Source organism: Paenibacillus sp. JSM ZJ436 (genome assembly GCF_044383795.1).
GTDB lineage: Bacteria > Bacillota > Bacilli > Paenibacillales > Paenibacillaceae > Paenibacillus_AQ > Paenibacillus_AQ algicola.
On sequence record NZ_JBISEO010000019.1, the window covers coordinates 1 to 57076 of the forward strand.

Sequence of the window (57076 nt, forward strand, 5' to 3'; positions counted from 1 at the left end):
CGACTTGCATGTATTAGGCACGCCGCCAGCGTTCGTCCTGAGCCAGGATCAAACTCTCCATGAAAGTTGAGTTCCATTGCTCATTTCAAAACTGACGAGATTATAAAATCTCATTGTTGATCTCACCGTAAGGCAAGATCGGTTTAACTCACTCGTTGTTCAGTTTTCAAAGATCAATTCTGTTTCTGTCGCTTGGACAACCTCTCGTCTCAGCAACTTTTATAGTATATCACGTTCCAACCAACTTAGCAAGCACTTTTTTTTGAAAGTTTATTTCAAGCATTTCGCTTGCCGTGTCTCTTCACCGTGACATCCAACCACCGTTTCGCGGCCGGAAATAAAATATACCATAGCACTGAAGCACAATGCAACCCCTTTGCGGATTTTTTTGATTGGTATATATATACAGACTTATTGTTTATCTTCTCACCCCTCCCTTCGGCCACAAGGTATAGCTAAAGCTGATCATAAAATCAATGCCAAGCACAGCACTCCACACTTGCACCATCCTAATCAATACTTCCGTGTTTGCAGGTTCTCCGACATACCAGACCATCCCCGCAAGGATGACACAGCCAATACACCAGGACAGCAGATGGCGAAGCCAGCCTTCACGTTCCAATCGTGCATGCTCCCTTCCAGTGCGTGCTCTAGGTAACGGTTTGGATCCACCGGCAAAGCGGTAAGCAAATCGTTGATCCGACCAAGAGATCATACTCCGGCCAAAAGCAATCGTTACCCCGATATATACAGCGGCGAGTCCGTGTACCCACTTTGCTTCGGCTCCATTTTTCAAATCCAGAACAGTAACCGTGATCAGCAGGAGATCCACTACAGGAGTAGCGGCGAGCAGCAACGCACCAAGCTTCTTCCTTCCAAAAAGATATCTCGCACACAATCCGGCCAGCACGAGCACCCAAAATCCAATCTCACATCCTACAATGAGGGCGGCAATCACAGCTTTGCACTCCTTTTTAGTACAGTCGTCTTAAAAATAAGTTAGCACACTTGTGCGAAATAAACAAGCAACATGTTATACTTTATCCATGCCAAAAATCGTAGATCACAACGCGCAAAAAGAAAAAGTAGCCCACGCGGCGTGGAGGGTTATCCATCAGCATGGGCTGGAGTATGCATCTGTCCGCAACATCGCAGAAGAGGCGGGGCTGTCTTCAGGCTCGCTGCGGCATTATTTTGCTACACAATCGGAACTGTTCGCGTATGCCATGAAGCTTGTCACGCAGCGGGTCAACGAGCGAATCAGCAGGATTTCGTTTACGGGAGATGTTTTGAAGGATGCTCCTTTATTGGTAGATGAGATTTTGCCGCTGGAGGAAGAAACTCGTCAGGAAATGGAGGTATGGTTCGCGTTTGTCGTCAAATCCTTCTCGGATCCCACACTCGGCTCACTTCGAAGTCAAGTGGACGAGGATATGCGCCGTTTGTTCTCCACCATCGTCCATGCTCTTGTTCAGCAGGAGCTTGCGCCCTTGCAGCTGGATCAGGAACTGGAGACAGAGCGCTTTTACGGACTGATTGACGGACTTGCCATGCATGCTGTCATGAGACCCGAGAAGCTGACTCCAGATCTCATGCGATCTGTGGTAAAGCGTCACCTGTATTCTATATGCAAGCCTGAGATTGCAGCCGCATGCCTGTCAGGCCGTGATCCCAAGCAGCCGTAGTCTGCATCCTATGCATGTAAAAAAGGACCCTCTCACGTTGCCATAACGCGGAAGGGTCCTTTTAGATATGTTCATTGCTCCAGCCAGATGGCCGGAGGCTCTATGCAGCATGTATCTCGCTTAGTCCAGCGCCCGGTGACGCATATGCGGGAAGAGCAGCACATCTCGGATCGACGGGGCGTTGGTCAGCAGCATAATCAAGCGGTCAATCCCGATGCCGAGTCCTCCTGTTGGCGGCATGCCGTACTCCAGCGCACGCAGGAAATCCTCGTCCATCTCATGGGCTTCATCATTACCCTGCTCGCGTTCCTTCAGCTGGGACTCAAAGCGCTGGCGCTGATCGATTGGATCGTTGAGCTCCGAGAAGGCATTGGCATGCTCACGCGCGACAATGAACAGCTCGAAACGGTCGGTAAAGCGCGGATCCTGATCGTTTTTCTTGGCCAGCGGCGAAATTTCAACTGGATGTCCGGTTACAAACGTCGGCTGAATGAGCGTCTCTTCTACAAACTGCTCAAAGAACGCGTTCAGAATATGACCGAAGGTCATATGCTTCTCGACAGGCACCTTATGCTCCTTGGCCAAGGCATGAGCTTCCTCATTGGTCATCTGCACGCCGAAGTCGACTCCAGTCACTTCCTTAACGGCATCGACCATGGAAACGCGGCGCCATTCCGGCTTGAGGTCAACCTGTTGGCCTTGATATTCCACAACCTGGGTTCCCAGCACTTCCTGCGCAATGTGCGCGATCAGATTTTCTGTCAGTGCCATAATATCCTTGTAATCCGCATAAGCTTCATACAGCTCAATCATTGTGAATTCCGGGTTATGGCGTGTTGAAATGCCCTCATTGCGGTATACCCGGCCAATTTCGTACACTTTTTCGAGGCCGCCGACAATAAGACGCTTCAAATGAAGCTCGATCGCGATTCGCATGTACAGCTCCATATCCAGCGCATTATGATGCGTAATAAATGGACGTGCTGCGGCACCGCCGGCAATCGTATGCAGAGTTGGTGTCTCCACTTCCAGATATCCGTGCGAATCCAGGTAGCGGCGCATGGACTGGATAATACGGGAACGCGTAATGAAGGTCTTTTGAACCTCCGGGTTAATGATCAGATCCACGTAACGCTGACGATAGCGCAGCTCTACATCCTTCAAGCCATGGAATTTCTCCGGCAGCGGATAGAGCGATTTCGACAGTACCTCCAGATTGTGTACCTTTACCGTGGTTTCACCGGTTTTTGTCTTAAACAGCGTCCCGCTGATCCCGATAATGTCACCCAAATCCAAAATACTGAATGCTTCATACTTATCCGCTGGAACGGTATCCTGGCGCACATAAATCTGGATACGGCCGCTCAAGTCCTGAATATGCGCAAAGGAAGCCTTGCCCATACCCCGTTTTGCCATAATCCGGCCAGCCAGGTTCACCTCAACCTGCTTCTCCTCAAGCTCCTCCTTGCTGAGAGCATCGTAAGCCTCCATCAGCTCTCCCGCCTGGTGAGTTCTTTCGTATTTTCCCCCAAACGGGTCTATGCCGAGCTTGCGCAGCTCGTCCAGCTTCGCACGCCGGATCTGCAGCAGCTCGCTGAGCTCCTGCTCTTGTCCCTGCTCTTGTTGATGATTTTCTTCCGTCATCGTAACGCTCATCTCCTTCATTCTCGCTTCCCGGTGGAATGCCGGCAGCCTGTCCGCCTCATTGGGCTGATGGTGCTATCATAGCGAAAAAAGCTCCCCGAAAGGAAGCTTTCCGCGCATGCTGATCTAACTTACTTCTTAATGTCTACAATTTTATATTTAATGACGCCGGCTGGTACGTTGACATCAACCACCGAGCCTTTTGCTTTGCCGATAATCGCCTTGCCTACCGGGCTTTCGTTGGAAATCTTGTTGTTCAATGGGTCGGATTCTGCAGTGCCGACGATGGTGTATTCCATCGTATCCCCAAACTCCATATCCTCCACAATGACCGTGTTGCCCACGCCAACCGCGTCTGTGCTAATATCCTCGTTATTGATGATGCGGGCATTACGGAGCATTTTTTCCAAAGTGATAATACGGCCTTCTATAAAAGCTTGTTCATTCTTGGCATCTTCATACTCGGAATTTTCACTGATGTCGCCATAACCGATGGCAACCTTGATCCGCTCTGCAACTTCGCGCCGTTTAACGGATTTCAGATTCTCGAGCTCATCTTCCAGCTTTTTCAGACCATCCTGTGTAAGAATGACTTCCTTATCGCTCATCTCAACCGATTCTCCTGTCATGTAAAAAGTTTAAATCATGCCCTACTATATGCAAATCTCCGAGGATCAGAACCCCCTGATGTCTGTCGGATGCTCCGGCAAATTATACTGAGAAATTATATGGGAACCATTTCAAAAAGTCAATGTGCACACCGGCAGGTTTTGAAAACGCTACCCAGCTGGTATCGTCTGCGGATAGATGCTCTCCCCTGCGGCGCATTCCTCCAGCTGGTCCACATACGTGTTCAGCAGCTCAACCATCTGATCCCGCCGGGTTCCTTCCATAATCCTATCCTTGATCCGGGCGGAGCCCTTCAAGCCCTTCAGGTACCAGGACAGATGCTTCCGCACCTCCCGTACTGCTGCTTCTTCACCCCGGAGCGCAATCAAGCGATCCATGTGCAGGGTAGCAATCTTGATCTTCTCTTGCGGCGACGGGTCATCCAGCAGCTCTCCGTGGTGAAGGTATTGGATCGTGCGGTACAGCATCCAGGGATTACCCAAAGCGCCCCGACCAATCATAACGCCGTCACAGCCGGTTTCATCCAGCATGCGCCGGGCATCCTCCGGGGTCACTACATCCCCGTTGCCAATCACCGGGATCGAGACGGATTCCTTCACCTGCTTAATGATGCTCCAGTCCGCCCGGCCTGTATACTGCTGCTCACGGGTGCGTCCATGAACACTGACCGCCTGTCCGCCGGCACGCTCCACGGCCTGTGCATTTTCGACCGCAAAAATATGCTCGCTGTCCCAGCCAGTCCGCATCTTAACCGTTACCGGCTTATCGACTGCGTCTACCACTGCAGCTACCATTTCATAGATCTTGTTGGAGTCCAGGAGCCAGCGGGCGCCGGCGTCCATTTTAGTGACCTTAGGTGCCGGACAGCCCATGTTAATGTCGATGATATCCGCATTAGTCTCTTTGTCCACGACCTTCGCCGCCTCCACCAGAGACGGACGGTCACCGCCAAAAATCTGCAGGCTCAGCGGCTTCTCCCGCTCATCCACAAACAGCATCTCCTGGGTACGCTTGTTGCCATGAACGATCGCTTTCCCGCTCACCATTTCGGCACAGACGAGGCCCGTGCCAAACTCCTTCGCAATCAAGCGGAAGGCAGGGTTGCATACACCGGCCATCGGCGCCAGCACAACCTGATTCTTCATCTCGATCTTTCCGATCTTCAGCATGTGAAGTTAAGTTCACCCCTTTCCTCCAATGATGGTTCTATGATCAACCACGCAGGGTCAGTTCGTCTAAAGAAATACCCAGAGCATCTGCAATTCGGGAAAGCAGAGCTTCGTCAGCCCGCCGATTTCCCCGCTCCACAGCTCCGAGCACGGCAAGTGAAACCTCAATTTGCGCAGCCAGCTGCTGCTGGGTCAGGCCCTTTAACTTTCGGAAAGCGCGGATCCGCTGTGCAAGCTGCATGTTTTCCAAAGCTGTATTCCTTCCTTTCCTTCCAAGCTCTCAAGCGCTGTCTTGACCGTCATATGCAGGCCGGAAGGCTCATCCTCGGGAACGATGTCACCCAGCGGCATCAGCACGAAGGCTCTCTCCAGCATCCGCGGATGCGGAAGAATCAGCTCCCGGGTGTTCATGTTCTGTCCCGTCATCCACAGCAGATCCAAATCCACCGTGCGGGGGCCCCAATGAACCAGTCGTTTGCGGCCAAGACGGCTCTCAATACGCTGCATGACAGCCAGCAGCTCAAGCGGAGACAGCAAGGTGGAGATGGCGGCGGCCATGTTCAAGAACATCGGCTGATCCACATATCCTACCGGTTCGGTCTCGTATAGACTGGAGCAGCGGAGGACCTGAATGCTGGGGTGCTTGTCCAGCTGCCTCAGCGCCTCCAGCATCGTCTGTTCCCGATCTCCCAAATTAGCCCCTAAAGCAATATAAGCCTCTGAGCATTCAGAGGTAGTGTGTGCATTCATCATGGCGTCTCACTTTCTGGTTCGGTGCAGCTCTACGGTAACACCCTCAAAATGAATATCAAAAGGCGGATGCGGCTTGGTTACTTTAACGGTTAATGCAACGATACTAGTATAAGTGCGGAGCATTTCGGTTGCAATATACTCCGCTAAAGCCTCGATCAGCTGGAATTGCTTGTTTTTCATCACACTGAGAAGCAGCTCGTGGACCTCCGCATAATTGACCGTGAGGGTCAAGTCATCGCGCAGCCCGGCCTCTTTTAAATCCAGCTCCAGCTCCAGGTCCACATAATAGCGCTGTCCCAGCTTTCGTTCCTCTTCAAATACGCCGACATAGGCGTAATATTCCATTTTGCGCAGGCTCATCTTATCCATGGATCCATACCGCCTTTCCTGAACGTTGATCGTTACTAAATACTTCCTGCAGGCAGCCTGCGGGTCAACTGGGGTGAAGCGTAAAGCATGGCATCACTCATCGCAACCGTTCGTTTCATCTGCGCCACATCATGCACCCGAACCAGCTGACAGCCCTGCGCGATCCCGAACGCAACCGTAGCTGCGGTTCCCTCGACGACATCCTCCACTGGCAGGTTCAGCGCGGTGCGGATAAATCGCTTGCGCGAGGTAGCCAGCAGCACGGGATACCCCAAGTGAACGAGCTCATCCAGCGCACTCATGACCTGCAGGTTCTGGCTGTGATTTTTAGCGAATCCGATACCGGGATCCAGTAGAATCCGGGCGGGATTGACGCCGGCCTGGAGTGCAATATCTACGCTTTCCAGCAGATCCTTCTTCATATCTTCTATGAGATCTGTATAGTTCTCATCCTGACGGTTATGCATCAGAATGATCGGGCAGTCCAGCGCTGCGGCTGTGGATGCCATTTGGGGATCCTTTTTACAGCCCCAGACATCATTAATGATGTGCGCCCCGGCCTGTATCGCCTGCCGCGCTACCTCCGCCTTGTACGTGTCGATGGACAGCGGGATATGCGGCGCTGCTTTATGAATCGCCTCAATCACCGGAATGACCCGGCTCAGCTCTTCCTCAGCACGGACGGGCTGATGTCCCGGACGCGTGGACTCTCCCCCGATATCAATCAGATCTGCACCCTCCTCCACCAGCCTCAGTGCATGCTCCACAGCACGCCCCGAATCCAGATACCTGCCCCCATCGGAAAAAGAGTCCGGCGTAACATTCAGAATGCCCATGATCAGTGTAGCACTGCCCAGCTTCAGCTCGGTCTGACCGCACTTGTATGTCTGCTCGTACACGGTGATTCTCATCCTCGAAGTCCCCTGCCTTCCTGTCTGTTCCCGGTCCATTGCCGGTAGGCCTGTAAAAGCTGCCCCGTAATCGGGCCCATGACACCAGACCCTACCAATGCGGTTTTCTGTCCCTGGGCGAGCAGAGAAGTGATCGGCATCAGCTCCTGAACAGAGCCTGTCGTAAACACCTCATCCGCTTCCAGCAGGTCCTCCCAGCCATAACGGCCTTCATGGACGGGAATGGAAAGCTGCTGCGCCAGCTCCAGCACCGCCGTCCGGGTAATACCGGGCAAGATGCCGGTGCCGATGTCCGGCGTATACAGGTGGCCCTCCCGGATAAAAAACAGATTGCTTACAATGCCCTCCGCCAGCTCCTGGTTTACGGTCAGCATGCAGCCCTCGGCTTGGAGCGCAACGGCCTCCGGGTAACTTTGCAGTTCTTTTTTGGCTATAATGCTGTTCATGTAGTGCAGCGACTTCAGCCTGACCGGCGTCTCCGGCGTATTGCGGGGTGTATGCAGCAGCTGTAGCCCTCTCCCCTTCAGATACGCTTCGTCAGGCATTACGGGGAGCGGCTTCACGAGAAGCAGCTCCTGTGGAGCTTCATACATACCAGATGGCAAGCCGAGACCGCCCTCTCCGGCCGTTACCGTATACCGCACATAAGCATCCTTCAAGTCGTTAGCGGCTAGCAGAGCCTGCAGCCAGTCCCGGAAGGTGCTGTCATCCTGGGTATACGGAATGCCCAGCACGCTGCAGCTCTCTTCCAATCGCTTTAAATGCCGGTCCAGCAAAAAAGGCACCCCGTCGTAAGTACGAAAGGTCTCAAACAGCCCCATCCCGTAGAGCAGCCCATGATCAAGCACCGAGATGGAGGCCTGAGATGCCGGAATCACTTGTCTGTTGAGGCCAACCAGCCTCATGCCTGAGCGCCGGCCTTGTTCTGCAGAAAGCTGCGCAGCATTTGGTGGCCATGGTCCGTAATAATGGATTCAGGATGAAACTGAACGCCTTCGATCGGATATTCCTTGTGCCGCAGCCCCATAATTTCGCCCTCTTCGGTCCAGGCTGTAACCTCCAGACAGTCAGGCAGACTTTCCTTCTCCACCAGCAGCGAGTGATATCTCGTCGCGGTAAAAGGATTGCTCAGACCCTGGAAAACGGAGGTGCCATGATGATGAATAGGCGAGGTCTTGCCATGCATCAAGCGCTCCGCCCGAATCACGTTGCCGCCAAATGCTTGTCCGATCGCCTGATGACCGAGACAGACGCCGAAAATAGGGATGCTACCCTTAAAATGCTGAATCACGTCCAGGCTAATGCCGGCCTCATTCGGCGTGCACGGCCCCGGCGAGATCAGAATATGATCCGGTGCGAGCTCTTCAATACCGGCAAGATCAATTTCATCATTGCGGTACACCTGAACCTCTTCGCCAATCTCTCCCAAATATTGCACCAGGTTATAGGTAAAAGAATCGTAATTATCAATGACCAGAATCATGATTATCTCCCCTTATCTTAAAGCTGCGGCTGCAGCCTCTTCTTCACTGCACATGACGGCAGCGATCAAGGCCTTCGCCTTATTATGGCATTCGCGGTATTCCCGGTAAGGCTCGGAGTCAATGACAATGCCGGCTCCCGCCTGAATATATCCGATTCCGTCCTTGACCGCTAAGGTACGTATAATGATATTTAACTCCATATCTCCATTATAATCGATCCAGCCCATCGACCCTGTGTAGGGACCTCTTGTGACCGGCTCCAGCTCCTCGATAATTTCCATGGTGCGGATCTTGGGGGCCCCGGTGATCGTTCCGCCGGGAAAGGCAGCAGCGATCACGTCATAAGCATGCTTCCCCTCGGCCAGCTGTCCCTCCACTTGAGAAACCAGATGCATCACGTGCGAGTAACGCTCGATCGTCATCAGCTCCGGCACCTTCACCGAGCCATAGGCTGCAATACGGCCAATATCATTGCGCTCCAGATCGACCAGCATGATATGCTCCGCCCGTTCCTTCTCCGTCTGCAGCAGCTCGGCCTCCATCGCGGCATCCTCTTGTGGAGTGGCACCCCTCCGGCGGGTACCGGCAATCGGGCGCGCGGTTACCTTTCCGCCATCCAGCTTGATCAAGAGCTCCGGCGAAGCGCTCGACAGCGCAAACCCCGGCGAATTCAAATAGCCCATGTAAGGTGAAGGATTGAGCACGCGCAGCCACTCATACACTTGAGAAGGATGAGACCTAAGCTTCACGTGACGCCGAAGCGAGAGGTTCACCTGAAATACATCTCCATTGCGGATATATTCCTGAATATCTTCAACTGCCTGCTGAAAGGCCTCCTTGGAAAAAGGGCTCTCCAGCGCATCCCAGCCCGCCACCTCCGGCACCAGCAGTGACGTTGCTTTTTGACGTCTTGCGGCAGTGAGGGCTTGCTCTGCAGAGCGCTCTTCAGTATCTCCCGTTATCCACTGCTCCCAGGTCTTAAGCATGCTTTGCGCTTTAGCCTCAGCTTGCTCATATAGAAGCTGCAGCTTCATCTTATCCTCCGCAGTTAACGGGAATCCCGCGGGGTGTTCTGCTGGCTGCAGACTGTCCCCGTTTAAGCTGTCCTTGCTTCCCTCATCCGGCTTCCATGGGATATGAACAGCGCAGTACAGCGCATGCTCCTGATGATCATAGATCCACTGCGACTCCATCCGCATCCACAAATAATCCGGGAAACCGGCGTCATCGCCGGCAATAACCGGGAGCTGCTCCAGCGAGCGGATGACATCATAGCCGAGGAAGCCGGCACAACCGCCCCGGAAATCCGGCCAACCGGGAGTGCGCGGTGCCCGGTACGGACGCATCCACTGCTCCAGCAGCGGCAGCGGATCGCCGTGAAGCGGCTTCGACTCTCCAGTGCGCAGATCCAGCACCTTCGCTTCCGTGCCTTTACCGGTAAGCACTGACACCGGATCTGTCCCTACATAGGTGTATCTTCCGCTCTTTCCGCTCTCCAGCACGAACGAATAGGGAGAGGAGGCCTGCCAGGCCGGGGTCCATGTTTCTGGCAGCTCGGGATAGACCTTGGTCCCTCGTGCTAAATAAGGCAGCATGGTCCAGCCTTCCTCCACCCAATTTAACCATTCGGCCAGCTTTGTTGTTCGTTCCATGCCTTTCCTCCCTATCCGTGAAAAATGCTGTCTGTTGCCTGTCAGTATACTTCATCCCGTCCGGCTTGAAAACCCCGCAGTAAGCAGCATACGCCTTGTTCTCTATACAATGTCCATTCCGGCGCTGCCCCATCCGAACCCCCGGGAAAGAAACAAAGCCTTCAATGCGTCCTGCATTGAAGGCTGTTTCTCTATAAATTTAAGTGCAATTAGGATTCAAAGTTATACAGCGGTGTGCTCAGGTAACGCTCACCGTTACTCGGAATAATAACAACGACGCGCTTGCCTTCGCCAAGCTGCTTGGCAACCTTCAGTGCAGCGTGTACCGCAGCCCCGGAGGAAATGCCGGCCAGTACGCCTTCTTCTTTGGCCACACGGCGTGCCGTCTCGAAAGCATCATCGTTCTCGACATGGATAATCTCATCATAAATGTCACGGTTCAAAATCTCCGGAATGAAGTTCGCACCGATACCTTGAATCTTATGCGGACCCGGCTGGCCTCCCGCCAAAATCGGGGATGCTGCTGGCTCTACTGCGTAAATCTTCACATCCGGGAACGCGTTCTTCAGCACTTCACCAGCGCCCGAGATCGTTCCGCCCGTGCCGATGCCGGCTACGAATGCATCCAGACTGCCGCCCACGGATTGAATCGCCTCCACAATTTCTGGTCCTGTCGTTTCACGGTGAATCTTCACGTTCGCCTGATTGCGGAACTGCTCTGCCATGAAGTAGGAAGGATTGCTGCGAACCAGCTCCTCGGCCTTCTTCACCGCGCCGTTCATGCCTTCAGATCCAGGTGTCAGCACCAGCTCTGCGCCGTAAGCACGCAGCAGGTTACGACGCTCCAGGCTCATCGTTTCCGGCATTACAATAACCGCTCTGTAGCCCTTGGCTGCCGCAACCATCGCAAGGCCGATCCCTGTGTTGCCGCTCGTTGCCTCAACAATGGTGTCGCCCGCCTTCAGCTTGCCTTCCTTCTCGGCTTCTTCCACGATGCTGACCGCGATCCGGTCCTTGACGCTGGAGCCGGGATTCTGGTATTCCAGCTTCAGATAAATCTCTGCGCTGCCTTCCTCCGCCAGACGGTTCAAGCGAACCAGCGGTGTTCCTCCGATCAATTCCGTTACATTATTAACGACTTTAGCCATGGTAACTGCCTCCCTGTATGATATATTCCACTGCATTCGTATCTTTATTTATTGCATGAATAGTTTCATTAATATCCGAGTAAAACGCTAGGTTTTGTAACTCCATATTATCAACGATTCTGTCCTGTGTCAACAACCTAAAATCACAGGAAGTCTCCATACGAAACAGGCCTTGGCAGCCGGAGAAATAAGCTGCAAAGGCCTGTTTTACGGTTGCCGGAATGGCGCGGGCGACGCCCCTGCCAGCATCCGGGCTTCATATTTGCTGCGGAGCCGCTGCTCCAGCTGACTTAAGGATTCGGAACGCTCCAGAGCCAGCTGTCTGCGGACGGTCTCGCGAGTGAGCTTCGGATCTGGCGCTGCCGGCACGAGAATTCTTTTGACATATACAATACCAAAGCCGTCCTCCAGCGCAATCGGTCCTGCAATATCGCCGCTGCTCAGCTCCTGCACGGTCTCCATCAGCTCTTGCGGCTGAAAAGGATCATCCTCTTCAATCAGTCCCAGCCGGCCGCCGTCTTCTCTCGTGTATTCGTCGATCGAGTGCTCGGCAGCAAGAGCTGCAAAATCCTCACCGTCCTCCAGACGGTCCAGCAGCTCATTCGCCAGTGACTCCTCCTCCACCTTGATCAGCGACAGGTCCAGCTGCTTCTTGGGCACGAACTGATCCGGATGGTCCTCTAGATATTGATCAATCTCGATAGAGCTGACCTTGACGTCTGCCGTTGCAATTTTCTCCAGCAGCAGCCGGTATTCGGTTTCTTCCTTCAGCACCTCTTCGGACAAGCCCAGCTGTCCCATAGCCTCCAGGAAACGTTGCCGGGAGCCGTAGGACTGAGCCATCCGATCCAGCTCCTGTTCAATCTCCTCCGGAGCTACCGTGATATTGGCCTGCTCCGCTTCCAGCGCAGCGACCTGGCGGTTCATCATCGTCAGCAGCACTTCGCTGCCGTATCTTCGCTTCAGCTCACGGCTCCACGCTTCTTCCGTGATTGCCTGCTCCTGCACCATGGCTACGGCCGATGAGCCGCTGCCTTCCTCTCTGGACAATCCCTCCCGCGACAGAGCCCCCGAGAACACCATCCAGCTCCCCATAAAAAGCAAACCTGCTGACAGAACCATTACAGCTGCCCACAGTGCCTTTTCCTGTTTCGTCATCGGCTGCTCATCCCATATCTTTAAGATTTCGCCCGTTGTAAAACGGCTATCAATTCTTCCTCATCAAATGTATAGACCTCATTGCAGAAGTGACAGGTCACCTCGGCCTTCCGGTCCTCATCAATCATCGCCTGCAGCTCGCCCTCACCCATGCTGATCAGCGCGCGCTCCACCCGTTCACGGGAACAGTCGCAGGTAAAGCTTACCTTCGTCTCCTCCAAAATCGTAATGTCGGGCAGCAGCCGCTTCAGAATGTCTTCCAGCTCAAGCCCTTCCTCCAGCAATGTCGTGATCGGTGGAATGTCCTGAATAGCTTTTTCAATGGTTCCGATTTCCTCATCCGTAATGCCGGGCAGAAGCTGAATAATAAAGCCGCCGGCATTGGCTACCGTATAGTCCGGGGATACCAATACGCCCAGACTGACTGCAGAATTGGTCTGCTCGGATACGGCGAAGTAATATGTGAAATCCTCCGCCAGCTCACCCGACACGATCGGTATACTGCCACGGTAGGGCTCCTTAAGGCCAAGGTCCTTGATCACGTGGATATATCCGCTCGTGCCTACTGCAGCAGCGACATTCATTTTGCCGGGACGGATGTTCGTCATCTCCACATGCGGGTTATTCACATAACCGCGCACCTCGCCTCGGGCATTGGCTTCAGCCGCAATCAGACCAATCGGTCCATCGCCCCTCACCTGAATGCTGAGCCGCTCTTCCCCTTTCATCATAGCGCCCATCATGGCAGCGGCGGACGCCGTTCTTCCTAATGCGGCTGTTACGACGGGAAAAGTATCATGTCTGCGTCGCAGCTCCTCAACCAGATCGGTCGTCCGTACGGCAAATGCCCGGACCTTACCGTTCATGGCCGTTCCGCGGAGAATGCGGTCTATGCTGTTATCCATCTTCAGCCTCCTTTTGAGTCGTTAGCTCATGCTCTTCTTTATATATAACTCCTTGAAGTCCCTGTTCGTTGCGTTCCCTGCAGCACTTATTCGTTTCGTTCGTAAATAATCCGCAGCCCATCGAGGGTCAGGAGCGGATCAATATCGTCAATACAATGGGTTTCTCCCGAGATCAGCTCTGCCAGTCCGCCGGTTGCGATAACCTTAACATTGTCCGTTCCCAGCTCGGCTTTTATGCGCCTTACCAGGCCCTCGACCTGTCCCGCATAGCCAAAAATCATCCCGGATTGCATAGCATGCACGGTGTTGCGGCCAATCGCCTTCTTGGGCTTCTCCAGCTCAATGCGGGGCAGCTTTGACGCCCGCTGCACGAGCGCTTCCGCCGCAATGCCGACCCCCGGAACAATGGCCCCACCCAAATAGCTGCCGCTGGCGTCAATACAATCGAACGTCGTAGCTGTTCCAAAGTCAACGACGATCAGCGGCCCGCCGCCATATTTTTCAACGGCGGCCACAGCATTGACAATACGGTCCGCTCCGACCTCGCGCGGATTGTCATTGCGCAAATTCAGCCCTGTCTTGATGCCGGGGCCGACGATCAGGGGATCCTGACTCATATATTTACGGCACATCTCTTCCACCACCGGAATTAACGGCGGCACTACGGACGAGACAATAACCCCTTCTATGTCGTTTACCGAGATTTGAGACATCTGAAACAGATTATGAATCAGTACGCCATACTCATCTACTGTAGATTGACGGGAGGTACTGATTCGAAAATGATGCAGCAGCTCTTTGTGCTCATAAATGCCGAGCACAATATTCGTATTTCCGATATCGACGACGAGAATCATGCGGTACCCCCTTTTTTGCCATTGAGATCCAGACTGATGTCCAGGCTCTGAAAAGAGTAGGTTAACCGGCCGACAGAAATAACATCCACTCCGCTTGATGCGATCTGCCGCACTGTCTCCAGCGTGACATTGCCGGAAGCCTCGGTCATCACGTGCGGGGAATGTCCCTTGATGAGGCTCACGGCCTCCTTCATCTGCGAATCATCCATATTATCAAGCATGATAATATCGGCCCCCGCCGCAAGAGCCTCCTGCACCTGCGCGATGGACTCCGTCTCCACCTCAATCTTCATCGTGTGCGGGATAACGCTGCGGGATCTGGATACCGCAGCCCCAATGCTGCCTGCGCCCTTAATATGATTGTCCTTGATCATGACGGCATCATACAAGCCAAAGCGGTGATTACCCCCGCCGCCGATCCGTACGGCATACTTCTCAAGCATCCGGTGACCCGGTGTCGTCTTGCGTGTATCGACGAGACGGGTTGGCAGGCCCTCCAGGGCATTCACGAATGCACGTGTCTTTGTGGCAATGCCCGAGAGACGCTGCAGTAAATTCAGAGCGAGCCGTTCACCGGTCAGAATATGATGCGTACTGCCCTCAACGATCGCCAGAATATCGCCCTTCTTGACTTCCTGTCCATCCTCAACATGCGCGTGAAACATAAGGTCTTTATCTACAATCTCGAACACCAGCTTTGCGGCAGGCATTCCGGCCACCACACCGTCTTCCTTGGCATGGATGACTCCCTTAGACTCGTGGCCCGGCGGAATTGTAGACAAGGTGGTAATATCGCCGGAGCCGACGTCCTCGCGCAGCCAGGAACGTATATCTGCAGCCAGATTTTCGTTATATCCGTTAAACATCATCACTGATTTCCTCCGTCATTCCTTGATCGCGGCCCTGTACAATGTGCTTGCGCCACTTCATATCATCTCGCTCCGGGAAATCCTCCCGATAATGAGCTCCGCGGCTTTCCTCGCGGTAAAGAGCTCCCTGGATGACGAGCAGGGAGCTGGTGAGCAGGTTCGCAAACTCATACTCCTCCCGCCGGGTCAGCACCGAGTGCAGCAGCGGCAGCTGACGCTTCAGCTCCTCCATCGCGCGAAGCAGCGTTTCCTGGGTCCGTCGAAGTCCGGCGTAGCGCACCATGACCTTTTGCAGCTTGAGGCGCCGCTCGACAATAGGCTGGGAAGCCAGCTCTCTGCGCTCCCAGCTGAAGGCCTCCGGCTGAAGGCCTTCCTCCAGTGGAGACAGCCTGCGGATGGCTTCTGCGATCCGTCGTCCGTACACCAGCGCTTCCGACAAGGAGTTGCTGGCGAGCCGGTTGGCTCCGTGCACACCGGTGGAGGATACCTCACCGCATGCAAACAGGCGTGAAAGACTGCTTTCGCCGTGCAGATCGGTTTTGACACCGCCCATCATATAATGAGCAGCAGGAGAAACCGGAATCCAGTCACTGGTCAGGTCCAGGCCGTACCGCATGCAGGTTTCATATATAGTGGGGAAACGATGCTTGATCATTTCCTCAGATTCATGCGTAATGTCCAGATAGACGAATGTGGATCGGGTTTCCTCCATTTCGCTGACGATCGCCCGAGCGACAATATCGCGGGGAGCGAGCTCCAGCAGCTCATGATACCGGTGCATGAAGCGCTCGCCTTTAATGTTGCGCAAGTAGGCTCCTTCACCCCGCACGGCCTCCGAGATCAAAAAGCGTGGTGCACCGGGATAGCTTAACGCCGTCGGATGAAACTGAATAAACTCCATGTCGCGGACTGTAGCCCCTGCTCGGTAAGCCATAGCCACTCCATCGGAGGTCGCCACCTCCGGATTCGTCGTATATCGATACAGCTGACCGGAACCGCCTGAGCACAGCACGGTGGCTTCGCCGCGTACAAAGGTGCGGCTTCCATCCGGCATCTGCACCAGCGCTCCGAGGCAGGCTCCGCTCCGGGTGACAAGATCAATTGCAAAATGATCGTCCCATACCTCTACCCGAGGATGGCTTTGAACCTTGTCGGAGAGTGCCCGCACAATCTCATGTCCTGTTGCATCTCCATTGGCATGAAGAATTCGCCGGTGACTGTGAGCACCTTCCCGGGTGAGTGCCAGCACGCCGTTCTCCTCATCAAACAGGGTACCCAGACGGATAAGCTCCTTTACGCCTTCGGGTCCCTCATGAACGAGCACGTCAACGGCTGCCGAGGAACAGAGACCTGCTCCTGCAAGCAGCGTGTCCTGCCGGTGATAGATCGGGGAATCATCCTCTGCCGTCACGGCAGCAATGCCGCCCTGGGCATACCGGGTATTGCTCTCCATTAGCGTCTTCTTCGTAATGAGCAGTACCTGACGGTCCTTCGCAAGCTCAATAGCCGTATACAGACCTGCTATTCCCGAGCCGATGACAATACAATCGGTGGTCACCACCGGAAGATTGCTCCATTCTACATCAACGAGAAACGGAGGAATAACGGGAGCCTTTGAGGGGTCGATGACAGCACCGTTCATCCTATTTCACCTGCAGCATGCGTTCGAGCGATGCCCGTGCCTTATCGGCTACGGCCGGCGGAACGTAAATTTGCGGCTTCATCGTTTCCAGGCATTTCACCAGCTTCTTCAAATTATTGACCTTCATATTCGGACATACGAGAAACTTGGTAGCAAAATGAAAAGCTTTATCCGGACTATCTACCCGAAGCTGATAGCCGGTTCCATCCTCGGTACCCACGATAAATTCTTTCGCCGGAGAATTCTTGCAATATTCCAAAATGGCCGTCGTGCTGCCTACGAAATCACCCAGCTCTACAACCTCTGGCCGGCATTCCGGATGAACGACAAACTCCGCCCCTGGATACTTGGCCTTCATCTCCATGACATCTTTGACGGTCAGCATATCATGCGTGTTGCAGTATCCTTCCCAAATAATCATCTTCTTGTCCGTATGCTGCTGTACATAATGACCGAGGTTCTTATCCGGTACCCAGATGATTTCATCAGAATCTACAGACTGAATGACCTTTACCGCATTGGAGGACGTGCAGCAGATGTCGGTTTCTGCTTTAATCTCTGCCGAGGAGTTAATGTAAGTCACGACCTTGGCGTTAGGGTGCTGTGCCTTCAGCTTGCGCAGTCCATCCACGTTCACCATGTCAGCCATCGGACAGCCTGCACGCTCATCCGGGATGAGCACGGTTTTGTTCGGGGCTAGAATTTTTGCGCTTTCACCCATGAAATGCACACCGCAAAATACGATGGTGTCTGCGTCGGTTTGTGCGGCTTTCTGTGCTAATAGGAAGGAATCTCCCCGAAAATCTGCGACTTCCTGTATTTCATCGCGCTGATAATAATGCGCCAGAATAATAGCGTTGCGTTCTTTCTTCAATTGGATTAAGCGTTCGCGTAACTCCCGGTTCTGTTCGGCTTTACGTTCCAGTGCCAAAGCTTCCACTTCTGACCCTCTCCCTTTATGTATTACGGCCAGATTGTCAGGCCGCAGCAATTTGAGTACAGATGCCCATCTACCTTGTGAAAAGAAACACCTGCTAGTTAACACCTAATGTACACAACGTTCTCCCGGCTGTCAACGTGATAAGATGCACAAAAAAAACCGGAAAACAAGGGATGTTCTCCGGTTCTATCTGTATATAACGCTGCAGCGTCAGTTTTGGCGATATTACTACGTTAATCTGCCGCCGCCTTGGTCTGACCCGCCTGGAGGCTTATCGTCGGGATTGCTGTTCTCCGGCTGATCATTGTCCATTGGATTGTTCGGAATTTCTCCCGTATTGGAACGCTCTTCCTGGTCTTTGCCCTGAATGCGAACACGTACGTCTCCAATGCTGTCGATGACGGGTTCACCGCTCTCGGAGGAGCCGCCTTCACCGTCATTGCCGGAATCCACAGAACCTGTCTCGATCAATTGCTTGATCTGATCCAGCTCCAGCGTTTCCTTCTCCAGCAAGGTGTTTGCAATCAGATGCACTTCCTTCGCATGCTCGGTCAGGAGCTGGCGGCATTTCTCATAGCAATCCTGAATGAAATGCTGCATTTCCTGATCGATCTCATATGCGATCTGATCACTGTAGTTCTGCTCGTGTCCGATATCCCGGCCCAGGAACACCTGTCCCTGAGAAGTGCCGAACTGCATCGGTCCGAGCTTCTCGCTCATGCCGTACTCCACAATCATGCTGCGGACAATGCTCGTTGCCTGCTGGAAGTCACTGTATGCACCGGTACCGATTTCGCCGATAAACAGCTCCTCCGCTACGCGTCCGCCCAGCAAGCCGGTAACCCGGTCCAGAAGCTCCTGCTTCGTCACGAGCATACGGTCTTCCTTCGGCAGCATAATCACATATCCGCCCGCGCGTCCACGCGGAATGATTGTTACCTTATGAACCATATCGGCATGCTCCAGGAAGTAACCAACGATGGTATGGCCCGCTTCATGATAAGCAACAATCCGCTTCTCGCGGTCACTGATCACGCGGCTGCGCTTCTCTGTACCGACGATGACACGGTCAATCGCCTCGTCAACCTCTTGCATGGAGATATCCTTCCGGTTGCGCCGTGCAGCGAGCAGGGCTGCCTCGTTCAGGAGGTTCTCCAGGTCCGCACCTGTAAAGCCTGTCGTCCGCTTCGCAATAACATCCATCTTCACGTCTTTCGTGAGCGGCTTGTTACGGGCGTGAACGTTCAGTACCGCTTCGCGACCCTTCACATCCGGACGGTCCACCGTGATCTGGCGGTCAAAACGTCCAGGACGCAGCAATGCAGGGTCCAGAATGTCCGGACGGTTGGTTGCAGCAACGATAATAATGCCTTCGTTCGCACCGAAGCCATCCATCTCAACCAGGAGCTGGTTCAGTGTCTGCTCGCGCTCATCGTGGCCGCCGCCCAAGCCGGCGCCGCGCTGACGACCGACAGCGTCAATCTCGTCAATAAAGATAATACATGGGGCATTCTTCTTCGCATTCTCAAACAAATCCCGGACACGGGATGCACCGACACCGACAAACATTTCGACGAAGTCAGAACCTGAGATGCTGAAGAACGGAACGCCGGCTTCACCGGCAACAGCACGAGCAAGAAGCGTCTTACCCGTACCCGGAGGGCCTACAAGCAGCACGCCCTTCGGAATGCGGGCTCCTACCGTGTTAAACTTGCGCGGATCTTTCAGGAAGTCGACAACCTCCACCAGTTCCTGCTTCTCTTCATCCGCACCGGCCACATCCTGGAATGTAACCTTCTTCTTCTCTTCGTTATACAGGCGGGCCTTGCTCTTGCCAAAGTTCATGACCTTGCCGCCGCCACCCTGAGCCTGATTGAACAGGAAGAAGAACAATGCGAACATAATGATCAGCGGAATAAAGGAGGACAGCAGCGTCAGCCAAATGCTGGGTCCTTCCGTTTTCTTAATATTAAAGGCTACCTCGTTAGCTTCGCTGGCGCTCACGAGCTCATCCATCGCAGCATCCGTTGCCGGGATGTAGGTTGAGAAATCTTCAAATTCCTCTTCGCCTCTAGGCTCTCTATATGAGCCGGTTACCAAGTAAGCATAACCGTCAAATTGAGCCGTAATTTCCTTAATATTATCGGCCTTAATCTCTTGCCGCAGCTCATCATACCTAGGGGTATCGGCTACTTCGTTCCCTTGGGTCACGAATTGTACGATGCCCACCACGACTAAAAATAGAATCAAATAAAAACCAGAATTCCGGATGAACCGACTCATCCCCTACCTCCTCTCAAAGACACATAAGATATTTTAACACAGCCTGTCTGGCTATCTCAACAAAGCGAAGGACCGGCCGATAGGAACGGCTGCGGTCAGCCATGTCAGCTGCTGTAAATCTCCGGTTTCAAAATCCCGATATAAGGGAGGTTGCGGTAATGCTCGGCATAATCCAGGCCGTAGCCCACGATGAAGGCATCTGGAATCACAAAGCCGGTATAGTCCGCCGTCAGTTCTACGGTGCGTCCGGAAGGCTTGTCAAAGAGCGTCACTACAGACACCGTCTTCGCCTTGCGGTCCTCCAGCAGCTTGATCAAATAGCTCAGCGTAAGCCCGCTGTCGATAATATCCTCCACGATCAGCACATCGCGGCCTTCCACCGACTGGTCGAGATCTTTGATGATCTTGACGACGCCGGATGATTTCGTGGAAGCCCCATAGCTGGATACCGCCATGAAGTCCAGCTCAATCGGTACTGTGATGTTCTTAACCAGGTCCGCCATAAAAATAAACGCGCCCTTCAGCACGCAAATAACCAAGGGATCGCGGCCTTCATATTCAGAGCTCAGCTTCTGTCCCAGTTCCTTAATCTTTGCCTGTAGTTCATCTTCACTGATTAGTACTTCTTGAATGTCATTCTGCAACCTGAGACAACCTCCTACGTGTTTGTATCGTCTAGACGAAAAAGCCGGGCTGTCCCCTGCATTACGCCTCTCCCGCATCCGACAGCGTAAGGCGCAGAATACGGGTAGTATGCTGCCCGACAGCAGCGTGAACAGAACGTCGTACGCCCGGGATCCAGATCAAGCGGCCAAGCCCGTCACAAACAATGGGAATGGCCTGGCGGGCTGACGGAGGGATTTTCTCGTTGATGAGAATATCCTTTACCTTTTTGCTTCCGTTTAATCCCATCAGCTTCATCTTGTCACCGGGCTGTCTGGAACGGACAATCAGGGGGAAGTGCAGGTGATCGGCATCGAAAAAAGCTTCCGCATTCAGCATGCGGGGATGCGATTCCAGGCTTGCTTCATCCCACAGCTCCAGCTTGAGTCTGCGTTGAATCTCCGGCAGCAGGAGCTCGAGCTCCTGGGGAGAATGCAGCTCATATATGTAGTTTAGACAGACGGGAGGACCGTTCATAAAGGATACTGTATCGTACTCGCGGATACAGCAAATGCCTTCCCCTAGATCCAGACTCCACGAATTAGAAATGTCCTGCGCAATGCGTCTTCGGATCAATTCAATCTTCGTAAAATCCGAAATTTCACGGTCAGGCGACAGGTAATTTAATATTAGTTTAATCAAACGCCGTTGTAAAGCGACATGTAGGGCCAGGAAAGAGGGCGCGCTCATGGCCGGTCCGTATGCCCCCTTCTGCACCAGGGCCGTATAGGTCTCCTGTGCAGCGCTCTCCATGTAATCATCCTCGCTTCCGATAATCTCCGCCGTCTGCACAAGGGAGGATAAAATCCGGGGATTGTACTCCTCCAGAAACGGAAGCACCTGCAGCCGCACTGCATTTCGTCGATACTTCGTCTGCTCATTGCTGTCATCCACCGCATAATCCACTCCGCTCTGACGGCATATCGCCACCAGATCGGCTTTGCTGCGGCGCAGAAAAGGCCGGATCAGCTGAATGCCATCCTGAAGCCGGATCAGCTTCATGCCAGAGAGCCCGGAGGGACCGCTTCCGCGCAGCAGCCGCATCAAGACGGTTTCTGCCTGGTCATCACCATGGTGAGCCAATGCAATGGACCTCGCTCTGTATTTTCCCGCGATTTCAAATAAAAATGCATACCGCTTGGATCGCGCAGCGTCCTGCGCATTCCTGCCGCTCTCCCGGATGTAGGCCGGCACATCCACTGCAGCCATTTCAAACGGGATCGCAAGCCGGGCACACAGAGCCTCAACAAGCTGTGCCTCCTGATCCGATTCCTGACGGAATCCGTGATGCACGTGGGCACAGACCAGCTTCAAGGGAGTGAGGACCGTGGAAATATGATGCAGCGTGAGCAGCAGGGCCATAGAGTCCGGTCCGCCGGAAACTGCAGCCACGACCGTATCTCCACGTGACCATAATCCATTCTCCGAGGCCAGCTGCTCTATTTCTTCACTTAGCTGCTGCAAATTTGTTACACCTTCCACCATTTCATACCCCTTTACCCATGCACCTGTGTCTTATGATGATATTAACCCGTTTCGGCCCATATGATCTCCTATGTAGCCAAAAACAAATATAATGCCGCTCCCATAAGCAGCAGGGAGAGGACAAAGGAACGCCGGAGCCACCGGGGCGTCCTCTTGATAGTGGGAAGAGGGCGGGCATAAACGCCCCGCTTCCACGCGTTCATCGCTTCCCGTGAGTTTGCGAATCCGCCTCTTAATGCCCGGCTTAGCCAGGCCGCATATGGCTTGATATGGGGACATTTTCGCACCACAGCCTCCAGATCATGAACCCCCCGGACCTGAGGGAGCTGCGCTGACGCTTCCCGAAGGCCCTTCTCATCGAGAAGATGTATACACATCACGGCAAACGAGAACAAATCATAGGCTTCATCGCCGGTTCTGGAGCCGGCATTCCAGTAGCCCCGGTCATACCACTCCGTAAACTGCTTCACGCTCTTACCTTCTGCGCTGACCCCGCCGAAGTCGATCAGCTCCACACTTCCGTAGGGAGATACCAGCACATTCTCCGGCTTTAAATCACCGAACACATAGCCCAGCCGGTGCAGGGAAGAGAGCCGCTCCAGCAACTTCAAGCCAATCAAGCCCAGCCACTCCCGGCCGCGCACGCGGATAAACTGCCGAAGCTGCACCCCCTCCACATATCGCATGACATAGAAGGCAGCCTCCAGACCCGGCTCCCTGGCGTCATCAGCCTCGATGAAATACGGCTTCGTGAACTGCCGATTTAGCGCCTTAAGAACGTTAATCTCTGACTGCAGCTCCAATGTATCGTATCCCATCTTGAGGGCATACCGCTGCTCCTGCCCCCGGCGGCGCACCAGATACACGCTGCCGTTCGCGCCGGAGCCCAGCAAACGTTCTACCACATACTGACTATGATGCCACTTGCCTGTAATGACCGTGCCGGGGGCACAGCCTGTCTCAGACGACGTAGTCACCGAGCATCCCTTCCTCTTGGCCGGAAAGTTCCCGCCTCTCTTGATTATATTCCAGTGTACCATAACGGAATTCATCAATCACCCCTAGAAGCGCGGGTCCTGTCGGCGTGGCTCCCTTCATCTGCAGGCGGCCGAACAGGCTCCTGACGCCTTCGAGATTCCCGGTCCAGTCTACATCCTTGACCACATTTTCCCCGCTCCCCCGGCCCGGAAAGTGGAACACGGACAGCCTGCTGCGGCCAGAGCGCGCCTTTAAGCTCAGCATCAGGTCCCGGATCGCCTCCTCCACGGCGGCAAGCTTCGGCTTCATGCTTGCACTGGCGTCAATGAGCAGCGCAACCTGCAAGGAGGAGGTTTCGCTGAGCTCATCGACGACCTGCACCACCTCTGCTCTTTTGTCCGGGGGGAGAGTGCTAAGATCTCCGCTTCCAAGAATATGGCGAATCTCCTGGTTCACCGCCTGCTGAATCGTCTGCACCACGGTCTTGCGGGTCATCATCTGCATCGTTCTTGCCAGCTGCGGAGTGCCCACCACCTGGTGAAGCCCGCCTCCGGCCTTGGCAATCTCGCGGATTTCCAGCTCTCCCAGCTCGCCAATCATGCCGTAATCAAGCACCCCGATGACGTTCACCGTGATGCCCTCCTGCAGCGCATGGGCTGCAGCCATAACCGGACTCTCTCCAACATTAGAGCATCCATCCGTAATTAGCAGGATTTGTTTCATTATTGCAATCTCCTCCCGTTCTGTTGCCAACCGGCTTTGCTCTCTAGTATTTCCGTATTTCAGAGAGTTCAAACCCGATATCCTCGAACTTGAAAGACTGCAAGAGATCCCTGTTTACAAGATTAGATATTGTGAGGACATCGGCTCAGCTTACCGTGCGCGGCCTTTCCATTCTGGAGAAGCCAGGCACATGTACGTTCGCCCATTCCGGATGGAAATGATCTACCCGCCCGACGACGACCGTCATATCATCATGAATATGATTTTGCTGATAGCGAATGACCTTTTCCAGTAACATATCCGCAATTTCCTGAGGATCGCTGCTATCCACCTCTTGAATAATACGCTTCATCCAGATTTCTTTATTCACTGCATAGCCTGGAGCATCATAAATACCGTCCGTCATCATAATGAGCACATCTCCTGCCTGCAGCTGCAGCGACACAAAATCGACCTCTATATCCTGAATAATGCCAATCGGCAGATTGCTAGCTGTCACCGGGATGACCTCTTTCCCGCGCTTGATAAAGCTTGGCGTGCTGCCGATCTTCATAAACGTCGTTTGAGCAGAATATTGGTCAATTAGCGCCATATCCACGGTGGCGTAAATTTCCTCCGGCGAGCGGAGCATTAAGATCGAATTGACCGATTTGATAGCGAGACGCTCATCCATGCCGGACTGCAGCAGCTGTTCCAAAATATTCAGTGCCGAGCTGCTCTCCAGCCGGGCCCGCTCCCCATTCCCCATACCATCACTTAACGCGACTGCAAATGTTCCGTTCCCCAGCTCTACTGTGCTGAAGCTGTCACCTGACAGCAGATCTCCACCCTTCGCAGCGGCGGCGACGCCGGTTGTGATCTCAAAGGTTTTGGCGGACTTGAACCGGACCGTGGCCAGTCCGTCCTTGGGATGGGTCAATACCTCTCCCACAACGGCAATATGCTCTCCAATGATATCTGACAGCATCGGGGCAATGATTTTGCGGCATTCATCGTATCCCTTGGTATAGGCATGAATGATCTCGATTTCTACATGACCGGAGTCGAGACTGATAATATCAATGCCCTGCACGGACAAGCCCAGCTGCAGCAGCGCCTCGCGAATCTGCTCCTCCTGAATGTGCATCGTCTGGCTCTCTCTTTTAATTTCCCGGGCGAGATCCTCCATCACCTGGGACACCCCCGACAGCTGCTCCGCAACCAGATGCCGGCTGTCGAATATCTGGCGCTTCCACTGCATATCATTTTGATATAGATGATACTGCTGCTTCAGCACCTCCACCACTTCCTCCCGCTTGGTACAAAATTTACCCAGCTCTGGCGGCAGCTCCTCGGCTCTAAGATCCGGCTTGTTCTCAATCGACGTCATGATGTCGGACATATATTTATAGGTTTGATAAAATTTAGCGTCCCAGCAGTGGCTCTGCTTAAAGCAGGCTGCACAGGTGCCCTGCGCCGCGGCGTCCATAAAATGATTCATTTCCTCCGCCTGCTTGCCGGGCGGATGCATGCTTTGCGTCGCCTGCCCGAAGCTTTGGGACAGCTGGCGGAACACCTGGGAGAACTGGGTGACGCGCTCGGCGGTCAAATCCCTGACGCGCTTCGCATATTCATGCTGCGATCGGGTGTGGTCCTGCGTGCCCGGCACGTATTTGCCGATCATCTGGAAGAAGCTCTTGGGGGTGATCAGGAAAAGGCCAATCGCAGCACAAGTCTCCCAGGTGGAGAGCAGCACCTGCTCCGGTTTATTGAAATAAATCGATAGGATTGTGGCGCCGAGCAGCATGCCGAGGGAAACGCCGGCTTTTTTGCCCTCGCGCAGCATGCCGGCCAGCATCCCGGCGAAGGCTAACAGGCTCATCTGGGCAAAGGCAGATATGTCCGCGAGACTCAAAATGAGGCCTGTAACGACGCCGACGGAAGCGCCGAGCGGCGCTCCCCCCACCAGGGCGAACAGCAGGATCAAGTACCGGGAGAGCACATGCTCGGCTGACAAGCCGTGCACAGCCCAGCCTACCGCTCCTGTCATGACCGAGGCGAGCAGGATGATCAAACACAAAATTTCTTCGTTTTTTAGCATATAATTTTTCTTGCGGAAGGTCAGGACCGGGATCGCCTGGATAAACACCAGAGTCAGGACAAAGCTCAGCACCGCGTCCAGCGTAAGCATCATCATGCTGTACCAGGTCATGGACGGACCGACCAGCGTCGCGAACAGGTTCACCACAAAGGTAGAAACGAACACCATCATCGGCGCGTAAGAGAGCTCTGCCCGCTCGTAGGATTCCAGCCCGCGCAGTATCAGGTAGAAGATGATCATCTCCGCCGGAATGATCAGCATATTAGGATAAGGGGCGAACAGGCTGCCTGCCATCACGGCTGCGCCTACCGGCAGCAAATAATCCCGGCGAACAAATACGATGACGGCGAAGAAGGCCGCAGCAAACGGTGACAGCTCGTCCAGAATTGTGGCCCGGCCCAGCAGAAAGCCCATAAAGCTTAATAGAATCATCCACTTTTTTGCAGCCAGCATATCCAAAGGGCGCTTCAGTGCCGACAATGACCCCAGAGTAACGCCCAAACGGCTGTACAACGCCCCCGCGCCTCTTTTTACCGTCCCTGTCCCCGGAAACATAACCACATTTCTTTTATCCATTATCCTGGCACCCCATTCATCACGAATTTGTTTGTAGGTCCCATTATAAAAGCAAGGATTTAGAAAGTTTGTCAGAACACCGGGTATGTGTCCAAGAAATTTCCGACAAAAAAGCCGGGCGGTCTGTCAGCCAGACAACCTCCCCCCGGCTCTAGGGTCAGACCGCTTTCAGCGTTTCAAACGAGGGCTTCGCGGGTAACGAATGCGCGGTTTTTTGCAGAACCCTTTGGGGAAGGCGGCATCAGATCCGGGAGGATCCCGTTGTAACCTGTCGGACGCTCGGACCAGCTGACAAAAAAACCGCAGAAGGAAATTTCCTTCTGCGGTTCTGATCTATTTAGGATCGGACTACATACGTTTGGCACCGCGTCCGCCGCGTTTGCCCTCCGTATTTTTCTTAAGTGAAGAGATGCGTTCCTCACTGTCTTTCAGGAAGCGCGACATTTTATCCTCAAATGAAGGCTTGTTGACCGCAGGCTTAAACGGGCGTCCGCCGCGTTCACGGTTGAATCCTCCACCGCCGCCTCCAAATCGCTCTCCGCCGCCTCCGCCGCTGCGTTCCGGTCTAGGTCCGCGTGGTGGACGGCTTTCCGAAGAAGCCGGCTTATCGACAGTCTGCTTGATCGAGAGACCGATCTTGCCATCCTTGTCGACGTTGATCACCTTTACGGTTACGACATCACCGATCTTCAAATGATCGTTAACGTCCTTTACGTAATTATCGGCGATCTCCGAGATGTGAACGAGACCCGTGACACCTCCTGACAGATCCACAAATGCTCCAAAATGCGTTATACCTGTCACCTTGCCCTCTAACTTGGTGCCCACTTCAATTGCCATAGAATAAAATGATCCTCCCTTAGAAATATACAGTCACATTGTGAATCTCGCTACGGTGATTTGATTATACCCAATGACCGAAAAGAGGTCAACAGAGTGATGCCGCGGTTTCGCAGGCTATACTACCTTATTCCTGCGGCTGGATGATCGGAACCTCATTCGGCGGATACAGCCCAAATTTCTTACGGGCCATCTGCCCAATGTACTCCGGATCCTGCAGACGCTCCACTTCCAGGTTAAGCTCCTTCAGTGCAGCCTTTACGGCCCTCTCTTCGCCTTGCTTCTCAGCAAGCGCGCTGCTGGTGCTCTGGATCTGGCCATACTGGCTGTACAGCGTGATCCCTGCCCAAACCACAAACGAAAGCATCACCACGGCGTATAACCTCTTTCGCCGCTTGGCCCCCGCATTCCTGGCTGTATCGGGGGAATCCTCTTTGCGCACTGCCTCTGCTTTACGTTCTACGTCGGCTCTGCGTCCTGTACCCGCTCTGGCCATGGCCTATCCCTCCTAAAACCAGCGTTTCCAGACTGCCTTGAACTTGTCCGCTGCCTTCTTCCCCCATGCCGGCATAGAGAGCCGGGAAATGATTGGGGAGCAAATCCACCTCAGGATGGCCCTGAGCGGCGTCAGCAGCTTCCAAACCACTTGAAGCACAACCATCATCAACCGCCAAATCAGCTTCAGGCTTCCTTTCAGCAAGGAAAACAACAGCTTCAATGGCTTCCATAGCAAGACGTCCAGTAAAGTCGTCAAAATGGACAGCAATGACATTGCTGCCTGAACTAACATTACCACAAAACGCCTGGTTGTAACACTCCCGATTAAAAAATAGATCCATACCCCGGCAAAAAGACCAACAAAAACATAGAATCGAAGCTGCCCGTGATTGGCGGCGTACAGCATACGGAATACGAACAGCGCTGCGCCGATCCAGTACAGCAAATCGATCACATGCACCGACCATTTCGGGAAACGAAGCTCTCCTGCCAGCACCCGGTAGCTGTCATAGGCCATTCCCATTGCTGCTCCGGAAACCATCATCCAGAGCAGCGTCATCCACTGCTCATGGGGGTTCATTTAAACAGCTTGCCCAGCAAGCTCTTCGGTTTGGCCTGATTCCCGGGATTGAGGTAGGCAAAGGAATGGATCAAGCCTTCAATGGAGAGGATGCCCTCCTCCAAACTCAGGTTCTTGATATGTAAATTCTGGCCGCGGATGCTTAAATGCCCCAGCTCGGTCTGCAGAAGAAATTCTTCACTGTCAAAGCTTTCTACATTTTTGACACCGGTCATGTCCAGCAGCTTGCGGCTGTGCAGCCGCATATCGTGCGGCTTGTTTTTTTGGTCCATCATGGCATGTACCCCTCCCTTATACCAACAGCATATGGGGACAGGGATGCAATTAGAACCGGAATGATGGCTCCCGCGAGCAGCACCCTCCGGCGGATGATAAAAAAACATCCTCTCCGACGGCGGAGAGGATGTCTTGGACGGCAATGCCGTTATTGCCAGTTTAAATCGTTGTCTTTCGCGATCGGCTCTTCCTTAACCAGAGTGTAGAGGCTTGCAGCCTCATCCTTGCGGGTGGTGTCCACCAGGCGCTCTACCCGGACGGTGACCAGCTTCTGTCCGAACTGGACCGTAATCTCGTCTCCGACCTTGACCGTGCCGCTCGGCTTCGATTCACGGCCGTTAATATATACCCGGCCCTGCTCCGAAACGTCCTTCGCCACGGTGCGGCGCTTGATGAGTCTGGATACCTTAAGGAATTTATCGAGACGCATTAGTTGACAGCTTCTTTAAGCTTGTTGCCTGCCTTGAATGCAGGAACGTTGGATTCTGGAATTTCAATGGTGTTGCCGGTTTGCGGGTTACGGCCTGTGCGGCCTGCACGCTTGCGTGTTTCGAAGGTACCGAAGCCGATCAGCTGTACCTTGTCACCGCTTGCCAATGCATCTGTAATTTCACCGAGGAAACCGTTCAGAACGTTCTCCACGTCTTTTTTAGACAAACCGCTTTTACTGGAAATGTTGTTGACGAGATCTGTTTTGTTCATGAGTTAAAATCCTCCCAATATTTCGAAAAATGTGTGTAATAGCAAGCACCGTGATTCCATCTGTTTACTCGGGCTTGCCTATCAAGTGTAATTCTGGATGGGGGAGCGAATTCCTGCCTTTGGGGGCGATTTTTTTGAAAATCTGCCTATTTATCGGCAAATTTCACGCTCCTTTATGCCTTGTCCCTGCCCCCGGATGTCTTCGCGGACTGCCACAGCTCTTCCATGACGTTTACAGGCGTCTTGTGAATATCCTCGCCCCGGGCCGACAGCTGCTCCTCGATATAGTGAAAGCGCTCGGTAAACTTGCGGTTGGTTCGGGATAGAGCCTCCTCGGGATCAGCCTGGATAAAGCGCGCAGCATTGCAGGCTGCAAAGAGCAGGTCTCCCAGCTCAAGAGCCTGCTCCTCCGGAGACAGTCCCTGCTCTACGGCTTCCCGTAGCTCCGCCAGCTCTTCTTCAATCTTCTGGAACACCCCGGAGATGTCATCCCAGTCGAAGCCCACCTTGGCCGCCTTCTTCTGCAGCTTGTAGGCCTTCATCAGCGCCGGCAGATCCCGGGGAACGCCGTCCAGCACCGATGTGGAGGACGCGGTCTGTCCTTTTCTCAGCTTCTCCTCCGCCTTCATCTGCTCCCAATTCTGCAAGGCGTCCTCGGCATCCTTCGCAGAGGTGTCGCCAAATACATGCGGATGCCGGAAGATCAGCTTGTCATTCAAGGAGCCAATGACATCTCTGACGGTGAAGGTACCGATCTCTTCCTCCATCTGCGAGTGAAGCATAATCTGCAGCAGCAGATCTCCGAGCTCCTCCTGCATATGATCGGGATCATCCTCATCAATCGTTTCCAGCACTTCGTACGTTTCCTCAATGAGGTTCTTGCGGATGGATTGATGCGTCTGCTCCCGGTCCCACGGACAGCCCTCAGGACTGCGGAGCACGGCTACAATCTCATGCAGACGGTCAAAGCTGCGCCGGCGCAGCTGCTCATCATCGCTGCGGGGCACATAGACGAGAGACAGATTTCCATAACCCTCTACACGGTCCAGCTCATACAGCGGAATGTGCTGAATGGATTCCTGTCCCTCCACGCCCAGCGCATGCCCGACAATGACCTCATAGTCATCCGGGTACACCTCCATCAGCGCAAGCTTCACCTCGGAGGCGGTAAACATATCATACACCTGACCGATCAGGGTGTGCAGCTGGGGCTGAAGCCGTGAAGCCGACAGCCCGCCGGCATCCAGCAGCTGAAAGCCTTCAATCGGGTCAAACCCGAGACGTACGAACGCTTCGTCGAGAAAGCTTTCGCCTCCCAGCACCTTCAGGGCAATGCCCTGCTCCGGACAACGCTCCCGCAGCAGCCGTACGGTTGCCTCCGCCACCATGGGATGGCCGGGAACGGCATACACAATCTCTCCCTCGCCGGCAAGAGCCAGCTTGATCAATGACGCAGCAATATGCTCATACACCTCCGGGAAGGTGTCATAGCTTTCATATACGGAGTCAAAGGACTTCATCTCTATGCCTGTCTCACGCAAATCATCAATTACCGGGTGCTTCAGAGTGCGCACATATACCCTGTCAGCCCCTTGAAGAGTCTTGAACATGCCTAAGGTCAGTCTGTCGGCATTCCCCGAACCCAGTCCGACCACTGTAATCGCTGCACTCATGGGGCTTCCTCCGTCTTCGTCCGCTGATGCTTCTACAGCGGTAGTATCGTAGTCTACTATACCACAGGCGCCGGTGCAACTCACGTCCGCCGCTGCAGTAGGCGGTAAGGCGTGCGCAGCGGCAACGTATAAGCAGGCGTGGGCGTGAAGCTGTCACAGACATGCTGGCTGCTCGCTCGGATGGCGGAGCCGAGACGTGCACGCGGTGGCTTCCACAGAGCTCGGCGTGAGAGACAGCGCGTCAACGCAGCAGCCGCAGGCGCGTAAGCAGGGCGGCCAGCGGCCGGCCGATCTTCGGCAGCAGGTGAAGCTCCTCCTCTGAGAGGAGCTTCGTCCAGACGGCGCCGGCCACAAAGGCGCCGGCCCCTGCCGCCACGCCGGCCAAGCTTGCGGCGGCGGCGCTCATGCGGCCGGTGCCCAGCCCGGCCGCGGCTGCCAGGCCGCCCGCCGCGGTTGACGCGGCCCAGGCGGCCAGCACCAGGCCCGCGGTCACCAGCGCGGGCCGCAGGAGCAGGTGTGCGGCGGATAGCCTGACACCTGCATGACGCACCAGCAGCGAGGTATTGAGCGCTGCTGCGGTGCCATGCGCGGCGACACCGGCAATCGCCGCGCCGGTAATGCCGAGCTGGGGCACAAGCGCCAGGTTCAGCCCCAGCTTGAGCAGGGCCGCCGCCAGCAAATGCAAAGCTGGCGCCCGGACCAGGCCCGCGCCCTGCAGCAGCGCGGCCGTAATAATGCTCACCGTGCCAAACACCGCGGTGAGCGCAACCCAGCGCAGCACATCGCTGCCTGCGGCATCCTCGTACAGCATCAAATTGACAGGCTCGGCCAGCACCGCAAGTCCTGCGGACGCAGCCAGACCGAGCAGCCAGAACCAGCGCAGGGCGAGCTCGCTCTGCCGGGCCGCCAGCTCATGCTGTCCCCGGTAGCGCGCTTCCGCCAGCGCCGGGATGAACAGCACCGACAACGACGCCGCCAGCATCGTGACCAGCTGGACAAGCGGCAGCCCCCGGTTGTAAATGCCGAACCGGGCCAGCATGCCGTCCTCCGACAACCCGCTGCTCAGCAGGGACCGGGGTACGGTGAAGGAGTCCACCAGGCCGATCAGCGGGATCGCCAGGGCGCTGAGGCACACGGGCAGCGCATAAGCAGCCAGCACCTTCAGAATCCTCAGGGCGCTGGCCTCGCCCAGATGGACCTCCCCCGCGCTCCGCTGGCTTTGCTGAAACCCGGCTTGCCGCGACCACGCTGGCTCTGTGAAACCGGGAGTTCCGGAATCCTTCGCCGCAGCCCTTTTCTTTCCACGGCTCTTGCGCCAGTATAGCAGCATCACAAGCAGGCCTGCGACTCCGCCGGCGGCCGAGCCGAGCATCGCCCCGGCCGTAATTTGTGGTGCAGACGCCCCCTGCTGAAGCATATACAGCAGCAGCGTAATCATGACGATGACCCGAATGCTCTGCTCTGCAATCTGGGATACCGCTGTCGGCACCACATTGTGCAGCCCTTGAAAATAGCCGCGCAGCAGCGCCATCCACGGCACAAAAAGCAGCGCCAGCGCAGAGGCCTGCAGAGCCGGCACCACCTGCTCACTGCCGATCCAGCTTCCGAGCAGCGGGGCTGTTGTATACAGCAGCAGCCCCAGCACCAGCCCCAAGCTGATCAGGAACAGGCTCGATATCCGCAGCAGGCGCCGGCTGTCCTGAGGCCGGCCCGCCGCCTCGGCCTCCGCCACGAACTTGGACAGCGCAAGCGGAAATCCCGCTGCTGCGAGGGTAATCATCATGGTATACAGTGGATTCACCGTATTATAAATGCCGAACACGGCGTCTCCGCCTATATTCTGCAGCGGTATCTTTTGAAGCGTCCCGATCAGCTTCGAGCCGATCGCCGCCGCGCTCAGGATAAAGGCCCCCTTCAGAAGCCTTGCCCCCGCTTCCCCTGTTTTCATAAGCTGACCACCATTCCTTGCAGATCTCTCACTGAATTGTCATGTACAGCCCATTATACGCTCAAAGGACGGCTTGACTCAAAAGACATGCAATTTCCGGCACCGCCAATGCAGAACCCGATCATCAAAAAGCTCCCGCCGCATCCCGCTCTCCAAGGGAGAGCTTCGTTGCGAGCAGGAGCTGAGGTTGTGCAGTCATGCAGGGGGCTTTACACCGCCGGTTTACTGTTCCATTTGCTTGCCAAGGAAAGCAGCGGCGGTTTCCGCCATTTTCACTTCCATTTGGCCCATCTTGACAGACTCGTCCTTGTTCAGCATCAGCACACAGCCAATCGGGTCACCGCCGGCGACAATGGGAGCCGCAACAAAGGTGGAGAACTCCTCCGGATGATCCTTGCTGATTTCGTACGTGCCTTTGTTTTCTTCCAGGATGGTCTTGCGATTCTCCATCCCGGTCTCCAGCAGATTGCCCACCGGCTTGTCCATGTACTCCTTCTTGGAGCCTCCAGCTACAGCGACGAAGGAATCCCGGTCAGCAATAATGGTAATATGGCCGGTGCTTTCATACAGGGACTCTGCGTATTCCTTGGCGAAATCTCCAAGCTCTCCGATCGGCGAGTATTTCTTCAGGATGACTTCTCCATCCCGGTCTACAAAAATTTCGAGCGGATCTCCTTCTCGGATCCGTAGAGTACGACGAATTTCCTTGGGGATGACCACACGACCGAGGTCATCGATACGGCGAACGATTCCAGTAGCTTTCATTTCACATGCTGCCCCGCTTTCTTAAGAAGATTTTTCAACTACTGATCGGTATGGGAAGAGGATGTCCCCAGCCAGGTATGTTAAGTGAATGTCTGAGCTTAGTATTCATCCTTTCCTATAACCTTATACATCTTTGCCCTGAATTGGTTGCGTTAGAGGGTAAAAAAATCCATAACGCCATGGCGGCGTTATGGATTTACTGCGTCCAGAAGCCAAAAGACTGCCCCGGCCTGCGTTCTCCGGGACGAGTGCTCCCGGCAGCGCCGGCGCCTTTAGCAGCTTACTTGCCGGTATCCTCTGCTGCAGGCTCCTTCGCTTCAGGCTCCTTGCTCTCCGCACCGGGATCGCTCGTGCCAGGATCGGCCTGTGGCGCTTGCGTCGCTCCGTTCTCCTGCTCCGTAGACGGCTCAGCCGGCGTCTCACTCTTTGGCAGCTCAATGCTCTCAATGATGCTGTCCAGCTCTGTATTCATGAACTCGTCCACCTGACTGGAAGCCAGGTCACTGCGAATCTGGTCCTTGCGCTCATCGCTGAGCTTGTCAAAGGTCATTTCCTCGCGGCTTTCGACCTTCATCACATGGTAGCCGTATTCGGTTTCCACCGGCTCGCTGACTTCATTCAGGGGCAGGCTGAGTGCCTTCTCCTTGAACTCGGGCACCCAATCCTTCACTTCATAGTTCTCATACAGACCGCCGTTAGACTGGGAGCTCGGATCCTCTGAATACTCCTTCGCAATCTCCGCGAAATCAGCCCCGCCATCCAGCTTGGCCTTCACTTCATTTGCCAGCTTCAACGCATCTTCCTTCGTGCGCTCCTTGCCTTCGCTATCGGTCAAGCCGATGAGCACATGGCGCAGCGTGACCACGGTGAAATCCTCCTGCTGCTCGTCAAAGGTGTTCTTGATCTCTTCGTCAGTCACCTTGTTCTTCTGGTCTTCCATAACCGTCATGACGCGCAGCATGTAGCTTCTCAGCTCATCCTCGGTCAAGCCCTGAGCTGTGAGCGCCGCTTCCAGCGCCTCGGCTCCCATGGCCTCCTTGTTCTTATCGACCAGCTCGTCCGCCTGCTTCTTCGCGGCTTCCCTGGATTCCTCGCTGGCATCCACCGCCAGATACTCATAGGCTGCGCCCTGCTTCGCGAGATATTCTTTGAATTCGTCCATCTGCGCGAACTGTGCAAATTGCGGTGACATGAACTGCATCACCTTCTGCTCCAGCTCAAATTCTTTCTCTGTAATCTCCCCGCCCTTATACTTCACAACGATCTTGCTGTTGTCCTCCGGCGCAGGTGCTGCCGCGTTCTCGTTCCCGCAGGCAGCCAGTGATATAGACAACATGGCGCTCATCGTCACCATGAACAGCTTTCCCGACTTCTTATTTCTTGACGGCATTCTGTAAATCTCCCTTCCCGTTAAATGACTCCTTCGCAGCCTCAAGAAACTGTTCCAGCAGCTTCAACAGCTCCGGATCTTGAAGTCCTTTGCACTTCAGGCGTATCGACATGCCTGAGCCCTGCTCAAATTGTACACGCTTTTCGAAGGAACTTCCAATCTGTGAAAGGCTGTTCCTGTTCACTATTTTATCCTGTCCTTCGTAAAACTGCAAAACAAGGTCGTCCCCGCGCTGCGTAATGGAGTCGATTCCGTAGCTCCGTCCGTATATCTTCAGCCTCGACACGGCAAGCAGGTTCTGAACGGCCTCCGGCAGCTCGCCGAAACGGTCCAGCAGCTCATCCTCCAGCTCTGCAGCCTCCTCAAAGGATGCCACCGCCGCCACTTTTTTATAGATCTCAATCTTCTGAATGCTGTCATAAATATAGTCAGAAGGAAGATAGGCATCGATTCCAAGATCCAAGGAGGTGTTCCAATCCCGGGATGGCTCCTGCGGCTCGCCCAGCATAGTGACCTTCCGCTTCTGGATTTCCTCCGCCAGCATTTGGGAATACAGATCAAACCCGACGGAGGCGATGAAGCCGTGCTGCTCCGCCCCGAGCAGATTGCCCGCTCCCCGGATAGACAAATCCCGCATGGCAATCTTGAAGCCCGAGCCGAGCTCCGTAAATTCCTTGATGGACTGCAGCCGCTTCTCTGCGACCTCGGTTAACACCTTATCCCGCTGATACGTAAAATACGCATATGCAATCCGGTTGGAACGGCCTACCCGCCCTCTCAGCTGATAGAGCTGGGACAAGCCCATCTTATCCGCATCATGCACGATCAGGGTGTTCACATTCGGGATGTCTACGCCGGTCTCGATAATGCTCGTACTGACCAGCACGTCATACTCCCCATCCAGAAAATCCAGAATCGTCTTCTCAAGCTCTGTTTCACTCATTTGTCCGTGGCCCACGCCCACCTTGGCCTCAGGCACCAATTCTGAAATCTGGGCAGCCATTTCCTGAATTCCCTGCACCCGGTTATACAGATAGTAGACCTGTCCTCCTCGGGCCAGCTCCCGCTCAATCGCTTCGCGGACAAGCGTCTGGCTATGCTCCAGCACATAGGTCTGCACCGGAAACCGGTTTTCTGGCGGGGTTTCAATGACCGACAGATCACGAACGCCCAGCATGGACATATGCAGGGTCCGCGGAATCGGAGTGGCGGTGAGGGTCAGCACGTCCACGTTCGTCTTCAGCCGCTTCAGCTTCTCCTTATGAGTAACACCAAACCGCTGCTCCTCATCGACAATCAAGAGGCCCAGATCCTTGAATACCAGGTCCTGCGACAGCAGGCGATGCGTACCGATCAGAATATCAACCGTCCCCTGCTTGACCTTCTTAATCGTTTCATTCTGCTCCTTGCGGCTGCGGAAGCGGCTCAGCACCTCAATGTTCATCGGATAGGTTGAGAAGCGCTCCCGGAACGTTTCGTAGTGCTGCTGGGCCAGGATCGTCGTTGGCACCAGCACAGCCACCTGCTTCCCTTCAATCGCCGCTTTAAAGGCTGCACGGACAGCAACCTCGGTCTTGCCATAGCCGACGTCTCCGCACAGCAGGCGGTCCATCGGGCGGTTCTGCTCCATGTCCTTCTTAATTTCTGTAATCGCCCGCAGCTGGTCCGGCGTTTCGTCATATGGAAAAATATCCTCGAACTCCTGCTGCTCAGCCGTGTCCTTCTCAAAGCCGTAGCCCGGTGCGGACTGCCGCTCGGCATACAGCTTGATCAGATCATCCGCAATATCCTGGACGGAAGAGCGAACCTTGTTCTTCACTCGCGTCCATTCGTTGCCGCCCAGCTTGTAAATTTTCGGCTCCTTGTCCTCCGAGCCTACGTATTTCTGGATCAGATCAATCTGCTCAATCGGTACCGACAGCTTGTCACTGCCCGCATACAAAATATGCATATAGTCTTTATGAATGCCATTGATCTCCAGCGTACCAATGCCCAAATATTTGCCGATCCCGTGGTTTTGGTGCACAACATAATCGCCGACCTTCAGCTCGGTGTAGCTCTTGATTCGCTCGGCATTATCCATATTACGGCTTGTTTTTCTAGTCTTCCGCTGCTTCTGCGAGAACATCTCTGCCTCGGTAATGACTGCTGCATGCACGGAAGGGAGCTCGAAGCCGTTCTGCAGGCTGCCCTCAAGCAGCATCGGCTCCTCAATGCTATAGTCGTGCAGCACCCGCTTCATCCGGTCCATTCGCTCGGCATCGCCGCCGAGCATCATCACCTTGATCCCGGATTTCTTCCACCTTTCCATCTCGGCCTTCAGCACGTTCATTTGGCCATGGAAATCCTGCATGCCGCGGGTAATGAAATTGACGATATTTTTCGGCTGCATCCGCGGCACCTGACGCAAAAAGACCGAGATCAGCAGGCTTTGGTAGCGCTGCTGGTAAATGACCTCTTCATGCTCCAGCGAGAGCGGCAGGCTTGGCAGCGACTTCCCGTGCTGAATCAGGTGCAGGTTCCACTCCGCTTCATCGCGTTCCAGCTGACGGGCGGTTTCCAGCAGGCGTCCTGGCTCATCCAGCACCAGAATCGTATCCTCTGCCATGTAGTCATACAGATGAGCGTGCTCCGGATATAGCAGCGAAATGTATTTATACATTTCCGGGAAATAAATACGCTCCCGCAGCATTTCCGCCTCCCGGCCGATCTCTTCCTTGAGGCGCTGCTTCGCCTGCCGGTCTGTCATGCGCTCCAGCTGGGTATCCAGCAGACTCAGCACGGTATCCGCTGCGCGATTCAGCGACTGCTGACTCGCGATAATTTCTTTGCAGGGCGTAATCAGCACCTCACGGACCTTGTCAATCGAGCGCTGATCACCGGGGTCAAAGGTGCGGATGGAGTCGATGTCTTCATCGAAGAGCTCCACCCGGTATGCATGACGGGCTGTCATGGGATAAAAGTCGATAATGCCGCCGCGGACGCTCATCTCTCCCCGGGATTCTACCCGCTCCACGCGCTCATAGCCCATCTCGATCATCTGGTTGAGGAAGGCATCGAGGGCAAGCAGACCTCCTTCCTGCAAAAGGATACGCGCATCCTTCATCGCCTCCGGAGCGGGAAGCAGCCGCCGCACTCCTGAAATCGGAGCCACGACAAGGCCCCGGAAGCCGCGAGCACAGCGATGCAGCACTTCAATTCGCTGGGCAAGGGCCTCCGGGCTGGATACGGCCGATTCGGCCGCCACAAGCTCATTCGCCGGGTACAGCAATACATCCTCCGGAGATAGAATCTCCTGAAGGTCATCGTAAATTTTCTGGGCCGAGAACATGTTGTGGGTCACAACCAGCACAGGACGCTGCTGGTTCTGCATCACCCCTGCGATCATGACCTGCCTGGAGGAGCCGGTAAGCCCGGATATGAGCTGATCTCTCATACCGGAAGCCAGTCCCGCTGTAATGGATTGAAAATCCTTATCCTCGGAAAAAACATCAATAAGTGCTTGTAGCAAAAGGGGCACCTCTCTTTATGCAAGCGAAATATAAAAAGCTCATCAGTAATTGAAAAGAAGCCTTCAGCATGTCTGCCAAGGCTCTTGTAGTCAGTGGTTCTGTCTGTGCTAGGAATCCGTCATGAAGAGATGTACGGGCTGCGTCATTTAGGACAGCGGCTGCATATAGGCCCCGTGCAGGCTGCATCATTGACTGCCCACTCTATTGAAGCGGGCTCGCCAGCAGGCTGAGCTCCGGATTAGCCTCAAGCGCTTCCCGGCAATGATCGCAGGTCACGTTGACAATCATCTCTCCGTTAAAATCATACGCTATTATATCCCTGCGTTCCTCGGGGGTCAAGGCATCCAGCCCAAGCCTCGATTCGGAAATGCCGCGGGAATCAATCACGCCTTGATGGGTCCGGCAGTGTCTGCAAACATAATTTATCGCCATTGTATGCCTCCTGGGAATGGTTTATGTTCCTCAGTATGTCCCTATTCAGAGACTTTAAGACAAGCTTCCGTTGGCAATGAGAGAGAGATTCTCGGGTATTTCTAGCCGTTGAACCGCTGCATAGTCTGCTCGAAGGTATGGCTCAGGCTGTGCTCCAGAGCGTCGCAGGTGCTGTGGATCATTTGCTGCAGCGGCTCCTGCTCCTGCTTGGGAAAGGTCCCCAGCACATAGTCGACGACAGCCCGTCCCGGAGTCGGCCGGGAAATGCCCATGCGCACCCGGTTGAAGCTCTGCGTGCCTGTATGCTGAATGATCGACTTGATGCCGTTATGTCCACCGGCACTGCCCTGGTAGCGCAGACGAATTCTGCCGACGGCCGTATCCAGATCATCATAAACGACGATCATATCATCCAGATGAACTTTATAATAATCCATATAAGCCCTGACGGCCTCGCCGGATAAGTTCATGTACGTCATCGGCTTCATCAATACAGCTTTCTGACCGCTGATGATCCCTTCTGCGATCACGGATTTGCATTTGCTCTGATTAAAGGTGAAGCCATGCCGGGAGGCCAGCTCGTCCAGAGCCATAAACCCGACATTATGGCGGGTCTTCTCATAGGCAGGGCCCGGGTTGCCCAGGCCGACAATCCATTTCATGAGTAAACGTCCTTTCTGCAATTATGCTTTCCTCTTTCCCCTATTCTAAAGTACAATAGATGGACAAAGGACATGTGATAGTCATGTCATCATCCCGACATAAGAAGGTGGAGCGCTATTGGATCATACGAGGAAGATGTTGACGCACCACAGCCACTTCCAGTACCACATGAAGCACGGAATCCCCGTTCAGGTCTATGACCAGGGAGTTCATATTACACTGGGCTGCATCACAGCCGTGGAGCCGCAGTTTGTCGAGATTGAGGGCGCCGTATACAATCGGAACTGCTTCACGTTCGTATCCCGTCCCGGATATTGACGTTTCGCTGCCCTTCCCGTCCCTTATTGAAAGCGGTTACCCGCTATGGATAGGTTGTCATATGCAGTATCAGTCCATCGGCGTATAGCCGCTAAGGGTTACCGCTCCTTAGGAAGGTGCGGTAACCCTTAGCGCTGGCCTGATGCCGGTTATTCGATCTCGAACAGCTTGCTGATGGACAGCTCTTCATGGACACGGATAATAGCCTCGCCCATCAGTGGAGCTACAGACAATACTGTAAGCTTGCTGCTTGGGTTCGGATGGGTAATCGGAATCGTATCCGTCACAATGACTTCCTTCAGCGGCGAATTCTCCAGCCGCTCCATTGCAGGGCCGGAGAGCACTGGATGTGTACAGCAGGCGTATACTTCCTTCACGCCGCCCTCCATCAGAGCATTTGCTCCCAGCACAATGGTGCCGGCTGTATCAATAATATCATCGATCAGAATAGCGGTCTTGCCTTCAATATTACCGATAATGTTCATCACTTCGCTGACATTCGGCTCCGGACGGCGCTTGTCGATAATCGCCAGCGGGGCATTCAGGAAATCAGCGAGCTTGCGGGCGCGGACGACGCCGCCATGGTCTGGAGATACGACCACGGGATTCTCGATCTGCTTGGACCGGAAATACTGGGCAATGATTGGCACCCCCAGCAAATGGTCTACCGGAATATCGAAGAAGCCCTGGATCTGCATCGCATGCAAATCCATACAGATGACGCGGTGAGCACCAGCAGTCTCGATCAGGTTCGCTACGAGCTTTGCTGTGATTGGATCACGCGAGCGTGCCTTGCGGTCCTGCCGGGCATAGCCGTAGTAAGGAATAACAACGTTAATGCTCTTGGCCGATGCGCGCTTCAATGCATCCACCATAACGAGCAGCTCCATCAGGTTATCGTTGACCGGTCCGCAGGTAGACTGCACGATGTATACATGACAGCCGCGGACGCTCTCGGAGAGCTTAACTTGAATTTCGCCGTCGCTGAAGCTGGTGGTCAGCGAATCGCCCATCGGAATGCCGATGTAGTCTGCGATTTGATGGGCCAGCTTGGGATTGGAGTTACAGGTGAAAATTTTTAATTTGGAATCAAGATAAGTCATAAAATAAAAACCCTCCGTGCTGGTTCAATTGTGTAGCTGCCTGATCACTCCGGCTTGGACGAGGAATTGCTGCTCTTCTTGGCCTTGGCGCGGGAGCGGATTTTCTCGGCGTATCCCGGCTTGTTCTCCTGGCGCACTCTGGCAATCGCCAGATCATTCTCCGCTACGGAATGCGTGATCGTGGAGCCGGCTACAACGAATGCGCCCTTGCCCACTTTTACCGGGGCTACAAGATTAACATTGCTGCCGATAAAGGCATCATCTTCAATTTCAGTAACAGATTTATTATAACCATCGTAGTTCACGGTTATCGCGCCGCAGCCGACATTTACGTTCTTGCCTACCGAGGCATCGCCGATGTAGCTGAGGTGAGAGACCTTGGAGCCATCATCAATGACGGCATTCTTCACTTCCACGAAGTCACCGATCTTGACGTTCTGGCCCAGCTTGGTGCCTGGACGAAGATACGCATAAGGCCCGACAGACGTTTCTGCCCCCACCTCTGCTTCGCACAGTACCGAGTATTTCACGGTTACGCTGTCAGCGAGAGAAGAATCTTCAATCTCACTGTTCGGACCCAGCGTACACTGACTTCCGACTGTCGTGCTTCCCTTCAGAATCGTTCCCGGATAAATCACGGTATCGCTGCCGATCTGAACATCTGCCCCGATGTACGTAGAGGACGGATCGATCAGCGTGACTCCGTTCAGCATATGACGTCTTGCAATGCGCTCCCGCATCAGAGCTTCGGCTTGGGAAAGAGCGAGCCGGTCGTTCACGCCGATGGACTCTGCCTCATCCTCTGTCTGGTAGCCCAGCACCTTGTCGCCAGATTGCTTCAGGATGCTGATACAGTCGGTCAAATAATATTCCTGCTGAGCATTCTGGTTCGTGACCTTCTCCAGCGCGGCGAACAGCTTGGCATTATCGAAGCAATAGGTACCGGTGTTAATCTCGCACACCGCATCCTCTTCCGGACTGCAATCCTTCTGCTCTACAATGCGCAGCACATCGCCCTTCTCGCTGCGGATAATCCGTCCGTAGCCCTTCGGGTTGTCCATATGGGCTGTCAGAATGGTGACTGCCGCCTGATTGCTCTCATGCAGCTCCAGCAGTCCCTCAAGCGTCTCTGGTGTCACGAGCGGGGTATCACCGCAAATAACAATCGTAGAGCCTTCCTCCTGACCGATCAGCTCCTTGGCCTGCTTCACAGCATGACCAGTTCCAAGCTGCTGCTCCTGCAGCACATATTCCGCCGCATCACCCAGATAAGAGCGTACAGCTTCCGCGCCATGCCCGACCACGACGACGGTACGTTCCGATTTCACTTGTTCAACCGTTTGCAGCACATGACCCACCATCGGTTTCCCGCAGACGGGGTGCAGCACTTTATATAATTTGGATTTCATTCGTTTGCCCTGGCCAGCGGCGAGGACTACAGCTAATCTTTTCAAGGGCCCTGCCTCCTCCTCTTGAACTCACTACTGAATATATATCATTCTAGAAAAAAAGAAAAGAGAGCCACGGGTATGGCTCTCTTTTCTTCGAACCCCAATAGTAATCCTAAGCGCCTTCTTCAATGACTTCTTCCTCTTCCGTCGCAGCACGCTCGTATTCAGCCAGTACAGCAGACTGAATCTTCTCGCGGGTGCCGGAGGAAATCGGATGAGCAATATCGCGGAACTCCCCATCAGGAGTACGCTTGCTCGGCATAGCAACAAACATTCCGTTATTGCCGTCAATCACGCGAATGTCGTGAACGACAAACTCGTTATCGATGGTAATGGATGCGATTGCTTTCATTCTCCCCTCAGAGTTCACGCGGCGGAGTCTGACATCCGTAATTTGCATTGTGTGTTCACCACCTTTTTCCATCAGAGACTTGGTGTATAATTCCACACAGCAATTCCGAAATCCTTCTTTTTTTCTAACAAAATGTCCTAAAATCAGGAATTTTTTTCGAAATCAGATATTTTCGACAGACTTCGTCGGATTTCGTTTGAAAACGCTACAATATCGACAAATACAGCGCCCTTATTGTTCGAAGTAATTTCCGGGCCGAACCGTAATCATCTTGCTCCGCGCATCTACATCGTTCAGGCATGCAAGCGAAATATAATCCTGCAGCAGCCGCTCCTGCGATTCGATCGCACCGGACTCCACCAGCACACCTACGCCTGCAACCTCGGCATTAAATTCAGCCAGCAGATCCACCATGCCCTGAATCGTTCCGCCTGCCTTCATAAAGTCATCCACGATTAAGACCCGGGACTGCTCCCGCAGCGCTCTCCGTGAGAGAGACATCGTATGAATGCTCTTATGGGAGCCGGATACATAGTTAATGCTAACCGCCGAGCCCTCGGTTACCTGATGGTCTCTTCGCACCAGGACCACCGGCAGGTTCAGCTGCGCTGCCGTCGCATAAGCGAGCGGAATGCCCTTGGTCTCTACCGTCATCACCACATCGATATCCCGATGCGCGAAGGCCGTAGCGATAATCTTGCCTGCCTCGTTCATTAGAGAAGGCTGTCCAAGAAGGTCGGACATATACAAATAGCCTCCCGGCAGGATCCGGTCAGACTGCTGCAGCTTGCCGCACAGCTCCTGAACAAAGTCCAGCGCACGCTCCTGGCTCAGCTTCGGAATATACCGCACACCGCCGGCAGCACCCGCCAGCGTCTGCAATTCACCGAGGCCCTCCTCCTCGAACACTTCCTTGATGATGGCCAGGTCCTCACTGATGGAGGACTTGGCTGCACCATACCGATCCGCAAAGGTCGTTAAGGGAATTAATGTATGGGGTTTAGCCAATAAGAACTGGGTCATATCGACCAGTCGTTCGCTGCGCTTTAATTTTTTCACGTCGTATCCTCACTAAATCCGAATATTATACAGTTAATATAACATTCTCGTACGTCTTTCCACAAGAACTTGTGGAATCGGCGCCCTTTTCTTGCTTATGTAAGCAGCCTAACCGCGTACACTTCCTTGCAGAAGCCGCGCAATCCGTTGTAGATCCGGGCTACCTTCGACTCCTTGGACACGAGCCCGAACACCGTCGGCCCGCTGCCGGACATGAGGGCGCCATCGGCTCCCAGCCTCAGCATCGCCTCCTTGAGCTGCTGCACCTCCGGATGCAGCTTCGGTGTGACTTCTTCCAGCACGTTGCCAAGCTGCTCGCACATCTCTGTGAAGCTTCCCTTGGCCAGCGCTGCAGTCATCTCCTTCGCGGAAGGGTGGAACTTTATCTGATCTGCCTTCAGCTTGCCGTACACCTCCGCCGTAGACACATTGATTGGCGGCTTGGCCACAATGGCCCAGCCCTGCGGCGGCGGGCTGACCGGGGTCAGAATCTCTCCCCGTCCCGTTGCCAGTGCTGTTCCCCCTGTCACACAGAAAGGAACATCTGAGCCCAGCTCTGCCCCGAAGGCCAGCATGTCCTCAAGCGGCATATTCAGTCCCCACAGCCGGTTCAGGCCGCGCAGCGCAGCCGCTGCGTCACTGCTTCCGCCTGCCAGCCCGGCAGCGACCGGAATGTTCTTGTCCAGGTGAATATGCACACCCTTGCGGACCCCGTAACGCTCCTTCACGAGCCTGGCCGCCTGAAAGGCCAGGTTCTTCTCATCCAGCGGAATGTAGCCCGCCTGGCTTGTAATCATAATCGTATCCCTTGGCTGCTCCTCCAGCTCCAGACGGTCTGCCAGATCGATCATGGTCATCACCATCTCCACCTCATGGAACCCGTCAGGCCTTTTGTGAAGCACATCTAGCATTAAATTAATTTTGGCCGGAGCCTTCTCGTATATTTTCAACACCGTTCACCTGTCCTTAGCATCTCCCATAAGCTCATACCTGACCCACAGGGGAAAAACATCTAATGCCTCTATATTAGCAAACCAGAACGTACAAGTCATTTATATGCGTCAAAAATGAAAAAGGCCTTCCCGAAGGAAGGCCGACGTTATAAGTGCCTTTGCTGCATTACTGCTGTGGTCCGCGGGCTGCGCGCTCGGCGAGCTCAATCGCTTTTTTGACCATATTGCCGGCGTCGCTGGCCTTGATCCCGCCCCAGCCCTCTTTTTGCACCGTGTCATAAAAACCGAGCTCCTTCGCCAGCTCATACTTCAGCTCTTCTGACATCATGCTTCTTCTTCTCCGGCTCATTGTTGAATCCGCCTCCTTGAACGTGATGTGGGGGTGACCGTCCTTAGTATGCTCCCGTTCTTCCTCCTCATGCCTTCCCATTCATGGAACGAACAGCAGCAAAGCAACCGCTGCGCAAATAAAAACAGCCCCCTTCGGGAGCTGCCTGCACACAAAAGCTATGACTTGATATAGGTGATCTGCATCTGGCCTTCTTCGTCCAGAACGACGATTTCAACCGTCTCTGTCAGTATATCAGCATAACTGTAAGACACACGTTTAAAGGTTTGCTGGTCCTGATCCAGCTTTACAATGAAGACAGAAGGGTAGGTTTCTTCCAACACACCAGTGCGCTCAACGGTCTTGCGGCGACCTCCGTTAGCCCGCAGCGCAATTTTTTGCCCCAAGTGGGCATCCAGACTGCGTTTGATATCCAACAGCGAATTTTTAGCCATTGTCAACGACCACCTCTTTCCTTGTCCATTATACCTGTCAACCAGAAGACTGTCAAATCAAAACCATTAATTATATCAGCAACAAAAAATCATTGTCAATAACTTTTTTTGGGACGGAAAAGTCTCATGCGTTGAGTCCTTATTATGCGCAACACAAACCAGCTGTATGCATTCGGATGACCGAATACATACAGCTGGTTTGCAGATATGATACAGGTGACAGATGGACAGAGGTGACTGACTAGCTGATCGACGGCGTTACTTTGAGCGTGGACAGATCCTGCAGCCGGGGTGAACCGATCCGGTGGCTGCCCCGGGTCTCAATGCCGCCCAGCCCCTGCGTGCCGCTAATGGTGTTATGCAGCACATCATTCATATTCATCGTTTCCCGAACCGACGTATAAGCGGCCTTGCAGGCGACATAGACGGGATCCAGGGCATGGATCAGCACCCGACCTGGCGAGCTGGCAAAATTGGCTCCGGTTTGCAGCATCGCCTCGAAATGCGACTGACAGGCGCCGGCAATGACGATCAGCGCATCCAGATTGCGCTCATACTGGCGCGCTGTTTCAATCGCCCGCACGAAATGGTGCGAATTTTTGTAGCTGTCCAGGCTGTACAAATCATAAGGCTGAGGGCGCTTTAACACCCCGTCATGGCCGGTAATGACGACGATATCAGGACGCACTCGCGGCAGCAGCCGATGCAGCGCATCAGCCATCGACGATTCATGCACATAATGCCCTTCCGCCGGGACTCTGAGCTGCTGATATAAAGCGAGGCTTTTTTTTAAATACATAGGGTCTCCATCCAGATGCAGCACTCTGCCCGGAACATCAAAATACCCCTTATCGCTGCTCGATCCCCATTCATCCCGTAATCCGTCTAGCCGCCGTGCACAATCCAGCTTCAGCCGGGTCAAGGACTCCTTCGCTTTAATTTGAGCCTGCTTGGTGCGCTCGCTGACCGCAGGCCGCGCAGCAGGCACCAGATCGCTCAGGGGTGCATCCGCCAGCAGCCGGAAATCTGTTCCCTTGATCACCGCTGCGTTGGGACGTACCGACTCGATCCGGAACGTCACATCCCCGCCATACGACCTGCGGACGACCAGGTCTCCTAAATTCATTTCAGCATCCCCCCTGACTTCATCCTATGGGCGCAGGCCGGGAAAGGTTCGCGCCAAGCACAAATAAACCGGGGAGCATCTCCCCGGTTTATTTGCAGCGTCTTGCAGGTATTTAAGAAAGCCCAATCCCGGCTTCCAGCAGCACATCACTCAGCCGTGCATACTCCTCCATACTTAGCGTCTCTCCGCGGCGGGTCGGCTCAATCCCGGCCTCCTGCAGCAGACCTTCCAGCTGCTCCCGCCCATCCTTCGGGAAATATTTGCTCTTCAGATTGTTCGCAATCGTCTTTCTGCGCTGGGCGAAGGAGGCCTGGATCACCTCGAAAAAGTGCTGCTCATTCTTCACCGCAACAGCAGGCTGATCCCGAACCTGAAGCCGGATGACCGCCGACTCTACGTTCGGCTGCGGAATAAAGACGGTGTGCGGCACCGTGCAGACCAGCCGCGGCTCTGCATAATACTGCACCGCAATGCTCAAGCTGCCATAATCCTTACTGCCCGGGGAGGCCGCCATGCGCTGCGCAACCTCCTTCTGGATCATGACCACAATATTCTCCAAGGGGAGCTTCTCCTCCAGCAGCTTCATCATAATCGGGGTCGTCACATAATACGGAAGGTTGGCAACGACGCTCACCTTGGATACCCCGTCAAAGCGCCTTGCAAACAGCTCCTTCAGATTGACCTTGAGCACGTCGCCATGCTCCACAGACACGTTGGGATACGGCTCCAGCACCTCCTGCAGGATGGGGATCAAGCGCTGGTCAATCTCCACTGCGGTGACCGTACCGGCCTGCTGAGCGAGCTTCTCGGTCAGTGCACCGATGCCCGGGCCGATTTCCAAAGCTCCCTTCTCCTTGGTCAGATCAGCAGCCTTCACGATATTGTGCAAAATATTCTGGTCAATCAGGAAATTCTGGCCGAGGCTTTTCTTAAATGAAAAACCGTGCCGGGCAATGATCTCCTTCGTTCGTTTCGGTGTTGATATATCTTCAGTTCCCATTAATGCTTCCCTCCGTCTTCAAGCGTAGCAGCCGCTGCCTGAAATTCCTCCGGTGTAATTTGAAACATAGCAAGCCGCTTCAGCAGCTGCTTGCCATTGCAATAGCCGATACCAAGCTGATTGCCGATCTGCATGCGTCTTGCCGCCGCATCTGGATGCAGCAGCAGCCCCGCCTCAATAACCTCCTCCATGGAGATCAGGCTGTCCGCTTTATCGAACGCTGTATGCACGCGTGAGAGGGCATGCCGGATCGCCTCAACAGATGCATTCTCGACACCGATATCGCCCTTGCGGGTCGCATCAGCCTCCGGAATAAACGCGTGCTTGCAGCCCGGCACCTTGGCATCAATGATTTTGCGAATCCGCTCTCCCGCATGGTCGGGGTCTGTCAGAATAATGACACCTCGCCGCTCCTGCGCAAGCTTCACCTTGGCAATGACTGCTCGGTTTACCGCAGAGCCTCCCGTCTCTATCGTATCGGCCTCTACAGCACGCTTCACCGCGACCGTATCATCCCGGCCCTCCACCACAATAACTTCCTTAATCATGCTTCATTCGTCCTTCCAAAAAAAAGAAGAGGATCATATCCTCTTCTTAGCATCTCATTATATTACATAAATAGTAGCCTATTTCTCATGGAAAAGTAAAACATTAGTTCGATTCCGGCTTGACGGGTCCAATGACATACACGGTATGCCCGTTCTTGCGTCCGAAGTTCAGTGCTGCACGCAGCGAGTCGTAATACACGTCAATCTTGTTGCCCTTGATCGCACCGCCTGTATCTTCGGCACGGCGGAAGCCAATGCCCTCAATATAAACCCACCAGCCAATCGGAATGACGTTAGGATCTACAGCGATGGTGCGGCCTTCCGTAACACGCGTACCGGAAGCGGTCTTCGTACCGATGCCCGGCTGCTCCGAGGAGTACGCCGTCATGGATACATTGTTCAGCACTTTCTTATATTCAAAATCAATACCGGCTTTAGAAACGACGTTGTTCTGCTTACTCTCTGAGCTTGAGCTCGACTGAACGGCGGCCTTTGGCTGAACGGCAGGCGTCTTCGCCGAGGTCTTAGTCGTCGTCTTGGCTACAGTCGTTGGCTTTACAGCCTGAACGACCGGCTCTTCCTTCACCGGCTCCGGCGGCTTCTTCGTGCCGACCGCGATCACTTTATCCATCGTCTTGCGTTCGACTTCCTTGGACACCACTTGTTTGGAAACCAGCTGTCCATCTTCATACACCTTCTCAATATGGTGAATGATCAGTCCCTGCTCTCCCGCTTGAACCACCCGGTTATCGCCCTTCAGAAGCGAAGGGTCTGACGTCTTGATGACCCGGTATTCGCGGACCTCTTCTTCTTGTACCTGCTGCTTACTTACGCGAATAACGCGAATGTCGGAAGCCTCGGACAGCTTGCTGTCCAGTGCAGGAGTTACTTTATCTTCATCCTGGACGGTAATGCCGGCTTTGTTCAGCACGTTCTGTACAGTGTCCTGGGTTGTAAATACCGTTTGCGTATTGCCGTCTGCGGTAACTGTAATAGGAACCGCACGCTGAATGACGATCCGGTCTCCATCCTGAAGACTTCCGTTTAGCGGCATGGATATTTCATCCTGCGGCTTCAGCGAGATCGAATGCTCTTCCAGCACATTTTGCAGCATGGCCTCATTCGTTTCCACCGTGGTCACCCGTCCATCGACCACCAGGTGAATTTCTTTGCCCGACTGGTTGTGTATAATCAGCAGTACGAGCAGCGTAATGGTGATGGTGCCAAAGGCCGCCAGCATCAGTTGACGCAGAAAATCATGCTTCCATCGTAATGCGTATGACATGCTGGATGATTGTGAATCATGGGTCTGTTCTGGTTGTAAAACGCCCACTGCTTCATCCTCCTTCATAGCCCCGCCCTCTAGATCATGCATGAGTGTATATGACGCGACTATAGCAAATTTGTCTCACAGAGTGCCCCGCTATAGATGTGCACCCTGCGTTACGCCCCGTCTGTTCGTGCATGTGTTCTGCCACCCCCCTTGTGTATCCCAGGGTATGATGGCGCTCTCTCCAATATTCTGAATATAAAAAAAGCCCGAAAAAGAGTATTAGAGACTCTTCTCGTGGCTTTTCCAGCTGTAGTCTTGGAAAGGATGCACGACCGTTGCCTCTCTTATTTACGCTTACGGGGTTAGCTGTCGGGTTCGGACGTAAGAGAGACGCCCTATCTCGAGTCAACCGCTCATGGCGGCTGCCCTCAAATTCACCCCAAAGACCCGAATTGAAATCAAATACAGTGCTCACAGCCCTTATGTATGGTTGCTCGTTGACCCTGTATCGGTTCCCCCGTTCTCCATGATCTGGAGATTAAGCGAGACGGTTTGTAAATGAATATGCTGCTGGTGTCAAACCAGCGCTTCATAAGTACTGAAAAGATGATACTCTCTTTACATGCAGGTTGTAAAGCAACGTTCAACCACATTTTTTCTGATAAATAGTTAAATTATTGTAATAATCGGACCGTTTTTGATGATAAAATCTTAATTCATCGCAAATACTCGCTTTTTCACCGCTTTTGCTCCCGATTTCATCAAATCCCAAATCGTTCCAGACCATTTCGGGTTGTAATTTCACTAATTTCTTCCAGAGACAACCCCTTCAATGCAGCGGCTTGCTCTGCCACATACTTCACGTAAGAGGACTCATTTCTTTTTCCCCGGAACGGGTGCGGTGTCAAATATGGCGCATCGGTTTCCAGTAAAAGGCGGTCCAGCGGCACCTGTGTCAGCACCTCTTTAGGCTGTTTGGCATTTTTGAACGTAATGGGTCCGCCGAAGGAAATATGAAAGCCCATATGCAGGCACTGCTTGGCCGTTTCCCAGCTGCCGGAGAAGGAGTGCATGACGCCGCCCACCTCCGACGCTTTTTCCTCCTTCAGAATTCGCAGGACATCCTCATGCGCATCCCGATTATGAATCACGATGGGCAGATTCAGCTCCTTCGCCAGCTGAATCTGCTGCCGGAACACCTTATGCTGTATCTCTTTGGGAGACGTGTCCCAATGGTAGTCCAGTCCAATTTCGCCAATGGCTACAACCTTCCGGTGAGCGGTCAGAGAGGCAATCCACTCCAGGTCCTCCTCCTTCATCGCAATGGCGTCTACCGGATGCCAGCCTACGGCTGCATATATAAAATCATATTTTTCAGCGAGCTGCATCGTCGTCGGGATGGTCTCACGATTGAAGCCAATGTTGATCATACGCGTAATTCCCTGGTCTACTGCCCGTTGAATGACGGCTTCACGGTCCTCATCAAAGGCTGCAGAATCCAAATGGGTATGAGTGTCGAATAACATAACGTGTAAAGCTCCCTTCCTGTCGAAAATAAATCAGCTTGACCTTTGTATCCATCATTCCAGCTCGATCTGGACATGAGCAGCCACAGGTTCCTGTGCACTACCGTGCAAGCAGACTGGTGACGTCAGCGGGCAATGTGTCCCACACCGTTCTCAGCTTGTCCTCCGGGTAGTATAGATGGGAGCGTCCGCGGTGAATGCCGCTGATGGAGCGCACAATGTCTGATACCTCGGAGATTTCCCGCAGCTGATCAAACCGGTCCAGTAGTAAAATCTGCTTATGGCTTGCTATAGAGCCTGAAGGAAATTCATCATAGGGCAGATCGGTCGGAAAATCAACCTCCAGGTCATATTCCGGATTCAATCCCGCTTCCTGAAAGGCCTGGCGAAGCTCGTCGATCGTCTCTTTGTCGATATGATCGATTTCTACATATTTATACAATCGGCGGTGCATAAAGCGGCAGCAAAGATCCCGGAGCAGGTCGTCCTTTTCATAGGTCCATTGCAGAAAAGCGGTCTGTATAAGCGCTTCATCAAGGCGCAAATACTGATTGACATCAGGATTGCCCTCAAACAAAGCCGGCAGCGGCTCTACCATGAATTGAAAAGGATATCGATCCCGGAACAGCTCCTTCGCCCGGCGGAATATTTGCCGTAATATAATTTCGGAGCTTCTCGTCACAGGATGAAAATAGACCTGCCAGTACATCTGGTAACGTGACATCAAATAATCCTCGACCGCATGCATGCCGGACTGCTTAACCACCACCCGATCCTTATAGGGCCGAAGCAGCCTGAGAATCCGATCGGAATCAATCGTGCCATAGTTAACACCCGTATAGTACGCATCCCGAAGCAAATAATCCATGCGATCTGCATCCAACGGGCTCGTGACCAGATTACTAACAATGGGCTTGTCATAGCTCTTCTGAATGACAGCAGCGACCTTGCGAGGGAAATCCGGATCATGGCTGGTCAGCACCTCATTGACACATGTATCCTCTGTCAGGATTCTGCAGGTCCAATCCTCATGATTCATATGAAAGGCTTCTTCTATAGAATGTGAAAAAGGACCATGGCCCAAATCATGCAGGAGCGCAGCACACAAGGCAACCAGCCGCTCTTCTTTTGGCCAATCCGGATAGCTGCCCCGTTCAAATTGAGAAATAATCTTTCTCGTAATTTCATAGACACCCAAGGAGTGCGAGAATCGGCTATGCTCCGCCCCGTGAAAGGTCAGAAAGGAGGTGCCTAGCTGCCGAATCCGGCGCAGCCGCTGAAACTCCGGCGTGTTGATCAGCCGCCAAATCAAATCGTCCTGGACATGAATATAGTTATGAACGGGGTCCTTGAATACCTTCTCTTCCGAAATGGAACGTCTCATGCATATCCTCTCCTTCTCAAGATCAATGTGATGGACTGAATGGTGAGCTTTCACTACTTTTGACGCATATTGTAGAATAATGTCGAATTACGTAAAATGGCGACTTCCAAATCGACAAATCTGAAGATTCCCTTAAAAATAACAGGTTTTTGAACTTTTTGTGATCATATAAAGCTTTTTCTCACTATAATTTTGTTAATAGGTGTGATATTCTCAAATAAACAGGTTGACTGTTTTGGGAATCGTTGGTACTATAAATAACATAAAAGATAGAACTATGTCGAAAAATGACTTTTTTAAATTATAGCGAGAGGGGCATGAATCAGTTATGATGAAATCAACAGGTATTGTAAGAAAGGTAGACGAGCTAGGACGGGTAGTTATTCCGATTGAGCTTCGCCGTACGCTGGGCATTGGTGAGAAGGACGCATTGGAGATCTATGTAGACGGCGAGCGCATTATGCTGAAGAAATACGAGCCAGCCTGCATTTTCTGTGGCAATGCCGAGAACGTAACCTACTTCAAGGGCAAGATCGTCTGCCATGAGTGTGTATCTGAAATTCCGTCACCGGTAGCCAACTAATTTCTATTTGAGATACAATCCATAGAATAAGTCATGCTGCTTGCATTAATTCTAACCTTTATATATCTCCTTTATGGCCTTCCAGCGCTTATGGCGCCGGAGGGTTCTTTTTTGTGTGCTCACGCCCGATACAGCAGCTTTGCGAAGCGCTCGGTGTTCCCGAACGCTTCAACTCCTGCCGCTTTCCATCAATATAAAGGCTATAGCAGCGCATTATAAATGTCCCGCTTGGACACTCCCCGGTCGGATGCGACTTTCTTCATGGCATCCTTCCGGCTCAGACCAGTCTCTTCGTAATGCGCCACATGATCTTCTATAGACATGCTCTGCCACCAGGAGTCCCGCTCCTTCTGCTCCTCTTCTTGGCTGCCTCCCTCCAGAACCACGCAGTATTCTCCGATCGGTGGATGCTCCTCCAGCCACTCCATGCACTCCTGGAGCGTGCCGCGGGTAAATTCCTCATACCGCTTCGTCAGCTCCCGGGCCAGGACCGCTCGGCGATGACCGAGCGCTTCCTGCATGAAGGAGAGCGTCTTCTTGATCCGGTGAGGAGACTCATAGAACAGCAGTGAGCCTGCAGATGCCGGAAGAGACTGGAGCAGAGCCACCGCATCCTTCTTCTCTCGGGGGAGAAAACCGATGAACGTGAACCGCTCCGTTGAGAGCCCCGAGGCAATCAGCGCAGAAAGGGCCGCGTTAGCTCCGGGAACCGGAATGACGGGAATACCTTCTGCTATAGCGAGCCGAACCAGATCGCTTCCGGGGTCGGAAATGGCCGGCAGGCCGGCATCGCTGACGATGGCTGCATTTTTTCCTTCTATTATATACCTGATAATTTCAGGACCGCTCGCCCCTTTATTATGCTCGTGATAGCTAAACAGCTGCTTCGGCTGAATGTCAAAATGCGTCAGCAGCTTGCGGGTCTGCCGCGTATCCTCGGCTGCGATAATATCGCATTCTGAAAGGGTACGCACGGCGCGGTATGTCATATCCTCCAGATTGCCAATCGGTGTGGCAACCAGATATAGCGCGCCAGGGCCGCCTTCGGAGGCTGGCGACTGAAAGCTGCTCTGGGAGCTGATGCTCATGAGGTTTCCTCTTTTCCGTAATAGATTTCCAGCAACTCCGGACAGTACACACCCTGTTCATCATAAACAAGGAGCGGCGGCTGCAGCCGGACCTCTGGCTTTCCGTCCCGGAGACATTCGATCAGGACCATATTGGCCTCCACACCTGCTCGGGGATGGACGAACCGGATGATCTTGGGCTCCAGCCGGTATTGATGCAGCAGCACCATAATTTCTGCAAGCCGGTGAGGCTTGTGCACCATAGCCAGCTTTCCGCCGGAGCGCAGCAGCCGGGATGCGGCCTGAATGACCTCTTCCAGCGTACAGTGGATTTCATGGCGGGCAATCGCCTGATGCTCATTCAGCTTTCTATCACTGCCGTTAAGCGGCATATAGGGCGGGTTCACGGTAATATAGTCATATACGCCGTGGCCTGTTTCCAGGTAGAGCTCCCGAAGATCTCCTTCCCGCATGCTTACGCGTTCCTCCAGCCCATTCAAGGCAATGCTTCGGCGCGCCATGTCAGCAAGCCGTGGCTGAATTTCAATGCCCTCCAGGCTTGCTTCTGTGGCCGTGGACAGCAGGAGCGGAATGACGCCATTCCCGCTGCATAGATCCAGCAGCCTTCCCCGCCGCGGAACCCGGGCAAAGCGGGCCAGCAGCACGGCATCCATGGAGAAGCTGAATACCTCATCGCTCTGTATAATGCCCATATTATGGGTTAGCAAATCATCCACACGTTCAGATGGCTGTAGCTGTATCGGTTTCTTGATCATGATGAACATCCATTCCTTCTATAATTAAACTTTACACCTCCGATGCTTACAGGAGGCCTCCTCTTGGATTACAAAAAAAGCCGTAGGCATCTGTACCCTCCTACGGCTTGTTGGATCTCTTGTATATAGTAATAACGGTTATACTCTACGGCTGACATTAGCTGTCACTTGTTCAGGAACGACAGACAGAATAGACAATCGCCTTCGGTCCGCAAATGTCCGTAATAGACATTGCAAATGTGAAAGCCCTCATGATACAAGCGGGCCAGATTATCATATCCCTCTCCAACCATATCCTCCGCGCCTGCCTGCACAGCAGCCCGGGATTTGGATGTCGAGGAAGCGGAGGCTGCAGGGTCTGCCGGCTGAACCTCTCTCTTCAGCACCTTGCGGAGCTGTTCATTTTCCAGGCCGAGACGATGGTTATCCTCCAGCAGCTCCTTGATGATCTGCTTCAGCTCACCCAGTTCACTGTTCATATGCCCCAGCTGGGACTCCATCTCTTGAATGCGCGTAAAAATGTTGTTCTTCTCCAAGATTACACCCCGAAAGTAACCATTCTATAGTCTACTTGATGACCACGTCATCCAGCGGAAGCTCCTTAACCTTGCCAATCTCGAACAGCTGTACATGTACGGTTCGTTTATCTGCGTTCACGCCGACAACCTTCCCGTCTCCGAGCGAGGTTACGACAAGCTTGCCCACAGAAGGCAGCTCTTCCTTGCTGCTTTCATAGTTATCATGCTCAAACTTCAAGCAGCACATTAATCTTCCGCAAAGACCGGAAATCTTCGTCGGGTTCAGCGACAAGCTCTGATCCTTGGCCATCTTGATCGATACGGGCTCGAAATCACCCAGCCAAGAGGAGCAGCAAAGCACTCGTCCGCAAGGTCCCAGACCGCCCAGCATCTTCGCCTCGTCACGTACGCCAATCTGGCGAAGCTCAATTCGAGTGCGGAAAATGCCTGCCAAATCCTTCACCAGCTCCCGGAAGTCTACGCGCCCTTCAGCTGTAAAGTAAAAAATAATCTTGTTGCGGTCAAAGGTGAATTCCACATCCACCAGCTTCATCTTCAGTCCGTGATCCCGGATTTTATTTAAACAGGTCGTGAAGGCATCCTTCGCCGCCAGCTTGTTCTCATCGACCACCTTAGCATCGTTGTCGCCGGCGATGCGGATCACTTTCTTCAGAGGAAGCACCACATCACATTCCTGAACCTCTTTCTTGCCAATCACTACATGTCCGTATTCAATCCCCCGAGCAGTTTCTACAATGACACATTGTTCCTTCTCTACGGGAAGATCCAGCGGATCAAAATAATATACCTTGCCCGCTTTCTTAAAGCGGACACCCACTACGCTGTACAAAAAATTAACCCCCTTGTTAGCCTTGCCTATTGGCCCTTACGGGTGTATGGGGTAATCTCACGCCGGAGCTTCGCCCATCCCCAATAACAATTGCTCGAGACAGAGCTGTCCGTTGACGTTGTAGCGTAATTTCTTCTGACACTCTGCGGCCAAATCCATGCAGGAGACCCATTGTGATGTGCTACGGGCTGAAGCATGACCGGTGATGAACTCAGCCTGATCTATAAAAACGAGGCAATCCTGCCTGCCGTACTGGACATTGATCATGTCTTTAAACCATAAATGAAACAGGCTGAAGAGCATGTCCAAATGCTCCGAGAGTCCGGTTCTGAACACCTTCTGGCTTGCTGTGATCATAGCCATGCCGGAGCGGTTCACAGACTCCTTCCCTAATTGTAACATTACGTTTCTAATTTCTGCAAACCAATTCTCATTTAAAATTGCTCTGCACCCCTCTAATCCGGAGGCCAGATGAACGGCGCACCGGACAAGGGCTGCAGGATATTCCTCAGCAATCAGCACC

The 57076-nt window shown here is 53.7% G+C and carries 58 protein-coding genes, 1 rRNA gene and 1 riboswitch (1 of these 60 cut by a window edge); of the genes, 3 read left to right on the top strand and 56 right to left on the bottom strand.

Going from position 1 to position 57076, the window contains the following annotated elements:
• Together ACH6EH_RS17625 and ACH6EH_RS17630 are read right to left on the bottom strand one after the other, a co-directional pair.
• Positions 1 to 64, bottom strand: a 16S ribosomal RNA gene (locus tag ACH6EH_RS17625); the annotation flags it as partial.
• A gap of 354 nt (positions 65 to 418) precedes the next feature.
• Positions 419 to 958 (bottom strand): hypothetical protein, encoded by a 540-nt coding sequence (locus ACH6EH_RS17630; protein ID WP_397333262.1) that lies wholly within the window; start codon positions 956 to 958, stop codon positions 419 to 421.
• A gap of 88 nt (positions 959 to 1046) precedes the next feature.
• Between ACH6EH_RS17630 and ACH6EH_RS17635 the strand changes: the two genes are divergently transcribed.
• A complete protein-coding gene (locus ACH6EH_RS17635) occupies positions 1047 to 1685 on the top strand; it encodes a TetR/AcrR family transcriptional regulator (RefSeq protein WP_397333263.1) in 639 nt (212 codons plus the stop codon).
• A gap of 120 nt (positions 1686 to 1805) precedes the next feature.
• Here ACH6EH_RS17635 and lysS read toward each other — a convergent pair whose 3' ends face one another.
• The 36 genes from lysS to pth all read right to left on the bottom strand — a co-directional run bounded on the left by lysS (position 1806) and on the right by pth (position 39882).
• Complete coding sequence (lysS, locus tag ACH6EH_RS17640) at positions 1806 to 3329, bottom strand: lysine--tRNA ligase (protein ID WP_208204555.1); 1524 nt, start codon at positions 3327 to 3329, stop codon at positions 1806 to 1808.
• Between the two features lie 131 nt (positions 3330 to 3460).
• Positions 3461 to 3937 (bottom strand): transcription elongation factor GreA, encoded by a 477-nt coding sequence (gene greA / locus ACH6EH_RS17645; RefSeq protein WP_138227550.1) that lies wholly within the window; start codon positions 3935 to 3937, stop codon positions 3461 to 3463.
• Between the two features lie 171 nt (positions 3938 to 4108).
• The gene (dusB, locus tag ACH6EH_RS17650) at positions 4109 to 5128 is read right to left on the bottom strand and encodes a tRNA dihydrouridine synthase DusB (protein ID WP_397333264.1); all 1020 of its coding nucleotides are present in this window, start codon (positions 5126 to 5128) and stop codon (positions 4109 to 4111) included.
• A gap of 43 nt (positions 5129 to 5171) precedes the next feature.
• Entirely contained in the window at positions 5172 to 5378 is a 207-nt protein-coding gene (locus ACH6EH_RS17655) for a helix-turn-helix domain-containing protein (RefSeq protein ID WP_138223955.1), read from the bottom strand.
• Positions 5330 to 5878: a 2-amino-4-hydroxy-6-hydroxymethyldihydropteridine diphosphokinase gene (gene folK, locus ACH6EH_RS17660; protein ID WP_397333294.1), complete on the bottom strand. Its 549-nt coding sequence runs from the start codon at positions 5876 to 5878 to the stop codon at positions 5330 to 5332. Before folK ends, ACH6EH_RS17655 begins: the two co-directional genes overlap by 49 nt.
• A gap of 9 nt (positions 5879 to 5887) precedes the next feature.
• Positions 5888 to 6250 carry a dihydroneopterin aldolase gene (gene folB, locus ACH6EH_RS17665; RefSeq protein ID WP_397333265.1) on the bottom strand — a complete coding sequence of 121 codons (363 nt, stop codon included), beginning with the start codon at positions 6248 to 6250 and terminating at the stop codon, positions 5888 to 5890.
• A gap of 35 nt (positions 6251 to 6285) precedes the next feature.
• The gene (folP, locus tag ACH6EH_RS17670) at positions 6286 to 7161 is read right to left on the bottom strand and encodes a dihydropteroate synthase (RefSeq protein WP_397333266.1); all 876 of its coding nucleotides are present in this window, start codon (positions 7159 to 7161) and stop codon (positions 6286 to 6288) included.
• Positions 7158 to 8066, bottom strand: coding sequence for an aminotransferase class IV (locus ACH6EH_RS17675; protein WP_397333267.1), 909 nt, complete (start codon positions 8064 to 8066; stop codon positions 7158 to 7160). Before ACH6EH_RS17675 ends, folP begins: the two co-directional genes overlap by 4 nt.
• A complete protein-coding gene (pabA, locus tag ACH6EH_RS17680) occupies positions 8063 to 8644 on the bottom strand; it encodes an aminodeoxychorismate/anthranilate synthase component II (protein ID WP_397333268.1) in 582 nt (193 codons plus the stop codon). Before pabA ends, ACH6EH_RS17675 begins: the two co-directional genes overlap by 4 nt.
• Before the next feature lie 12 nt (positions 8645 to 8656).
• Entirely contained in the window at positions 8657 to 10297 is a 1641-nt protein-coding gene (locus ACH6EH_RS17685) for an anthranilate synthase component I family protein (RefSeq protein ID WP_397333269.1), read from the bottom strand.
• Positions 10298 to 10506: 209 nt separating this feature from the next.
• The gene (gene cysK, locus ACH6EH_RS17690; RefSeq protein WP_208204550.1) at positions 10507 to 11445 is read right to left on the bottom strand and encodes a cysteine synthase A; all 939 of its coding nucleotides are present in this window, start codon (positions 11443 to 11445) and stop codon (positions 10507 to 10509) included.
• Positions 11446 to 11652: 207 nt separating this feature from the next.
• Positions 11653 to 12603 carry a peptidylprolyl isomerase gene (locus ACH6EH_RS17695; RefSeq protein ID WP_397333270.1) on the bottom strand — a complete coding sequence of 317 codons (951 nt, stop codon included), beginning with the start codon at positions 12601 to 12603 and terminating at the stop codon, positions 11653 to 11655.
• A 20-nt stretch (positions 12604 to 12623) separates the two neighbouring features.
• On the bottom strand, positions 12624 to 13508 hold the full coding sequence (gene hslO / locus ACH6EH_RS17700; protein WP_397333271.1) for an Hsp33 family molecular chaperone HslO: 885 nt from the start codon (positions 13506 to 13508) through the stop codon (positions 12624 to 12626).
• Positions 13509 to 13594: 86 nt separating this feature from the next.
• Positions 13595 to 14365: a type III pantothenate kinase gene (locus ACH6EH_RS17705; protein ID WP_138223946.1), complete on the bottom strand. Its 771-nt coding sequence runs from the start codon at positions 14363 to 14365 to the stop codon at positions 13595 to 13597.
• Entirely contained in the window at positions 14362 to 15234 is an 873-nt protein-coding gene (gene nadC / locus ACH6EH_RS17710) for a carboxylating nicotinate-nucleotide diphosphorylase (protein WP_397333272.1), read from the bottom strand. The genes ACH6EH_RS17705 and nadC overlap by 4 nt, the downstream gene beginning before the upstream one ends.
• Entirely contained in the window at positions 15224 to 16876 is a 1653-nt protein-coding gene (gene nadB, locus ACH6EH_RS17715; protein ID WP_397333273.1) for an L-aspartate oxidase, read from the bottom strand. The genes nadC and nadB overlap by 11 nt, the downstream gene beginning before the upstream one ends.
• A gap of 1 nt (position 16877) precedes the next feature.
• Positions 16878 to 17816, bottom strand: coding sequence for a quinolinate synthase NadA (gene nadA, locus ACH6EH_RS17720; RefSeq protein WP_138223943.1), 939 nt, complete (start codon positions 17814 to 17816; stop codon positions 16878 to 16880).
• A 228-nt stretch (positions 17817 to 18044) separates the two neighbouring features.
• Positions 18045 to 20099: an ATP-dependent zinc metalloprotease FtsH gene (ftsH, locus tag ACH6EH_RS17725; RefSeq protein WP_397333274.1), complete on the bottom strand. Its 2055-nt coding sequence runs from the start codon at positions 20097 to 20099 to the stop codon at positions 18045 to 18047.
• A gap of 104 nt (positions 20100 to 20203) precedes the next feature.
• Positions 20204 to 20743: a hypoxanthine phosphoribosyltransferase gene (gene hpt / locus ACH6EH_RS17730; RefSeq protein ID WP_397333275.1), complete on the bottom strand. Its 540-nt coding sequence runs from the start codon at positions 20741 to 20743 to the stop codon at positions 20204 to 20206.
• A 61-nt stretch (positions 20744 to 20804) separates the two neighbouring features.
• Positions 20805 to 22247, bottom strand: a complete 1443-nt coding sequence (gene tilS / locus ACH6EH_RS17735) for a tRNA lysidine(34) synthetase TilS (protein WP_397333276.1) — start codon at positions 22245 to 22247, stop codon at positions 20805 to 20807.
• A 68-nt stretch (positions 22248 to 22315) separates the two neighbouring features.
• Positions 22316 to 23224, bottom strand: coding sequence for a serine/threonine protein kinase (locus tag ACH6EH_RS17740; protein WP_397333277.1), 909 nt, complete (start codon positions 23222 to 23224; stop codon positions 22316 to 22318).
• Positions 23208 to 23948: a vWA domain-containing protein gene (locus tag ACH6EH_RS17745; RefSeq protein WP_138227548.1), complete on the bottom strand. Its 741-nt coding sequence runs from the start codon at positions 23946 to 23948 to the stop codon at positions 23208 to 23210. The genes ACH6EH_RS17740 and ACH6EH_RS17745 overlap by 17 nt, the downstream gene beginning before the upstream one ends.
• Before the next feature lie 145 nt (positions 23949 to 24093).
• A complete protein-coding gene (gene spoIIE, locus ACH6EH_RS17750) occupies positions 24094 to 26604 on the bottom strand; it encodes a stage II sporulation protein E (protein WP_397333278.1) in 2511 nt (836 codons plus the stop codon).
• 348 nt (positions 26605 to 26952) lie between these two features.
• Positions 26953 to 27444: a S1 domain-containing RNA-binding protein gene (locus tag ACH6EH_RS17755; RefSeq protein WP_138223937.1), complete on the bottom strand. Its 492-nt coding sequence runs from the start codon at positions 27442 to 27444 to the stop codon at positions 26953 to 26955.
• A gap of 127 nt (positions 27445 to 27571) precedes the next feature.
• On the bottom strand, positions 27572 to 27940 hold the full coding sequence (locus tag ACH6EH_RS17760) for an FtsB family cell division protein (protein WP_397333279.1): 369 nt from the start codon (positions 27938 to 27940) through the stop codon (positions 27572 to 27574).
• 12 nt (positions 27941 to 27952) lie between these two features.
• Positions 27953 to 28522 carry a spore cortex biosynthesis protein YabQ gene (yabQ, locus tag ACH6EH_RS17765; RefSeq protein WP_138223935.1) on the bottom strand — a complete coding sequence of 190 codons (570 nt, stop codon included), beginning with the start codon at positions 28520 to 28522 and terminating at the stop codon, positions 27953 to 27955.
• Complete coding sequence (gene yabP / locus ACH6EH_RS17770) at positions 28519 to 28797, bottom strand: sporulation protein YabP (protein ID WP_397333280.1); 279 nt, start codon at positions 28795 to 28797, stop codon at positions 28519 to 28521. Before yabP ends, yabQ begins: the two co-directional genes overlap by 4 nt.
• A 149-nt stretch (positions 28798 to 28946) precedes the next feature.
• Positions 28947 to 29228 carry an RNA-binding S4 domain-containing protein gene (locus ACH6EH_RS17775; RefSeq protein WP_138223933.1) on the bottom strand — a complete coding sequence of 94 codons (282 nt, stop codon included), beginning with the start codon at positions 29226 to 29228 and terminating at the stop codon, positions 28947 to 28949.
• Positions 29228 to 29500: an HU family DNA-binding protein gene (locus ACH6EH_RS17780; RefSeq protein ID WP_138223932.1), complete on the bottom strand. Its 273-nt coding sequence runs from the start codon at positions 29498 to 29500 to the stop codon at positions 29228 to 29230. The genes ACH6EH_RS17775 and ACH6EH_RS17780 overlap by 1 nt, the downstream gene beginning before the upstream one ends.
• Positions 29501 to 29673: 173 nt before the next feature.
• Complete coding sequence (yabN, locus tag ACH6EH_RS17785) at positions 29674 to 31173, bottom strand: bifunctional methyltransferase/pyrophosphohydrolase YabN (RefSeq protein ID WP_397333281.1); 1500 nt, start codon at positions 31171 to 31173, stop codon at positions 29674 to 29676.
• 241 nt (positions 31174 to 31414) lie between these two features.
• Positions 31415 to 33121: a putative polysaccharide biosynthesis protein gene (locus tag ACH6EH_RS17790; RefSeq protein ID WP_397333282.1), complete on the bottom strand. Its 1707-nt coding sequence runs from the start codon at positions 33119 to 33121 to the stop codon at positions 31415 to 31417.
• A gap of 222 nt (positions 33122 to 33343) precedes the next feature.
• On the bottom strand, positions 33344 to 33886 hold the full coding sequence (gene spoVT, locus ACH6EH_RS17795; protein ID WP_138223929.1) for a stage V sporulation protein T: 543 nt from the start codon (positions 33884 to 33886) through the stop codon (positions 33344 to 33346).
• A 280-nt stretch (positions 33887 to 34166) separates the two neighbouring features.
• Complete coding sequence (locus ACH6EH_RS17800) at positions 34167 to 35276, bottom strand: peptidylprolyl isomerase (protein ID WP_397333283.1); 1110 nt, start codon at positions 35274 to 35276, stop codon at positions 34167 to 34169.
• The gene (mfd, locus tag ACH6EH_RS17805; protein WP_208204539.1) at positions 35260 to 38787 is read right to left on the bottom strand and encodes a transcription-repair coupling factor; all 3528 of its coding nucleotides are present in this window, start codon (positions 38785 to 38787) and stop codon (positions 35260 to 35262) included. Before mfd ends, ACH6EH_RS17800 begins: the two co-directional genes overlap by 17 nt.
• A gap of 202 nt (positions 38788 to 38989) precedes the next feature.
• On the bottom strand, positions 38990 to 39220 hold the full coding sequence (locus ACH6EH_RS17810) for an anti-sigma-F factor Fin (protein WP_397333284.1): 231 nt from the start codon (positions 39218 to 39220) through the stop codon (positions 38990 to 38992).
• A 101-nt stretch (positions 39221 to 39321) separates the two neighbouring features.
• Positions 39322 to 39882, bottom strand: a complete 561-nt coding sequence (gene pth, locus ACH6EH_RS17815; protein WP_397333285.1) for an aminoacyl-tRNA hydrolase — start codon at positions 39880 to 39882, stop codon at positions 39322 to 39324.
• Positions 39883 to 40051: 169 nt separating this feature from the next.
• Between pth and ACH6EH_RS17820 the strand changes: the two genes are divergently transcribed.
• A complete protein-coding gene (locus ACH6EH_RS17820; RefSeq protein WP_233281084.1) occupies positions 40052 to 40201 on the top strand; it encodes a hypothetical protein in 150 nt (49 codons plus the stop codon).
• 149 nt (positions 40202 to 40350) lie between these two features.
• On the opposite strand, the gene ACH6EH_RS17825 is transcribed toward ACH6EH_RS17820, so the two are convergent.
• The 13 genes from ACH6EH_RS17825 to ACH6EH_RS17885 form a co-directional block, all read right to left on the bottom strand.
• Positions 40351 to 41304 (bottom strand): ribose-phosphate diphosphokinase, encoded by a 954-nt coding sequence (locus tag ACH6EH_RS17825; RefSeq protein WP_138223924.1) that lies wholly within the window; start codon positions 41302 to 41304, stop codon positions 40351 to 40353.
• A gap of 44 nt (positions 41305 to 41348) precedes the next feature.
• The gene (gene glmU, locus ACH6EH_RS17830) at positions 41349 to 42758 is read right to left on the bottom strand and encodes a bifunctional UDP-N-acetylglucosamine diphosphorylase/glucosamine-1-phosphate N-acetyltransferase GlmU (protein WP_397333286.1); all 1410 of its coding nucleotides are present in this window, start codon (positions 42756 to 42758) and stop codon (positions 41349 to 41351) included.
• Between the two features lie 109 nt (positions 42759 to 42867).
• Complete coding sequence (gene spoVG / locus ACH6EH_RS17835; RefSeq protein WP_036696395.1) at positions 42868 to 43155, bottom strand: septation regulator SpoVG; 288 nt, start codon at positions 43153 to 43155, stop codon at positions 42868 to 42870.
• 183 nt (positions 43156 to 43338) lie between these two features.
• A complete protein-coding gene (purR, locus tag ACH6EH_RS17840) occupies positions 43339 to 44166 on the bottom strand; it encodes a pur operon repressor (RefSeq protein WP_397333287.1) in 828 nt (275 codons plus the stop codon).
• 95 nt (positions 44167 to 44261) lie between these two features.
• Positions 44262 to 45116, bottom strand: coding sequence for a 4-(cytidine 5'-diphospho)-2-C-methyl-D-erythritol kinase (ispE, locus tag ACH6EH_RS17845; protein WP_138223921.1), 855 nt, complete (start codon positions 45114 to 45116; stop codon positions 44262 to 44264).
• A gap of 169 nt (positions 45117 to 45285) precedes the next feature.
• Positions 45286 to 45468 (bottom strand): small, acid-soluble spore protein, alpha/beta type, encoded by a 183-nt coding sequence (locus ACH6EH_RS17850; protein ID WP_138227546.1) that lies wholly within the window; start codon positions 45466 to 45468, stop codon positions 45286 to 45288.
• A 158-nt stretch (positions 45469 to 45626) separates the two neighbouring features.
• Positions 45627 to 45902 (bottom strand): biofilm formation stimulator Veg, encoded by a 276-nt coding sequence (gene veg, locus ACH6EH_RS17855; protein ID WP_138223920.1) that lies wholly within the window; start codon positions 45900 to 45902, stop codon positions 45627 to 45629.
• A 241-nt stretch (positions 45903 to 46143) separates the two neighbouring features.
• Positions 46144 to 47028, bottom strand: a complete 885-nt coding sequence (yabG, locus tag ACH6EH_RS17860) for a sporulation peptidase YabG (protein WP_208204537.1) — start codon at positions 47026 to 47028, stop codon at positions 46144 to 46146.
• A gap of 112 nt (positions 47029 to 47140) precedes the next feature.
• Positions 47141 to 48028, bottom strand: a complete 888-nt coding sequence (gene rsmA / locus ACH6EH_RS17865) for a 16S rRNA (adenine(1518)-N(6)/adenine(1519)-N(6))-dimethyltransferase RsmA (protein WP_397333288.1) — start codon at positions 48026 to 48028, stop codon at positions 47141 to 47143.
• Positions 48028 to 48576 carry a ribonuclease M5 gene (gene rnmV, locus ACH6EH_RS17870; RefSeq protein WP_138223917.1) on the bottom strand — a complete coding sequence of 183 codons (549 nt, stop codon included), beginning with the start codon at positions 48574 to 48576 and terminating at the stop codon, positions 48028 to 48030. Before rnmV ends, rsmA begins: the two co-directional genes overlap by 1 nt.
• A 103-nt stretch (positions 48577 to 48679) precedes the next feature.
• On the bottom strand, positions 48680 to 49909 hold the full coding sequence (locus ACH6EH_RS17875) for a ubiquitin-like domain-containing protein (protein ID WP_397333289.1): 1230 nt from the start codon (positions 49907 to 49909) through the stop codon (positions 48680 to 48682).
• Positions 49910 to 50185: 276 nt separating this feature from the next.
• Positions 50186 to 50404, bottom strand: a riboswitch (cyclic di-AMP (ydaO/yuaA leader).
• A gap of 206 nt (positions 50405 to 50610) precedes the next feature.
• Complete coding sequence (locus tag ACH6EH_RS17880; protein ID WP_138223915.1) at positions 50611 to 51375, bottom strand: TatD family hydrolase; 765 nt, start codon at positions 51373 to 51375, stop codon at positions 50611 to 50613.
• 100 nt (positions 51376 to 51475) lie between these two features.
• Positions 51476 to 52759: an HD domain-containing protein gene (locus tag ACH6EH_RS17885; RefSeq protein ID WP_397333290.1), complete on the bottom strand. Its 1284-nt coding sequence runs from the start codon at positions 52757 to 52759 to the stop codon at positions 51476 to 51478.
• Positions 52760 to 53087: 328 nt separating this feature from the next.
• Here ACH6EH_RS17885 and ACH6EH_RS17890 point away from each other — a divergent pair, with 328 nt between their 5' ends.
• Positions 53088 to 53342, top strand: coding sequence for an AbrB/MazE/SpoVT family DNA-binding domain-containing protein (locus ACH6EH_RS17890; protein WP_138223913.1), 255 nt, complete (start codon positions 53088 to 53090; stop codon positions 53340 to 53342).
• A 200-nt stretch (positions 53343 to 53542) separates the two neighbouring features.
• Here ACH6EH_RS17890 and rsmI read toward each other — a convergent pair whose 3' ends face one another.
• The 5 genes from rsmI to holB all read right to left on the bottom strand — a co-directional run.
• On the bottom strand, positions 53543 to 54430 hold the full coding sequence (gene rsmI / locus ACH6EH_RS17895) for a 16S rRNA (cytidine(1402)-2'-O)-methyltransferase (RefSeq protein WP_138223912.1): 888 nt from the start codon (positions 54428 to 54430) through the stop codon (positions 53543 to 53545).
• Entirely contained in the window at positions 54427 to 55185 is a 759-nt protein-coding gene (locus tag ACH6EH_RS17900) for a tRNA1(Val) (adenine(37)-N6)-methyltransferase (protein ID WP_138223911.1), read from the bottom strand. The genes rsmI and ACH6EH_RS17900 overlap by 4 nt, the downstream gene beginning before the upstream one ends.
• Before the next feature lie 164 nt (positions 55186 to 55349).
• A complete protein-coding gene (gene yabA, locus ACH6EH_RS17905; RefSeq protein ID WP_138223910.1) occupies positions 55350 to 55721 on the bottom strand; it encodes a DNA replication initiation control protein YabA in 372 nt (123 codons plus the stop codon).
• A 31-nt stretch (positions 55722 to 55752) separates the two neighbouring features.
• A complete protein-coding gene (locus ACH6EH_RS17910; protein WP_138223909.1) occupies positions 55753 to 56553 on the bottom strand; it encodes a PSP1 domain-containing protein in 801 nt (266 codons plus the stop codon).
• Positions 56554 to 56610: 57 nt separating this feature from the next.
• On the bottom strand, positions 56611 to 57076 hold the 3' end of the coding sequence (gene holB, locus ACH6EH_RS17915) for a DNA polymerase III subunit delta' (protein WP_208204532.1). It continues 518 nt past the right edge of the window; only the last 466 of its 984 coding nucleotides appear in the window; its start codon lies beyond the right edge, outside the window; it ends in the stop codon at positions 56611 to 56613.

What these genes read in the sequence shown, in the direction of transcription:
- ACH6EH_RS17850 (WP_138227546.1), bottom strand. Translation starts at nt 45,468, where the DNA reads ATGAGCCGGAGAAGAAGAAGCATGATGTCAGAAGAGCTGAAGTATGAG.
- ACH6EH_RS17780 (WP_138223932.1), bottom strand. Translation starts at nt 29,500, where the DNA reads ATGAACAAAACAGATCTCGTCAACAACATTTCCAGTAAAAGCGGTTTG.
- ACH6EH_RS17760 (WP_397333279.1), bottom strand. Translation starts at nt 27,940, where the DNA reads ATGGCCAGAGCGGGTACAGGACGCAGAGCCGACGTAGAACGTAAAGCA.
- ACH6EH_RS17880 (WP_138223915.1), bottom strand. Translation starts at nt 51,375, where the DNA reads ATGTTATTCGACACTCATACCCATTTGGATTCTGCAGCCTTTGATGAG.
- yabQ (WP_138223935.1), bottom strand. Translation starts at nt 28,522, where the DNA reads ATGAACCCCCATGAGCAGTGGATGACGCTGCTCTGGATGATGGTTTCC.
- spoVG (WP_036696395.1), bottom strand. Translation starts at nt 43,155, where the DNA reads ATGCAAATTACGGATGTCAGACTCCGCCGCGTGAACTCTGAGGGGAGA.
- yabP (WP_397333280.1), bottom strand. Translation starts at nt 28,797, where the DNA reads ATGATGGACCAAAAAAACAAGCCGCACGATATGCGGCTGCACAGCCGC.
- ACH6EH_RS17675 (WP_397333267.1), bottom strand. Translation starts at nt 8,066, where the DNA reads ATGAGGCTGGTTGGCCTCAACAGACAAGTGATTCCGGCATCTCAGGCC.
- folB (WP_397333265.1), bottom strand. Translation starts at nt 6,250, where the DNA reads ATGGATAAGATGAGCCTGCGCAAAATGGAATATTACGCCTATGTCGGC.
- ACH6EH_RS17695 (WP_397333270.1), bottom strand. Translation starts at nt 12,603, where the DNA reads ATGACGAAACAGGAAAAGGCACTGTGGGCAGCTGTAATGGTTCTGTCA.
- lysS (WP_208204555.1), bottom strand. Translation starts at nt 3,329, where the DNA reads ATGACGGAAGAAAATCATCAACAAGAGCAGGGACAAGAGCAGGAGCTC.
- hslO (WP_397333271.1), bottom strand. Translation starts at nt 13,508, where the DNA reads ATGGATAACAGCATAGACCGCATTCTCCGCGGAACGGCCATGAACGGT.
- ACH6EH_RS17810 (WP_397333284.1), bottom strand. Translation starts at nt 39,220, where the DNA reads ATGGCGATAAATTATGTTTGCAGACACTGCCGGACCCATCAAGGCGTG.
- folK (WP_397333294.1), bottom strand. Translation starts at nt 5,878, where the DNA reads ATGAATGCACACACTACCTCTGAATGCTCAGAGGCTTATATTGCTTTA.
- ACH6EH_RS17825 (WP_138223924.1), bottom strand. Translation starts at nt 41,304, where the DNA reads ATGACTTATCTTGATTCCAAATTAAAAATTTTCACCTGTAACTCCAAT.
- yabN (WP_397333281.1), bottom strand. Translation starts at nt 31,173, where the DNA reads ATGAGTGCAGCGATTACAGTGGTCGGACTGGGTTCGGGGAATGCCGAC.
- ACH6EH_RS17790 (WP_397333282.1), bottom strand. Translation starts at nt 33,121, where the DNA reads ATGAAAACAGGGGAAGCGGGGGCAAGGCTTCTGAAGGGGGCCTTTATC.
- nadC (WP_397333272.1), bottom strand. Translation starts at nt 15,234, where the DNA reads ATGATGTTTAACGGATATAACGAAAATCTGGCTGCAGATATACGTTCC.
- ACH6EH_RS17685 (WP_397333269.1), bottom strand. Translation starts at nt 10,297, where the DNA reads ATGGAACGAACAACAAAGCTGGCCGAATGGTTAAATTGGGTGGAGGAA.
- dusB (WP_397333264.1), bottom strand. Translation starts at nt 5,128, where the DNA reads ATGCTGAAGATCGGAAAGATCGAGATGAAGAATCAGGTTGTGCTGGCG.
- tilS (WP_397333276.1), bottom strand. Translation starts at nt 22,247, where the DNA reads ATGGTGGAAGGTGTAACAAATTTGCAGCAGCTAAGTGAAGAAATAGAG.
- rnmV (WP_138223917.1), bottom strand. Translation starts at nt 48,576, where the DNA reads ATGATTAAGGAAGTTATTGTGGTGGAGGGCCGGGATGATACGGTCGCG.
- ACH6EH_RS17635 (WP_397333263.1), top strand. Translation starts at nt 1,047, where the DNA reads ATGCCAAAAATCGTAGATCACAACGCGCAAAAAGAAAAAGTAGCCCAC.
- rsmA (WP_397333288.1), bottom strand. Translation starts at nt 48,028, where the DNA reads ATGGGAACTGAAGATATATCAACACCGAAACGAACGAAGGAGATCATT.
- cysK (WP_208204550.1), bottom strand. Translation starts at nt 11,445, where the DNA reads ATGGCTAAAGTCGTTAATAATGTAACGGAATTGATCGGAGGAACACCG.
- ACH6EH_RS17705 (WP_138223946.1), bottom strand. Translation starts at nt 14,365, where the DNA reads ATGATTCTCGTCGTCGATATCGGAAATACGAATATTGTGCTCGGCATT.
- greA (WP_138227550.1), bottom strand. Translation starts at nt 3,937, where the DNA reads ATGAGCGATAAGGAAGTCATTCTTACACAGGATGGTCTGAAAAAGCTG.
- ACH6EH_RS17775 (WP_138223933.1), bottom strand. Translation starts at nt 29,228, where the DNA reads ATGCGTCTCGATAAATTCCTTAAGGTATCCAGACTCATCAAGCGCCGC.
- ACH6EH_RS17755 (WP_138223937.1), bottom strand. Translation starts at nt 27,444, where the DNA reads ATGGCAATTGAAGTGGGCACCAAGTTAGAGGGCAAGGTGACAGGTATA.
- yabG (WP_208204537.1), bottom strand. Translation starts at nt 47,028, where the DNA reads ATGAATTTAGGAGACCTGGTCGTCCGCAGGTCGTATGGCGGGGATGTG.
- ftsH (WP_397333274.1), bottom strand. Translation starts at nt 20,099, where the DNA reads ATGAGTCGGTTCATCCGGAATTCTGGTTTTTATTTGATTCTATTTTTA.
- nadB (WP_397333273.1), bottom strand. Translation starts at nt 16,876, where the DNA reads ATGAACGGTGCTGTCATCGACCCCTCAAAGGCTCCCGTTATTCCTCCG.
- spoVT (WP_138223929.1), bottom strand. Translation starts at nt 33,886, where the DNA reads ATGAAAGCTACTGGAATCGTTCGCCGTATCGATGACCTCGGTCGTGTG.
- ACH6EH_RS17900 (WP_138223911.1), bottom strand. Translation starts at nt 55,185, where the DNA reads ATGATCAAGAAACCGATACAGCTACAGCCATCTGAACGTGTGGATGAT.
- folP (WP_397333266.1), bottom strand. Translation starts at nt 7,161, where the DNA reads ATGAGAATCACCGTGTACGAGCAGACATACAAGTGCGGTCAGACCGAG.
- ACH6EH_RS17885 (WP_397333290.1), bottom strand. Translation starts at nt 52,759, where the DNA reads ATGAGACGTTCCATTTCGGAAGAGAAGGTATTCAAGGACCCCGTTCAT.
- rsmI (WP_138223912.1), bottom strand. Translation starts at nt 54,430, where the DNA reads ATGAGCATCAGCTCCCAGAGCAGCTTTCAGTCGCCAGCCTCCGAAGGC.
- ACH6EH_RS17890 (WP_138223913.1), top strand. Translation starts at nt 53,088, where the DNA reads ATGATGAAATCAACAGGTATTGTAAGAAAGGTAGACGAGCTAGGACGG.
- ACH6EH_RS17800 (WP_397333283.1), bottom strand. Translation starts at nt 35,276, where the DNA reads ATGCCGTCAAGAAATAAGAAGTCGGGAAAGCTGTTCATGGTGACGATG.
- ACH6EH_RS17820 (WP_233281084.1), top strand. Translation starts at nt 40,052, where the DNA reads ATGAAGCACGGAATCCCCGTTCAGGTCTATGACCAGGGAGTTCATATT.
- pth (WP_397333285.1), bottom strand. Translation starts at nt 39,882, where the DNA reads ATGAAATGGATTGTCGGCCTGGGCAACCCGGGCCCTGCCTATGAGAAG.
- spoIIE (WP_397333278.1), bottom strand. Translation starts at nt 26,604, where the DNA reads ATGGATAAAAGAAATGTGGTTATGTTTCCGGGGACAGGGACGGTAAAA.
- pabA (WP_397333268.1), bottom strand. Translation starts at nt 8,644, where the DNA reads ATGATTCTGGTCATTGATAATTACGATTCTTTTACCTATAACCTGGTG.
- ACH6EH_RS17745 (WP_138227548.1), bottom strand. Translation starts at nt 23,948, where the DNA reads ATGAAACAAATCCTGCTAATTACGGATGGATGCTCTAATGTTGGAGAG.
- veg (WP_138223920.1), bottom strand. Translation starts at nt 45,902, where the DNA reads ATGGCTAAAAATTCGCTGTTGGATATCAAACGCAGTCTGGATGCCCAC.